51 protein-coding genes and 3 tRNA genes (2 of these 54 running past the window's edge) are annotated in these 57,387 nt (G+C 72.4%); 33 read left to right on the forward strand and 21 right to left on the reverse strand.

The features are described 5' to 3' along the window. Together ABGB10_RS26165 and ABGB10_RS26170 are read left to right on the forward strand one after the other, a co-directional pair. On the forward strand, positions 1-193 hold the 3' end of the coding sequence (locus tag ABGB10_RS26165) for a GNAT family N-acetyltransferase (RefSeq protein ID WP_347663615.1). It extends 542 nt beyond the left edge of the window; 193 of the gene's 735 nt are visible here — the last part of the coding sequence; its start codon lies beyond the left edge, outside the window; its stop codon occupies positions 191-193. A gap of 176 nt (positions 194-369) precedes the next feature. Next, positions 370-876 carry a winged helix-turn-helix domain-containing protein gene (locus ABGB10_RS26170; protein WP_347663680.1) on the forward strand — a complete coding sequence of 169 codons (507 nt, stop codon included), beginning with the start codon at positions 370-372 and terminating at the stop codon, positions 874-876. A gap of 62 nt (positions 877-938) precedes the next feature. On the opposite strand, the gene ABGB10_RS26175 is transcribed toward ABGB10_RS26170, so the two are convergent. The 3 genes from ABGB10_RS26175 to ABGB10_RS26185 all read right to left on the reverse strand — a co-directional run bounded on the left by ABGB10_RS26175 (position 939) and on the right by ABGB10_RS26185 (position 1,204). Beyond that, positions 939-1,013, reverse strand: a tRNA-Val gene (locus ABGB10_RS26175). A 13-nt stretch (positions 1,014-1,026) separates the two neighbouring features. Next, positions 1,027-1,097, reverse strand: a tRNA-Cys gene (locus ABGB10_RS26180). A gap of 34 nt (positions 1,098-1,131) precedes the next feature. Then, positions 1,132-1,204, reverse strand: a tRNA-Gly gene (locus tag ABGB10_RS26185). 389 nt (positions 1,205-1,593) lie between these two features. On the opposite strand from ABGB10_RS26185, the gene ABGB10_RS26190 reads away from it, so the two are divergent. The 6 genes from ABGB10_RS26190 to ABGB10_RS26215 all read left to right on the forward strand — a co-directional run bounded on the left by ABGB10_RS26190 (position 1,594) and on the right by ABGB10_RS26215 (position 8,779). Continuing rightward, the gene (locus tag ABGB10_RS26190) at positions 1,594-2,196 is read left to right on the forward strand and encodes a TetR/AcrR family transcriptional regulator (protein WP_347663616.1); all 603 of its coding nucleotides are present in this window, start codon (positions 1,594-1,596) and stop codon (positions 2,194-2,196) included. A gap of 79 nt (positions 2,197-2,275) precedes the next feature. Next, positions 2,276-2,857 carry a TIGR03086 family metal-binding protein gene (locus ABGB10_RS26195; RefSeq protein ID WP_347663617.1) on the forward strand — a complete coding sequence of 194 codons (582 nt, stop codon included), beginning with the start codon at positions 2,276-2,278 and terminating at the stop codon, positions 2,855-2,857. 253 nt (positions 2,858-3,110) lie between these two features. Next, complete coding sequence (locus ABGB10_RS26200; RefSeq protein WP_347663618.1) at positions 3,111-4,148, forward strand: hypothetical protein; 1,038 nt, start codon at positions 3,111-3,113, stop codon at positions 4,146-4,148. Between the two features lie 108 nt (positions 4,149-4,256). Further along, entirely contained in the window at positions 4,257-6,392 is a 2,136-nt protein-coding gene (locus ABGB10_RS26205; RefSeq protein WP_347663619.1) for an acyltransferase family protein, read from the forward strand. A 258-nt stretch (positions 6,393-6,650) separates the two neighbouring features. Continuing rightward, positions 6,651-8,204, forward strand: coding sequence for a M36 family metallopeptidase (locus ABGB10_RS26210; RefSeq protein ID WP_347663620.1), 1,554 nt, complete (start codon positions 6,651-6,653; stop codon positions 8,202-8,204). After that, the gene (locus tag ABGB10_RS26215) at positions 8,090-8,779 is read left to right on the forward strand and encodes a hypothetical protein (RefSeq protein ID WP_347663621.1); all 690 of its coding nucleotides are present in this window, start codon (positions 8,090-8,092) and stop codon (positions 8,777-8,779) included. The genes ABGB10_RS26210 and ABGB10_RS26215 overlap by 115 nt, the downstream gene beginning before the upstream one ends. 46 nt (positions 8,780-8,825) lie before the next feature. Here the strand turns inward: ABGB10_RS26215 and ABGB10_RS26220 are convergent, their stop codons facing one another. Next, positions 8,826-9,713 (reverse strand): hypothetical protein, encoded by an 888-nt coding sequence (locus tag ABGB10_RS26220; protein WP_347663622.1) that lies wholly within the window; start codon positions 9,711-9,713, stop codon positions 8,826-8,828. A gap of 151 nt (positions 9,714-9,864) precedes the next feature. On the opposite strand from ABGB10_RS26220, the gene ABGB10_RS26225 reads away from it, so the two are divergent. The 5 genes from ABGB10_RS26225 (at position 9,865) to ABGB10_RS26245 (ending at position 14,384) form a co-directional block, all read left to right on the forward strand. Continuing rightward, positions 9,865-10,533, forward strand: a complete 669-nt coding sequence (locus ABGB10_RS26225) for a 50S ribosomal protein L11 methyltransferase (RefSeq protein ID WP_347663623.1) — start codon at positions 9,865-9,867, stop codon at positions 10,531-10,533. A 9-nt stretch (positions 10,534-10,542) separates the two neighbouring features. Continuing rightward, a complete protein-coding gene (locus tag ABGB10_RS26230) occupies positions 10,543-11,721 on the forward strand; it encodes a cytochrome P450 (RefSeq protein WP_347663624.1) in 1,179 nt (392 codons plus the stop codon). Between the two features lie 35 nt (positions 11,722-11,756). Then, on the forward strand, positions 11,757-12,599 hold the full coding sequence (locus ABGB10_RS26235) for a polysaccharide deacetylase family protein (protein WP_347663625.1): 843 nt from the start codon (positions 11,757-11,759) through the stop codon (positions 12,597-12,599). 85 nt (positions 12,600-12,684) lie between these two features. Further along, positions 12,685-13,617: an ATP-binding cassette domain-containing protein gene (locus ABGB10_RS26240; RefSeq protein ID WP_347663626.1), complete on the forward strand. Its 933-nt coding sequence runs from the start codon at positions 12,685-12,687 to the stop codon at positions 13,615-13,617. Continuing rightward, the gene (locus tag ABGB10_RS26245) at positions 13,614-14,384 is read left to right on the forward strand and encodes an ABC transporter permease subunit (RefSeq protein ID WP_347663627.1); all 771 of its coding nucleotides are present in this window, start codon (positions 13,614-13,616) and stop codon (positions 14,382-14,384) included. Before ABGB10_RS26240 ends, ABGB10_RS26245 begins: the two co-directional genes overlap by 4 nt. Before the next feature lie 37 nt (positions 14,385-14,421). Here ABGB10_RS26245 and ABGB10_RS26250 read toward each other — a convergent pair whose 3' ends face one another. The 4 genes from ABGB10_RS26250 to ABGB10_RS26265 all read right to left on the reverse strand — a co-directional run bounded on the left by ABGB10_RS26250 (position 14,422) and on the right by ABGB10_RS26265 (position 18,701). After that, positions 14,422-15,099, reverse strand: a complete 678-nt coding sequence (locus ABGB10_RS26250; protein ID WP_347663629.1) for a response regulator transcription factor — start codon at positions 15,097-15,099, stop codon at positions 14,422-14,424. Then, positions 15,099-16,670, reverse strand: a complete 1,572-nt coding sequence (locus ABGB10_RS26255; protein WP_347663630.1) for a histidine kinase — start codon at positions 16,668-16,670, stop codon at positions 15,099-15,101. Before ABGB10_RS26255 ends, ABGB10_RS26250 begins: the two co-directional genes overlap by 1 nt. 54 nt (positions 16,671-16,724) lie before the next feature. Next, positions 16,725-17,450 (reverse strand): dethiobiotin synthase, encoded by a 726-nt coding sequence (gene bioD / locus ABGB10_RS26260; protein WP_347663631.1) that lies wholly within the window; start codon positions 17,448-17,450, stop codon positions 16,725-16,727. Positions 17,451-17,564: 114 nt separating this feature from the next. After that, positions 17,565-18,701 (reverse strand): 8-amino-7-oxononanoate synthase, encoded by a 1,137-nt coding sequence (locus tag ABGB10_RS26265; RefSeq protein ID WP_347663632.1) that lies wholly within the window; start codon positions 18,699-18,701, stop codon positions 17,565-17,567. A 166-nt stretch (positions 18,702-18,867) separates the two neighbouring features. On the opposite strand from ABGB10_RS26265, the gene bioB reads away from it, so the two are divergent. From bioB to ABGB10_RS26280, 3 genes are read left to right on the forward strand one after another with little or no spacing between them, the layout of a single operon-like run. After that, positions 18,868-19,863, forward strand: a complete 996-nt coding sequence (gene bioB, locus ABGB10_RS26270; RefSeq protein ID WP_347663633.1) for a biotin synthase BioB — start codon at positions 18,868-18,870, stop codon at positions 19,861-19,863. Positions 19,864-19,868: 5 nt separating this feature from the next. Beyond that, on the forward strand, positions 19,869-20,060 hold the full coding sequence (locus tag ABGB10_RS26275) for a hypothetical protein (RefSeq protein ID WP_347663634.1): 192 nt from the start codon (positions 19,869-19,871) through the stop codon (positions 20,058-20,060). A 5-nt stretch (positions 20,061-20,065) separates the two neighbouring features. Further along, positions 20,066-20,572, forward strand: a complete 507-nt coding sequence (locus ABGB10_RS26280) for a GNAT family protein (RefSeq protein ID WP_347663635.1) — start codon at positions 20,066-20,068, stop codon at positions 20,570-20,572. A 128-nt stretch (positions 20,573-20,700) separates the two neighbouring features. Here the strand turns inward: ABGB10_RS26280 and ABGB10_RS26285 are convergent, their stop codons facing one another. From ABGB10_RS26285 to ABGB10_RS26295, 3 genes are all read right to left on the reverse strand, one after another. Then, positions 20,701-23,598, reverse strand: a complete 2,898-nt coding sequence (locus tag ABGB10_RS26285; RefSeq protein ID WP_347663636.1) for a glycoside hydrolase family 9 protein — start codon at positions 23,596-23,598, stop codon at positions 20,701-20,703. Positions 23,599-23,761: 163 nt separating this feature from the next. After that, positions 23,762-24,247, reverse strand: a complete 486-nt coding sequence (locus ABGB10_RS26290) for a hypothetical protein (RefSeq protein WP_347663637.1) — start codon at positions 24,245-24,247, stop codon at positions 23,762-23,764. A gap of 30 nt (positions 24,248-24,277) precedes the next feature. Then, entirely contained in the window at positions 24,278-27,697 is a 3,420-nt protein-coding gene (locus ABGB10_RS26295; protein WP_347663638.1) for an ALF repeat-containing protein, read from the reverse strand. A 392-nt stretch (positions 27,698-28,089) separates the two neighbouring features. On the opposite strand from ABGB10_RS26295, the gene ABGB10_RS26300 reads away from it, so the two are divergent. After that, positions 28,090-29,655: an aldehyde dehydrogenase family protein gene (locus ABGB10_RS26300; RefSeq protein WP_347663639.1), complete on the forward strand. Its 1,566-nt coding sequence runs from the start codon at positions 28,090-28,092 to the stop codon at positions 29,653-29,655. A 24-nt stretch (positions 29,656-29,679) separates the two neighbouring features. Here the strand turns inward: ABGB10_RS26300 and ABGB10_RS26305 are convergent, their stop codons facing one another. Both ABGB10_RS26305 and ABGB10_RS26310 read right to left on the reverse strand, forming a co-directional pair. After that, positions 29,680-30,744, reverse strand: a complete 1,065-nt coding sequence (locus ABGB10_RS26305; RefSeq protein WP_347663640.1) for a GNAT family N-acetyltransferase — start codon at positions 30,742-30,744, stop codon at positions 29,680-29,682. A 90-nt stretch (positions 30,745-30,834) separates the two neighbouring features. Beyond that, complete coding sequence (locus ABGB10_RS26310) at positions 30,835-31,536, reverse strand: amino acid-binding protein (protein WP_278138172.1); 702 nt, start codon at positions 31,534-31,536, stop codon at positions 30,835-30,837. Positions 31,537-31,686: 150 nt separating this feature from the next. Here ABGB10_RS26310 and ABGB10_RS26315 point away from each other — a divergent pair, with 150 nt between their 5' ends. Together ABGB10_RS26315 and ABGB10_RS26320 are read left to right on the forward strand one after the other, a co-directional pair. After that, entirely contained in the window at positions 31,687-32,766 is a 1,080-nt protein-coding gene (locus tag ABGB10_RS26315; RefSeq protein WP_347663641.1) for a phosphotransferase family protein, read from the forward strand. Continuing rightward, on the forward strand, positions 32,766-33,977 hold the full coding sequence (locus tag ABGB10_RS26320) for an acyl-CoA dehydrogenase family protein (RefSeq protein WP_347663642.1): 1,212 nt from the start codon (positions 32,766-32,768) through the stop codon (positions 33,975-33,977). Before ABGB10_RS26315 ends, ABGB10_RS26320 begins: the two co-directional genes overlap by 1 nt. A gap of 60 nt (positions 33,978-34,037) precedes the next feature. Here ABGB10_RS26320 and ABGB10_RS26325 read toward each other — a convergent pair whose 3' ends face one another. The 6 genes from ABGB10_RS26325 to ABGB10_RS26350 form a co-directional block, all read right to left on the reverse strand. Beyond that, a complete protein-coding gene (locus ABGB10_RS26325; protein ID WP_347663643.1) occupies positions 34,038-35,084 on the reverse strand; it encodes a LacI family DNA-binding transcriptional regulator in 1,047 nt (348 codons plus the stop codon). A gap of 83 nt (positions 35,085-35,167) precedes the next feature. After that, positions 35,168-36,589 carry a GH1 family beta-glucosidase gene (locus ABGB10_RS26330; protein ID WP_347663644.1) on the reverse strand — a complete coding sequence of 474 codons (1,422 nt, stop codon included), beginning with the start codon at positions 36,587-36,589 and terminating at the stop codon, positions 35,168-35,170. Then, on the reverse strand, positions 36,586-37,428 hold the full coding sequence (locus tag ABGB10_RS26335) for a carbohydrate ABC transporter permease (protein WP_347663645.1): 843 nt from the start codon (positions 37,426-37,428) through the stop codon (positions 36,586-36,588). Before ABGB10_RS26335 ends, ABGB10_RS26330 begins: the two co-directional genes overlap by 4 nt. A gap of 10 nt (positions 37,429-37,438) precedes the next feature. Continuing rightward, entirely contained in the window at positions 37,439-38,410 is a 972-nt protein-coding gene (locus ABGB10_RS26340; RefSeq protein WP_347663646.1) for a sugar ABC transporter permease, read from the reverse strand. 109 nt (positions 38,411-38,519) lie between these two features. Next, positions 38,520-39,809, reverse strand: a complete 1,290-nt coding sequence (locus tag ABGB10_RS26345; RefSeq protein WP_347663647.1) for an ABC transporter substrate-binding protein — start codon at positions 39,807-39,809, stop codon at positions 38,520-38,522. Positions 39,810-40,125: 316 nt separating this feature from the next. Continuing rightward, a complete protein-coding gene (locus tag ABGB10_RS26350; protein WP_347663648.1) occupies positions 40,126-40,689 on the reverse strand; it encodes a plasmid pRiA4b ORF-3 family protein in 564 nt (187 codons plus the stop codon). Between the two features lie 150 nt (positions 40,690-40,839). Here ABGB10_RS26350 and ABGB10_RS26355 point away from each other — a divergent pair, with 150 nt between their 5' ends. The 12 genes from ABGB10_RS26355 (at position 40,840) to ABGB10_RS26410 (ending at position 53,791) form a co-directional block, all read left to right on the forward strand. Beyond that, positions 40,840-41,586 (forward strand): pyrimidine reductase family protein, encoded by a 747-nt coding sequence (locus ABGB10_RS26355; RefSeq protein ID WP_347663649.1) that lies wholly within the window; start codon positions 40,840-40,842, stop codon positions 41,584-41,586. Between the two features lie 86 nt (positions 41,587-41,672). Next, the gene (locus ABGB10_RS26360; protein ID WP_347663650.1) at positions 41,673-42,242 is read left to right on the forward strand and encodes a sigma-70 family RNA polymerase sigma factor; all 570 of its coding nucleotides are present in this window, start codon (positions 41,673-41,675) and stop codon (positions 42,240-42,242) included. Continuing rightward, on the forward strand, positions 42,239-42,796 hold the full coding sequence (locus tag ABGB10_RS26365; RefSeq protein WP_347663651.1) for a hypothetical protein: 558 nt from the start codon (positions 42,239-42,241) through the stop codon (positions 42,794-42,796). The genes ABGB10_RS26360 and ABGB10_RS26365 overlap by 4 nt, the downstream gene beginning before the upstream one ends. Positions 42,797-42,991: 195 nt before the next feature. Further along, positions 42,992-44,746, forward strand: coding sequence for an ATP-binding protein (locus tag ABGB10_RS26370; protein WP_347663652.1), 1,755 nt, complete (start codon positions 42,992-42,994; stop codon positions 44,744-44,746). A gap of 74 nt (positions 44,747-44,820) precedes the next feature. Continuing rightward, complete coding sequence (locus ABGB10_RS26375) at positions 44,821-45,969, forward strand: exonuclease SbcCD subunit D (protein WP_347663653.1); 1,149 nt, start codon at positions 44,821-44,823, stop codon at positions 45,967-45,969. Next, a complete protein-coding gene (locus ABGB10_RS26380; RefSeq protein WP_347663654.1) occupies positions 45,969-48,443 on the forward strand; it encodes an SMC family ATPase in 2,475 nt (824 codons plus the stop codon). The genes ABGB10_RS26375 and ABGB10_RS26380 overlap by 1 nt, the downstream gene beginning before the upstream one ends. Beyond that, the gene (locus ABGB10_RS26385) at positions 48,440-49,399 is read left to right on the forward strand and encodes a hypothetical protein (protein WP_347663655.1); all 960 of its coding nucleotides are present in this window, start codon (positions 48,440-48,442) and stop codon (positions 49,397-49,399) included. The genes ABGB10_RS26380 and ABGB10_RS26385 overlap by 4 nt, the downstream gene beginning before the upstream one ends. 16 nt (positions 49,400-49,415) lie before the next feature. Further along, complete coding sequence (locus tag ABGB10_RS26390) at positions 49,416-50,273, forward strand: fused MFS/spermidine synthase (RefSeq protein ID WP_347663656.1); 858 nt, start codon at positions 49,416-49,418, stop codon at positions 50,271-50,273. A gap of 146 nt (positions 50,274-50,419) precedes the next feature. Continuing rightward, complete coding sequence (locus tag ABGB10_RS26395; protein WP_088990817.1) at positions 50,420-51,112, forward strand: sigma-70 family RNA polymerase sigma factor; 693 nt, start codon at positions 50,420-50,422, stop codon at positions 51,110-51,112. Beyond that, positions 51,109-51,891 (forward strand): zf-HC2 domain-containing protein, encoded by a 783-nt coding sequence (locus ABGB10_RS26400; protein WP_347663657.1) that lies wholly within the window; start codon positions 51,109-51,111, stop codon positions 51,889-51,891. Before ABGB10_RS26395 ends, ABGB10_RS26400 begins: the two co-directional genes overlap by 4 nt. A gap of 204 nt (positions 51,892-52,095) precedes the next feature. Further along, on the forward strand, positions 52,096-52,743 hold the full coding sequence (locus tag ABGB10_RS26405) for a hypothetical protein (protein WP_347663658.1): 648 nt from the start codon (positions 52,096-52,098) through the stop codon (positions 52,741-52,743). 127 nt (positions 52,744-52,870) lie between these two features. Further along, a complete protein-coding gene (locus ABGB10_RS26410) occupies positions 52,871-53,791 on the forward strand; it encodes a DNA-3-methyladenine glycosylase 2 family protein (RefSeq protein ID WP_347663659.1) in 921 nt (306 codons plus the stop codon). A gap of 10 nt (positions 53,792-53,801) precedes the next feature. Here ABGB10_RS26410 and ABGB10_RS26415 read toward each other — a convergent pair whose 3' ends face one another. Both ABGB10_RS26415 and ABGB10_RS26420 read right to left on the reverse strand, forming a co-directional pair. Then, complete coding sequence (locus ABGB10_RS26415) at positions 53,802-54,305, reverse strand: DUF1990 domain-containing protein (protein ID WP_347663660.1); 504 nt, start codon at positions 54,303-54,305, stop codon at positions 53,802-53,804. A gap of 136 nt (positions 54,306-54,441) precedes the next feature. Then, complete coding sequence (locus ABGB10_RS26420) at positions 54,442-54,654, reverse strand: hypothetical protein (protein WP_347663661.1); 213 nt, start codon at positions 54,652-54,654, stop codon at positions 54,442-54,444. A 136-nt stretch (positions 54,655-54,790) separates the two neighbouring features. Between ABGB10_RS26420 and ABGB10_RS26425 the strand changes: the two genes are divergently transcribed. Beyond that, positions 54,791-55,906, forward strand: coding sequence for an ATP-dependent DNA ligase (locus tag ABGB10_RS26425; protein ID WP_347663662.1), 1,116 nt, complete (start codon positions 54,791-54,793; stop codon positions 55,904-55,906). Between the two features lie 58 nt (positions 55,907-55,964). Next, positions 55,965-57,387 carry the 5' portion of an alpha/beta hydrolase gene (locus ABGB10_RS26430; protein WP_347663681.1) on the forward strand. Its footprint extends 149 nt past the window's final position, so the window shows 1,423 of its 1,572 coding nt (coding positions 1-1,423); it begins with the start codon at positions 55,965-55,967; its stop codon lies beyond the right edge, outside the window.

Below are 57,387 nucleotides of genomic sequence, written 5' to 3' on the forward strand. Positions count from 1 at the left end.
GCTCTATTTCGTGGGTACGCAGCCCGAGCAGCGCCGCAGGGGCGTCGGCGCGGCGATGACCAGGGCGGCGCTTCGCCTGGGCAGCGAGCGGGGCGCCCGCACCGCCGCACTCACCTCGTCGCCGATCGGCGAGTCGGTCTACCGCCGCCTCGGTTTCCGGCCGGTGGGCGAGTTCCGGGTGTTGACGTTCTGAGCCGTACCCGCCGACCGGCCGGGATGGCGCGACGTCAGCGAATCCGAGTGGATCACGATGGCTACCAGCCGGAAACCATTGACTATGGGGTTCAGACAGCGTTGTCTTTCACTGGCACCTGGGGAGGTACAACAGTGATCGATGGCGTGTCCCTCGTGTTCTGCGTGACCGCTGACGTGTCGGTACGCGAACGAATGGTGCGGCGGCTCGACGGGCTCGGCACCCTGGTGATCTGCACCGACCTCGCCCAGTTGCAGGCGATGATCGGCCCGCCCGTGACCGGCGGACCGGCCCCGCTGGTCAGCCCTACGGCCGGGTCCACCGTCGCTGCCACCTCTCCGGCCGCCGTCTCCGCTACCGCCACGGGTCCGACCCCCGCCTCCGGCCGCATCGACCTGGGTGACCTGGCGATCGACCCCCTCGACCACATGGTGACGTGGCGCGGGCAGCCGCTGACCCTGACCCGACTCGAGCACCGCCTGCTCACCCAGCTCGCCAGCGCGCCGGTCGGCGTCTGGACGTACGAGAGGCTCTTCGAGTCGGTCTGGGGCTGCGCCTACCTCGGCGACACGTCGGTCCTGCACTCGGCGGTCAAGCGGTTGCGACGCAAACTGCGCGCCGCGGACGCCACCCTGGGCGTGCAGACCGTACGCGGAATCGGCTACCGGCTCAGCGTGGACTGACGTTCGGCGCCAAATGCGAAACGGCTCGTCACCGGGTCTTCCAGTGACGAGCCGTTTTCCCGTGGTGGGCGATACTGGGTTTGAACCAGTGACCTCTTCCGTGTCAAGGAAGCGCGCTCCCACTGCGCCAATCGCCCGTGCTTGTTGCCGAGGTGGGGACGGGATTTGAACCCGCGTACACGGCTTTGCAGGCCGTTGCCTCGCCTCTCGGCCACCCCACCGAGGTTGCCCCCGTCATGCGTGGCGGCAGCTCCGAGCGGACGACGGGATTCGAACCCGCGACCCTCACCTTGGCAAGGTGATGCGCTACCAGCTGCGCTACGTCCGCACGCCCCCGGACGTTCCCGGGTGACGGATGAGAACTTTAGCCGAGCCGGTGAACGACTGCCAACTCGGGGTCGCCTCGGCGCGTCCTGCCCGCCGCGGACGAGACCACCGCCATTCCCGGCGGGCTTCCTAGGAGGATGGTCTGGTGATCCGACCCGCTGTCGACGGTCACACTCCGAAACCATCAGGCAACGATCGTCATCACCGTGTCGCAGATCGACCGGCGGTCGCGCCCGCACGCCCGTCTCTGGCGGCAGACCTCGATGAATGCTTCCCCAAAGAACGACCGACGGCACCCCGAGGAAGTGTCCGGCTTCCGACTGACACAGCGTGCGCTCAGCACGCAGCGGTAACTGTTCGTGTTCACTCGGATGGGCTACGGTAACGGTCGTGACGAGACGTGCGGCCGAGATCCGCCTGGATGCCCTGCTGCGCACCGCCTGCGACGTGATCGTGGAGCGCGGTCTGGCCAACACCCGAACGGCGGACGTGGCGAATGCCGCTGGTGTGAGCCAGGCTCTGGTCTTCTACCACTTCGCCACCAAGGAACGGCTGCTCGCGCAGGCTTTCGCGTACGCGGTCGAGCAGGACCTCGCGCGACTGGACGCGGTGACCCGCTCCTCGGCCTCGCCGCTGACCAAGCTCCGCAAAATCCTCAGGCTCTACACCCCGGCAGGGCGGGCAACCTCCTGGTCGATGTGGATCGACGGCTGGTCCGAGTCGCTGCGCACACCGGAGTTGGAGAAGGTCTCCCGCCGGCTCGACCTGCGCTGGCGCCAGGACCTCGCCGAGGTGATCTCCACCGGGGTGGCCGACGGCACCTTCCAGTGCGCCGACCCGGACGGGGCCTCCTGGCGGATCAGCGCGGTCATGGACGGGCTCGCCGTCCAACTCGCCGTGCACGACCGGGTGATCTCCCGCCGACAGTTCGGCGAGTGGGTCCGGCTGGTCACCGCCCGGGAGCTCGGCCTGGACCCCGCCGACCTGGACTGAGCCGGGCAGCCAGCACCAATCCCCCACCAGGCCGGGCAAAACGGCTCGGTCCGCCCCGCCGACCGGAACAATCGGCAGCATGGATCTGCTGGAGGCGTACCGCCGGAGCCTGGCCGAATTCGTCGACCGGGTGGACCAGGTCGAGGCCGGCCAGTGGTCCGACCCGACGCCCTGCTCGGACTGGGACGTACGCACGCTGGTCAACCACGTGGTCAGCGAGGCCCGGTGGAGCGTTCCGCTGCTCGCCGGCCGCACCATCGAGGAGGTCGGTGACCGGCTCGACGGCGACCAGCTCGGCACCGACCCGATCTCGACCGCCCGGGAGGCAGCCGCACAGGCCGAGATCGCCGCCACCCACCCCGGCACGATCGACCGCACCGTGCACCTCTCCAGTGGCGACACCCCGGCCGCGGAATACCTCCGGCAACTCGTCGCCGAGCACCTGATCCACGGCTGGGACCTGGCCGTGGCGATCGGCGCGCAGCCTCGGCTCGACCCGGACGCGGTGCACGTGGCTGCCCAGTGGTTCACCGGGCAGATCGACGACTACCGGCGCAACAACCTGGTCCACACCGGCGTACGGGTGCCCGACGACGCCGACGAGCAGGACCACCTCCTGGCCGCCTTCGGCCGCGACCCCGACTGGGCGCCGGGCGACTGACCACGCCGAATCCGGAGCCTGATCCGTAGCCGACCGGCCCCGCCACCGGCCTCGCCCGCCCGCACCGCACCGCACACCACGACCGCCCCCGGGCACGCCCGGAGGGCGGCTTCGGCGTACCCCGATCCCGCGACAGGTCGACGTCCACGGGCCTTGCCGCCACCACGACCGACTGATATCCACAGATGTACATGCGTCACCGCGCACTTACGGCCGGCGACCGCCGGCCTTCCCGCTCCCACGAGGAGGTCCCGTGCCACAACCGGAGTGGTCACCCCCGATGAGCCGGCGTCGACGCCGGCTCATCGCCGTCCTGGCGACGACGGCGACGGTCGCCGCGCTGCTCCCCACCGGCGTGAGCACCGCGGCTCCCAGCGGCAGCGCGCCGTCCGCCGAGCGCAGTTCCGGACCGTTCGCCGAGGGCCACGAGCCCGCCGACGCCGACAACCGCACCGGTACGGGAGCACCCGACACCCGCCAGCCGGGCCTGGCCCGCGCCGCCGACCCCGACGTCCGGTGGAACCGGCTCGGCACCCCGCAGGCGCTCGGCCCCGGTCGCACCCCCCTCGCCACCGGGCTGCCCGCCGACCCGGAGGCCGCCGCACGCGCCTACCTGACCGCCAACCGCGACCTGTTCGGGCTGTACGCCGCCTCGGTGGCCGCCATGGAACGCGTACTGGTCCGGCCGATCGGCAGCGGTGCCGTGGTCACCCTCCGGCAACGCTTCGGCGACCTGCCCGCCGGGCCGGACGGCCTCGTCACCCTCGCGGTCGCGGGCGGCACGGTGCTCTCGGTCAGCTCCTCGCTGGCCCGCGACGCCGGAACCCCCGCACCGGCCACCCGCACCGCCGAGCAGGCGTACGCCGCCGCGCTCGCCGATGCCAGGCTGGCCCCCGGCGCGGTAGCCAGCCACACCATCCGGGCGGTGGCCGTGCCCACCCCGCTGGACGGGCCACGGGCCGCCTACGAGGTGACCATGATCGGCGCGGACACCGAGCACCCCGCCGCGTTCACCAGCTACGTGGACGGCGGCACCGGACAGGTGCTGGTCCGCGAGGATCTCGTCGACTACGACTCCGACAACCCGAGCTGGGCGGTCTTCCCGGCCACCCCGCCCCGTGACCTCGGCCCCGGGCAGGACCCCCGGGTGCGCTGGTGCGCTGACCCGGTGCCCGGCTGCGTGGCCGCCTGGCGCGACCCGGCCACCGGCCAACCGTGGGACGTCGACGCGGCGACCGGCACGCCGACCCTCACCTCGCGCGGCAACTCGGCCAATCGGACACTAAGCTAAAAACGCCCCCTAAGCCCCTTCGGTTCCTATAGCGTCACCTGCCAGGAAACCTCCAGGATCGGAGCCACGAGAGCCGGCTGACCGGCCCGCGCGGCGGAATGGTGGGACATGAAGCGGTGGGGCCACGGCGACGGGTCGAACTTTCGAGGCGACATCGAGGGGATGCGTGCCCTGGCGGTCGTCCTGGTGCTGATCGGGCACGCCGGGGTGAACGGTCTGCCCGGCGGCTTCGTCGGAGTCGACGTCTTCTTCGTCATCTCCGGCTTCCTGATCACCGGCATGCTCGTCAGGGAACTGGCCGACACCGGCCGGATCTCCATCGTGGACTTCTACACCCGCCGGGCCCGGCGCCTGCTGCCCGCGGCCGGCGTGGTCCTCGTCGCCAGCCTGCTGCTCGCGTACCTCTTCTTGCCCCGCCTGCGCTGGTCGAGCACCGGCTGGGACGTGCTGGCCAGCGGCCTCTACGCGATGAACTGGCGGCTGGCCGAACAGGCGGTCAACTACCTCCAGGCCGACGAGGCCCCCAGCATCCTGCAACACTTCTGGTCCCTCGCCGTCGAGGAGCAGTTCTACCTGATCTGGCCGATGCTGCTGCTCGTCCTCGCCCGGACCCTGCGCCGACGGCGCCACCGGCTCGACCGGGGGCGGCTGGACCGGGGTCGACTCGAACGACGCCTGCTGATCGGGCTGGCGCTGGTGGCGATCCCCTCGCTGGCCTGGTCCATCCATCTCTCCGAGGCGAACCCGGCCCGCGCCTACTTCGTCACCACCACCCGGATGTGGGAACTCGCCCTCGGCGCCGGCCTGGCCATCCTCGGCAGACACCTGATCCGGATACCCCGCGTGCTCGCCGCCGCGCTCGGCTGGGCCGGCGTCGCCGCCATCGTCGTCGCCGCGCTGGTAACCACACCGGACCTGCCCTTCCCCGGCCATCTCGCGTTGCTGCCGACGCTCGGCGCGGCCGCGGTGATAGCCGCCGGCGCGGCGGCCGGCCGGGCCGGGCCCGTCCTGCTGCTCGGCCTGCCGCCGATGCGCGCCCTGGGCGCCCTGTCCTACTCGCTCTACCTGTGGCACTGGCCGCTGCTGGTGGCCGCCGAGGCGAAGTTCGGCGAACTCCGTCCGGCGGCGGGGCTCGCCGTCGTCGCGCTGTCGGTCGTACCGGCCGCGCTGACCTACCGCTTCGTGGAGAACCCGATCAGGTTCTCGGTGGTCCTGCCCCGGCAGGCCGCCCAGCTCGGCACGCTGGCCACCGGCGCCCCGGTGATCGCCGCCCTGCTGTTCCAGCTGACCGTATGGCCGCCGGCCAGGCCACCGTCCGACATCGCCGCCATGATGCCGCCGCTCGACATCTCCGCGAGCGGTTCGGCCGAGCCGAGACGGTCCACCCTCGGTGCCGACGTGCTGGGCAGGAAGCCCCGGAGCAGCCCGGCCGGCGTGCCGGTGGACCGGGTCGACACCATCACGCCGGACGCGCTCTCCGCCCCCCTGGACCTGCCGGACACGTACCAGCAGGACTGCCTGCTCGAGGTGACGGAGTACGAACCGCGGCCCTGCTCGTACGGTGACCCCAACTCCAGCTTCACCATGGTGCTCGCGGGAGACTCGCACGCGGCACACTGGCTGCCGGCGCTCAAGGCCGTCGCGGAGGCGAACAAGTGGCGGCTGATCACCCAGATCAAGGGCAGCTGCCCGGTGGAGAACACGCCGGTGCTGTACAAGACGAACACCCCGTTCGACGCCTGCACGGAATGGAACAAGCGGCTCCGGGCGACCCTGACCGGCCCCGACAAGCCGCAGCTGCTCATCCTCTCCAGCCTGACCTACCAGCCGGTGCCGAAGGGGGAACCGCTGCAGGGCGTGGCCGCCCTGCGGGCGCGTACCGACGCGTTGCGGGACACCTGGTCGGAACTCGCGGACGCCGGCGTCCGGACCGTGGTCATCCGGGACACCCCCTACTTCCCGTTCAACGTCGCGGAGTGCGTGTCGAAGAACCCGGAGAAGCTGACCAGGTGCAGCGCGCCGAGAGAGAAGGCGCTGGAGATCAGCCAGCCGCAGGCGGAGGCCGCGAAGGGACTCGACGACATCCGTTTCGTCGACCTGAACGACGCCATCTGCCCGGCCGAGCGCTGCGCGCCGGTGATCGGCGGCGTGCTGATCTACCGGGACGCCGCCCACCTCACCGCCACCTACTCGCGCACCCTGGCGCCCCGCCTGCACGAGGCGCTGCGCGAGGACCTGAACTGAGCGGGCTGCTCCGCCGACCCGCCGCCGCGCCGGAGCCCGCCACGCCGGGGGCTCCGGCCCGTTCGTGAGCGGCGCGGATCCGCCGCCGCGCGTCACCCCGACGGCACCCAGGGTCACCGATGACCTTGTGCCGCCCCGGTCCGCCTGGCATCCACAGATGCGCATGCGTCACCACGCCTGCGTCGGGTCGGCGTCGCGCCGGCCCTCGCTCCCACGAGGAGGTCCCGTGCCCAGACCGGAGTGGAGTGGACATCACGGATGAGCCGGCGTCGACGCCGGCTCATCCCCGTACTGGCGGCCGCCGCCGTGGTCGCCGCCCTCTTGCCCGGTGGCAGCGGTGCCGCCGCGGCGCCGGGAGACGCGCCGGCCGCGGCAACGGGCCGCTCCGGCCCGTTCGCCGAGGGCCACCACGAGGCCGCCGACGTCGACAACCGCACCGGTACGGCCGCACCCGACGCCCGCCAGCGCGGCCTCGCCCGGCGGCTCGACAGCGGCGTGCGGTGGAACCGGCTCGGCACCCCACACGCGCTCGGCCCCACCCGTACGCCGCTCGCCACCGGCCTGCCGGCGGACCCGGAAGCTGCCGCCCGGCGCTACCTGGCCGACAACCGGGAGCTGTTCGGCCTCGACGACACGGCGGTCGCCGCCATGGACCGGGTGCTGGTCCGCCCGATCGGCGACGGCGCGGTGGTCACCCTGCGACAGCGCTTCGGTGACCTGCCCGCCGGCCACGACGGCCTGGTGACCGTGGCGGTCGCCGACGGCACGGTGCTCTCGGTCAGCTCCTCGCTGACCCGGGACGCCGCCGCGCCGGCCCCGGCCACCCTCACCGGCGAGCAGGCGTACGCCGCCGCCCTCGCCGACGCCGGCCTGGACGCCGCCGCGGTGGCCCGGCACAGCATCCGGCCGGTCGCCGTGCCCACCCCGCTGGACGGCAACCGGGCCGCGTACGAGGTGAGCCTCATCGGCGCGGAGAGCGACCACCCGACGGCCTTCACCACCTACGTCGACGGCATCACCGGGAAGGTGCTGGTCCGGGAGGACCTGGTCGACTTCGACTCGGACAACCCGAGCTGGGCGGTCTACCCGGCCACCCCGCCGACCGACCTCGCTCCCGGGCAGGACCCCCGGGTGCGCTGGTGCGGCGACGCCGAGCCCGGCTGCGCGGCCGCGTTCCGTGACCCGGCGAGCGGCCGGCCCTGGGACGTCGACCTGGCGACCGGCCCGCCGACCGGCACCTCGCGCGGCAACTCCGCCAACACGGTGCTCTCCTGGGGCGCCGGCACCCCGATCGTCCCGGCCACCGCCAGCCCCGAGCGTCGCTACGAGTACCCGTTCACCGACCAGTGGCGGCAGGCGCGCTGCAACCCGGCCGTCTCGTTCCTGCTCCAGGCCGCCAGCCAGGTCAGCATGCTCGACATGCGGGACAACATGCTCACCGCCGACCTGCTGCGCTTCGGCGGCGCCAACCAGGACCTGATCTGGGCCGAGTTCGCCCGCTCCGGAATGGGCCGGGACGCCACCACCAACGGCGCCGGCGACACCGACCCGACCCCGAGCTTCGCCTCGCCGCGCGGCGGCAACGCGACGCTCACCCTGCGCCCCCGCGGGGACAGCGCCGACGCGCCGATCCGGGTGTACGTCGGGGCGTACGAGGCGCGCGCGACACCGACCCAGCGACGCCGATCCCGGACGCCGTGGAGATGGTGGCCGGCACGTACGACCTGCTGGCCGTCGCGCCCGGCTTCGGGCACCAGCGGCTCAGCACGGTGGCCAAGGCCGGTCGGAACGGTTACCTGGACCTGCGGATGAGCCGCAACCTGGTGTCCACCGCCTCCGGGGCGACGATCACCGGCGACGGGGTCAACCTGGACCGGGTCGCCGACGACACCGAGGCGACGAACTGGGCCAGCCTGGACGGGGTGGCCGGCCGGCAGCTCACCGTGGCGCTGCCGGGGTCCGCCCCGCAGACGGTCAAGCGGGTGAACGTCAGCGCGATGCTGCGCCCGGCGATCACCGGCGACGCCGACACCGGCACTCAGAACACGCTCAGCGCGCTGCGCTCGTTCGCGGTGTCCGCCTGCGACGCGACGACCACCGACTGCGCCGACCCGGCGCGGTGGCAGCGCATCTACACCAGCGCGGGCGACGCGTTCCCCGGCGGGGCGTACCGGGCGTACGTCCGGGACATCAACCTCCGGACGTTCGCCGTGCCCACCACCCTCGCCACCCACCTGCGACTGGAGGTGCTGGCGAGCCAGTGCACGGGTGGTCCGCAGTACGCGGGCGAGCAGGACGACGACCCGGCCACGACGACGGACTGCGCGACCGCCAGCCCGGCCCGGTCCCAGGTCAGGATCGCCGAGTTCCAGGCGTTCTCGAAGTGACACCGTGGGGGCCGGCGGCAGGTCCCTCGGCCCCCACGGCCTCCGATCAACGGCGGGCCGGTCGCCACCTGTCGACGGTGGGACGTTCCCAGCGCCGGTCCACCGGCGGGTCGTCGACCCCGTCGGCCCCGTCGACCGGCGCCCGGGTCAGCTGCCGCAACCGCAGCAGCAGGCCCATCCCGAGGAAGAGCAACAGCCCACCGAGCAGGAACGCGGCCTGCACCGCGCCGAACCCGCCGGACTGCGATACCGGGCGGCCGGCCGCCGGCGGCGCGGCGTCGACCGGGTAGTCCCCGACCGGCTCCTCCACCGACGTGCTCTCCTCCTCGGGCGGCGCGCTCGGTGGTTCGCTGGGCTCCGAGGGCGTGACGGTCGGCTTCGGTGTGCTGGTCGGGGTGCCGCCCACGCCGACCACCGAACGGGTGGCGGTCTGCCGGGCCAGCAGGCGCGAGTTGGCGTCGTACGCCTCGGCGGCGAGGGTGACCCGCCCCTGGGTGACGTCCTCGGCGAAGGCCACCCGGTAGCGGGCGGTGACCGTGCGGCCCGGGCAGAGGGTGCCCGGGTCGAGCTCCCGGTCGGTGAGCCGGGCCACGTCACCGTCGGTCCGGATCTCCAGGGGGAAGTCGCCGGCCTCCTCCACCCGGTCCATCTTGACCTGGTCGAGTCGGAGGCCCTGCACGCTCAGCACCATCGACCAGCGCACCTTCACGCAGCCTCCGCGCCGGTCGGTGCGGGAGACGACGGCCGACACCGTGCGCACCTGCTCACCGGCGGTGAACCGGGCCGGTAGCCCACTCAGTTCGGTGGTGAACGCCGCCTGCGCCGGGGCGGCCAATGCCAGCTCCACCCCGCTCAGACAGGCCAGCACCACCCCGACCCGCACCGCGTACCGCCACACCGTCACCACCGCCGCCCTCCGTTCGGTCGTCTCCACCTGGCAACGCTAGGAGCAGCGGGTGGGCCCGACCAGACGGGTGTGTTCGCACCGGGTGGTAAGGACGGGAGGCGTTTTCACCGAGGGTGGTGAACCGGTCACCGCTCCCCCGCGACACGCCCGGAGTCGGGCCGCTGGGACAATCGCCGACGTGTCCGAGCTCTCCACCACCTTCGTCCGGCTGCACGCCCGGCTCACCCCGGTGGCGTTCGTCCCCGAGGTGCGCCTGCACCAGGCGGACGAGCCGATCGGGCTGTGGGAGCTGACCGAGGGCCAGTTCTCCAGCGACCGGCCGCCGCCGTTCTGGGCGTTCGCCTGGGCCGGCGGGCAGGCGCTCGCCCGCTACGTGATCGACCACCCGGAGCTGGTGGCCGGCCGCCGGGTGCTCGACCTCGCCTCCGGCTCCGGCCTGGTGGCCATCGCCGCCGCCCGTGCCGGCGCGGCGTCCGTGCGGGCCGTCGAGGTGGACGAGCTGGCGGTCGCGGCGGTCGCGCTGAACGCGGAGGCCAACGGGGTACGCGTCGACGCCGAGTTGGGCGACATCCTCGACGACGACGCCGGGGACGCCGAGGTGGTGCTGGCCGGCGACGTCTTCTACAGCGACGCGATGGCTCGCCGGTTCCTGCGGTTCCTGCTCCGCGCCACCCGGGCCGGCGCACCGACGCTGGTCGGTGACCCCGGCCGGGCGTTCCTGCCTCGGGACCGCTTCGACGAGCTGGCCGCGTACGACGTGCCGGTGCCGGAGGCGCTGGAGAGCGTCCGGGTGAAGCGCACCACCGTCTGGCGACTGCGGGCCGGGCTGCCGGGGGCCTCCGGCTAGCGTGTCCGGGTGCTGTTCCGCAGCTGGGCGCAGGTGGCCGACCCCGCATGGCCGGACGTGGCCCGGGTGCCGGACCACGTCGGCGGCACCCACCTGGTCGTCACCCGGCACGCGTTGGTCCGTCAGGTGCTCGCCGACCCGGTCACCTATCGGCCGGACAACGCGCTGGACGCGGTGACGCCGATGCCGGTGACCGCCCTGCGGGTGCTCGCCGGGCACCGGTTCCGGCTACCGCCGACCCTGGCGAACAACTCGGGTGCCAGCCATCCGCGGATCCGGTCGATCGTCGCGGACGCGCTGCATCCCGCCCGGGTCGCCGCGCAACGGCCCTGGCTCACCGCGCTGGTCCGGGACCGGGTCGCCCAGCTCGCCGCCAGGCTGGACGCCGGCGAGTCGGTCGACCTGTACGCGGACCTCGCCGCCGACCTGCCGCTGCTGGTGCTGGCCCGGCTGGTGGAGTTGCCGGACGCCCCGGTCGGCGCGGTCAAGGACTTCGCGCGTGCCGCGCTGGAGTTGTTCTGGGCACCGCTGGACGCCGACCGGCAGGTGACACTCGCCGCCGAGGTGGGCCGGTTCCACCGCGTCCTGCGCGACTTCGCGGCCACCGGTGGCGGGTTGGCGGCCGAGCTGCGCGCGGCCGGGCACCCGCCGGACGTGGTGGTCGGCGCGCTCTTCTTCCTGCTGGTCGCCGGGCAGGAGACCACCTCCCAGTTCCTCACCCTGCTGCTGCACCGGCTGGCGGGCGAGCCGGCAGTACGGGCCGGTCTGCGCACCGGCGAGGTCGCCGTCGCCGACGTGGTGGAGGAGGGGCTACGGCTGGAACCGCCCATCGTCACCTGGCGGCGGGTGGCGGCGACGGACAGCACGTTGGGCCCGACGGCGGTTCCGGCGGGCACCAGCCTCGTGCTGTGGTTGGGCCGCGCGGGCCGGGACCCCGCGGTGGTCGAGTCGCCCGACGAGTTCCGCCCGGGCCAACGCGGGTCACGCCGGCACCTGGCGTTCGGGGCGGGCGCGCACCGCTGCGTCGGTGACGTGCTGGCGCGCATGGAGGCGGCGGTGGTGGTGGCCGAGGCCGCGCCGCTGCTGGACGGGGTGCGGGTGGTCCGTCCGCCCTGGTGCCCGGACAATCTCACCTTCCGGATGCCCGACGCCTTCGTCGTCCGGCGCTCGCCGGTAGCACCGGCCTGACCGGATGCTGACATCGCTTCGGTAGGTTTCCGGGCGTGTCAGCGACCCCTGCTCGTCGGATCCTCGCCGTCGTACCAGTTCTGGCCCTGCTGGTGCTGAGTGGCTGCACAGCCGGCCCGGTAGTGCACGCCCGACGGATCACCGCCTACCAGCCGACCCCGTCCGCCTCGCCGTTCGCGCCGTCCACCTCGCCGTCCGCGACGGCGAAGCCCACTCCCGGGAGCCTGGAGTGGTACCTGTCCCAGGTGCCGACCTTCCCCGAGGCGCCACCGCCGCAACCGGTGCCGCTGCCCGCGACCGGCACGGCCCCGTTCTGGCACCGCCTGCCGACCGACCAGAAGGTCGCCTTCATCACCATCGACGACGGTGGGCTGGCCCGTCCGAGCGCGGTGGCCGAATTCATCTGGCGGGCGCACATCCCGGTCACCATGTTCCTGAACTCCCCGGCGGCGGAGGAGCACCCCGAGTACTTCCGGCAGATCCAGGTCGCGGGCGGGGTCGTCGAGAACCACACCATCAACCACAACTCGCTGGCCGGCCGGTCGTACGACTACCAGAAGCAGGAGATCTGCGGGGCCGCGGACAAGCTGGAGGCGGTGTTCGGCAAGCGGGCGACACTGTTCCGCCCACCGTTCGGCGAACACGACAGCACCACGCTGAAGGCCGCCCACGACTGCGGCGCGAAGGCGGTCTTCCACTGGACCGAGACCGTCCACGAGGGGAAGGTGCGCTTCCAGACCCCGGAGAAGGTGGTCCAACCCGGTGACGTGCTGCTCATGCACTTCCGGCCGGCGCTGATGGACGACCTCCTCGCGGCGCTGAAGGCGATCCACCGTGCCGGGCTCACCCCGGCGCTGCTGGAGGACTACGTGCTCTGACGCCGCCTGGGCATGACGAAAGTCAGGGTCGGGAGGTGCCGTTCGGGCGCGGTGTGGCAACGGGCCACTCGCCTAGCGTCAACGCATGATCACATTACGTGGGTTGACGAAACGCTTCGGCGCGACCGTCGCGGTCGACGCGTTGACCGTCGACATCGCGCCCGGCCGGGTCACCGGGTTCCTCGGCCCCAACGGCGCCGGCAAGTCCACCACCATGCGGATGATCCTCGGGCTGGACCGCCCCACCGCCGGGCAGGCCCTGGTCGACGGGCGCGCGTACCGGGACCTGCGCCGGCCGCTGCACGAGGTGGGTGCGTTGCTCGACGCCCGGGCCATCCACCCGACCCGGTCCGGCCGGGCGCACCTGCTGTCCATGGCCCGCAGCAACGGCATCCCCACCAGACGGGTGGACGAGGTGCTGGACACCGTCGGCCTGGACGCACGGGCCGCCCGGAAGCCCGGGCGGACCCTCTCCCTCGGCATGGGCCAGCGGCTCGGCATCGCCGGCGCGCTGCTCGGCGACCCACCGGTGCTGATGTTCGACGAGCCGGTGAACGGCCTCGACCCGGACGGGGTGCGCTGGGTACGTCACCTGATGCGCTCACTGGCCGACGAGGGGCGGACGGTCTTCGTGTCCAGCCACCTGATGAGCGAGATGCAGCTCACCGCCGACCAGCTCGTGGTGATCGGTCGCGGACGGCTGCTCGCCGACGCGCCGACCGACGAGGTGATCGCCGGCAGCCCGGTCGCGGTGCGGGTCCGCAGCCCACATCCGGACGGCCTGGCCGCCCTCGCCGCGCGCCTCACCGCCGCCGGCGCGACCGTCACGGCCGCCGACCGGAACGACCTGACCGTCACCGGCACCACCGTGGACCGGGTCGGGGACCTGGCCCACGAACTGGGGGTACGACTGCACGAGCTGAGCCCGCACGGCGCGTCACTGGAACAGGCGTTCATGGAACTCACCGCCGACAGCGTCGAGTACGCGGGCGGACCGACCGGAGGTGGCGCGCGATGAGCACCCGTACCCGTGGTGGCGTCGTGGCCGCCGAGTGGACCAAGCTCTCCTCGGTGCGCAGCACCTGGTGGACGGCCCTGGCCGGGCTGCTGGTGATGGCGGCGAGCGCCGGCCAACTGGCCATCTACGCCGCCAACGACAACACCAACGACGACCCGGCCGACGACCGCGGAATCGTCACCGTCGGCAGCGTGCTGATCGACTCGGTCGAGCTGACCCAGTACGTGGTGCTGGCGCTCGGCCTGTTGGCGATCACCGCCGAGTTCACCAGCGGCACCATCCGGACCACGTTGCAGTGCACCCCGTCGCGCGGCCGGGTACTGCTGGGCAAGGCCGTGGTCACCGGAGCGGTCACCTTCGCCCTCGGCCTGCTGCTCGGCGGCGTCGGCGCCCTGGTCGCCCGCCCGGTGCTCGGCGAGTGGGGCAGCGCCCCGGCCGCCGGCACGATCGGCGACATCGCGGCGGTGGCGGCCTACCTGGCGCTGGTCGGCGTGCTCGCCCTGGGCCTCGGCGCCGCGCTGCGCAGTGCGGTGCTCACCATCACCGTGCTCCTGGCCACCCTGATGATCGTGCCGCTGTCCCTCCAGGAGCCGGACATCGACGTGCTGAACCGGATCGCCGACGTGTTCCCCGGCGTGGCCGGCGGTCACTTCCTGGCCGGCGACACCGAGCCGTACCCCAGCCTGGTCGGGTTGCTCCTGCTCGCCGGGTGGGCCGCCGCCGCGCTGCTGCTGGGCCGGGCCGTGCTGCGCCGCCGCGACGCGTAGAGCGTGCACTGAGCGGGGGCCCGTCGCGGGCCCTCGCTCAGCCGTCGACCAACCCCGCCTCGTACGCGAGGATCGCCGCCTGCACCCGGTTGCGCACGTCCAACCGGGTGAAGATGCTGGTCAGGTAGCTCTTCACGGTGCCCTCCACCAGGTGCAGCCGGCGGGCGATCTCGGCGTTGGACAACCCCGCCCCCACCAGGGCCAGCACCTCCCGTTCCCGCTCGGTCAACCCGGCGGTGCGGTCCCGCGCCACGGGCCGGCGGGCCAACCGACCGGCACCCAGCTCGATCACCCGGCGGGCCACCCTCGGCGACAGGTACGCGCCACCGTCGGCGACCGCGTGCACCCCGGCGATCAACTCACGTGGGTCGCCGGCCTTGAGCAGGAACCCGCTCGCGCCGTGCCCGAGCGCCCGCGCCACGTGGTCGTCCTCGCCGAACGTGGTCAGCATGATCGTCGCGGTGTCCGGCACGACCCGACGGATCTCGGCGGCTGCGGCCAGACCGTCCAGCCGAGGCATCCGGATGTCCAACAGCGCGACCCGAGGTCGGTGCGCACGGACCAGCTCCACCGCCTGGTGCCCGTCGCCGGCCTCGGCGACCACCTCGATGCCGGGATCGGTGGCGAGGATGGCCCGGACACCGGCGCGGATCATCGCCTCGTCGTCGGCCAGGACCACCCGAACCCGCTCCACCCCGGCCGTGTCGGTGTCCACTACGCGATCCACTCCTTGCTGGCCAACCGGCCGTCGGTGAAACAGAGCCGCCAGGTCGGCTGTGCGAGGGGGAAGTTGCCGTCGGTGTAGTACTCGCAGCCGTCCCGGTCGGCCGTCGTCGGGCGTTCCAATTGCCGCCGGGGCAACCCGTTCAGCTCCGACCGGGTCGTCCCGACGCGCATCTGGTCGAAGGTGGCCCGGTCCAGCACCGTCCCGGCGGTCGCCAGCGGGTAGTAGACGAGGGAGAGCACCAGGGCGAACCCGGCCGGCGCCACGAGTGCCACGAGCAGACTGCGCCGGACCCGTCGGCGGGCGTCGTGCAGCCGCCGCTCCGCGTCCACCGGCCGCTCCACCGGACCGGGCTCCCCGGCGTCGGACGGTGACGCCAGGCCCATCCCAGCGGCGGTCTCCACGGGCGCGGTGGCCGGCAACACCGCCCGTACGGCGAAGCCGCCATCGGTACGGGGGCCGGCGTGCAGCGTTCCACCGGCGAGACGAACACGCTCGGCGAGTGCGAGCAACCCACTGCCCTGCGACGGTGGGGCGGGCAGCGGTCCAGCCGGCGGGGCGTCGTTGACGACGGCCACCTCGACCCGGTCACCCTCGCGGGTCAGGCACACGTCGACGGGCGCGCCGGGCGCGTACCGGGCGGCGTTGGTCAACGCCTCCCGCACGAGCCGGTGGGCGGCGTGACCGGTCATCGCCGGTAGCTCCGCGACCACCGGAGTCGCCTCCATCCGTACCGCCATGCCGGCCTCCCGGGCGCCCTCGACCAGATCGGCGACGGTCTCCCCGCTCGGACGCACCGACGCGCCCCCCTCCTCACGGAGCACCCCGATGATCTCGTGCAGTCGCTCGGTGGCCGCGGAGACACTGGCCCGCAACTCCCCCGCCGCCGCTCGGTGCCGGTCGTCCAGGTCGGCGGCGACCTCCAGGGCGGCGGCGCGCAACGCGATCAGACTGAGGTCGTGACCGAGTGAGTCGTGCATCTCCCCGGCGATCCGGGCCCGCTCGCGGAGCCGGATCCGCTCGGCAGCACCCCGCTGTTCGCGGGTGAGCGCGTCGACGTGCCGGCGACCGGCGTCGGTCAACTCCTGCTGCTGGCGGCGGTACCGGCCCACCAACCAGGGGAACACCGCCGCGAAGAGCAGCACCGAGGCGAGCAGGAACCAGGTGGCCGCGCCGGTGCCGAGCAGCCCCAGGTTGAGCGCCGTGCCGCCGGCCACGATCAACACGAAGACCCCGGCCGCCGACGCCACGGAGGCGGTGCGCCGCCCGGCGAGGTAGCTGAAGACCGGAATCGCGAACACGAAGTTGCCGTCGACGACCGACCCCAGCACCACCAGCACGAGGGCGACCAACGGCTGACGTCGACCCGCCACCACCGCCACACCGAGCAGCAACAACTTGCCGACCACCAGCGGAAAGGCGTACGGCGCGTAGGGCGGGCTGAAGCCGGCATAGCCGACCGGGGCGGCCACCACCGCCCAGAGCAGCACGTCCGACAGCAGACGACGCCACCGGTCCGACCGGCCCGACCGGCCCGACGGCGAAGAGTCGAGGATCCGCACGGCGGTCAGGCTACCCACGCCCGACCTGCGCGGACACCGACGAAAGTCAGGTGTTCAGCCGCTCTCCTCGGCCCAGACCCGCCAGTCGTCGAGCACCCCGTGCAGAGCCGGGGTCAGCCAACCCGGAGCGGACCGCCGGAACACACCCGGGTCCATCGCACCAGCGCCGTCGGGCACCGCGCCGAGCAGGTTCGGCACCAGATCGGTGAGATTCGTCCAGTGCACCAACTCCGGCCGGGCCGGCCACGCGCCGATCACCACACCGGCCGGCACGGCACGCCGGTCGAGCGCCTCCAGGGTCAACGCCGTGTGGTTGAGCGTGCCCAACCCGGCACGGGCGACCACCACCGCCGGCGCGCCGAGCGACACCGCCAGGTCAGCCATCGTCCACGGCTCCCCCGACGGACGCAGCCCCATCGGCACCAGCAGACCACCCGCGCCCTCGATCAACACCAGGTCGTGCTTGTCGACCTCCTCGCGCACCGCGTCCACCGCCGCGTACAGCTCCAACGGTGGCAGATCGGCGACCCGGGCGGCAGCCAGTGGAGCCAGCGGATCGGGATAGCTGGCCAGGGTCCGGCCGGTCAGCGGGGCAGCCAGCCGGTTGACCGCGTCCACGTCGCCCGGCTCACCACCCGCCGTACCGGTCTGACCCGGTTTGATCACGGCCACCCGCAACCCGGCAGCCTGCGCGGCAGCCGCGATCGTCGCGGTCACCACTGTCTTTCCGACCTCGGTGTCGGTCCCGGTGACCAGAACCGGCCCCTCCCACCCGGTCACGGTGCGACCTCGGTTCGCGACTGCGGGGCTCGCAAACCCGGCTCACTCCTCGCGCTCACGGTGTCACCTCTGTTCGCGACTGCGGGGCTCGCAAACCCGGCTCACTCCTCGCGCTCACGGTGCACAGTCCACGATGACCTCCAGGGCCCGCTCGAACGCCGCCCGGGGCACCCCGGCGCTGACCGTGAGCCGCAGGCGGGACCGGCTGTCCGGAGTGGACGGCGGTCGGAAGCAACCCACCGCGACGCCCCGGTCCCGGCAGTCGGCGGCCCAGGCGGTGGCCGCGTCCGGCCCGGGAGCCGTCACCGAGATCACCGCCGCGTCCGGCGCGGAAACGGTCAACCCGGCCGCCCGCAGCCGACCGACCGCCAACGCCACCCGGTCGGCCAACTCCGCGCGCAGATCGTCGCCGACCCGGGTCAGCCGCAACGCGGCGTGCACACCGGCGGCGACCGCCGGCGGCAGGGCCGTGTCGAAGATGAACGTACGCCCGGTCTCGACCAGGTGCCGGACGAACTCGGCCGGACCGGCCACCACGCCACCCGCGCCGCCGAGCGCCTTGGACAGGGTGGCGGTGACCACCACGTCCGGCTCACCGGCCAGCTTCGCCGCAGCCACCCCGCCCGCGCCGGCCGGACCGGTCACGCCCAGCGCGTGCGCGTCGTCGACCAGCAGCAACGCGCCGTGACGGCGGGCCACGGCGTGCAGCCGGGCCAGCGGGGCGAGGTCACCGTCGACCGAGAAGATCGACTCGGTCACCACCACCGCCGGGCGACCCGGAGCGGCCGCGAGTGCGGCGGCCACCGCGTCCACGTCGGCGTGCGGGGTGACCACCGTCTCCGCACCGGAGATCCGACAGCCGTCGATCAGGGACGCGTGGTTGTGGGCGTCCGAGACGAGCAGCGTCCGAGGTTGGACGAGTGCCCGCAGCGCACCCAGGTTCGCCAGGTAGCCGGAGGAGAAGACGAGGGCCCGGTCGGTGCCCAGCCACTGCGCCAGCTCGGTCTCCAACGCCTGATGTGCGTCGGTGGAGCCCCGCACCAGGCGCGACCCGGTCGCCCCCAGACCGTACGCCGACAGCGCGGCCGTGGCCGCTGCGGTGACCTCCGGGTGGGTGGCCAGGCCTAGGTAGTCGTTGCCGGCCAGATCGGTCATCCCGTCGGCGGCGGGACGCGGATGCAGCCGCCGGGTCAGCCCGGCCCTCGCCCGCAACTCCGCGCGGCGGTCGAGCGCCGCCAGCCAGTCCGCCACGTCACCCCTTCACCACCGTCCGTGCCGGTCAGCCCGACACCCGCCGGGCGAAATTACCACCCGCCGCCGGCGCCCGACGGATCCACTCGCTGGCCGGTACTCGCTGGCCGGTATAGGGGTTGCCAGGTCATTCCGGCTGATCGGGCCGCCTTGTAGGGTACGAGCCATGCCAGAGATCCTCGACCAGGCCCGGACCCAGGTCCTCGGTGACGGTGTCGGCCTCGACCAGGCCGGCATCCTCGCTGTGCTGAACCTGCCCGACGAGCACCTTCCCGCCGCCCTGCAGCTCGCTCACGACGTGCGGATGCGCTGGTGTGGCCCGGAGGTCGAGGTCGAGGGGATCGTCTCGCTGAAGACCGGCGGCTGCCCGGAGGACTGCCACTTCTGCTCCCAGTCCGGGCTGTTCACCTCCCCGGTGCGCTCGGTGTGGCTGGACATCCCGTCGCTGGTCGAGGCGGCGAAGCAGACCGCCGCGACCGGGGCGACCGAGTTCTGCATCGTCGCGGCGGTGCGCGGCCCGGACGCCCGGCTGATGAAGCAGATGCGCGAGGGCGTCGCCGCCATCAGGGCGGCTGTCGACATCCAGGTCGCCGCGTCGCTGGGCATGCTCACCAAGGAGCAGGTCGACGACCTGGTCGACATGGGTGTGCACCGCTACAACCACAACCTGGAGACCTGCCGGTCCTACTTCCCGAACGTGGTCACCACGCACTCCTGGGAGGAGCGCTGGGAGACGCTGCGGATGGTCCGCGACTCCGGCATGGAGGTGTGCTGCGGCGGGATCCTCGGCCTCGGCGAGACCGTCGAGCAGCGGGCCGAGTTCGCCGCGCAGCTCGCCGAGCTCAACCCGCACGAGGTGCCACTCAACTTCCTCAACCCGCGCCCCGGCACCCCGCTCGGTGACCGCCCGGTGGTGGAGGGCAAGGACGCGCTGCGGGCCATCGCCGCGTTCCGGCTGGCCATGCCGCGCACCATCCTGCGGTACGCGGGCGGCCGCGAGATCACCCTCGGTGACCTGGGCACCCGCGACGGTCTGCTCGGCGGCATCAACGCGGTGATCGTCGGCAACTACCTGACCACGCTGGGTCGGCCGGCGACCGCCGACCTGGAACTGCTGGACGAGTTGAAGATGCCGGTCAAGGCGCTCTCCGCCACGCTGTGACGACCATGACGACGACCGAGCTGTGGTGCGACAGGTGCGGTGAGCCGGCGACGGCCACCGCCCACCGGGCCTGTGCCACGGCCCGTCAGTTGGAGCCGCCCCGGTTCTGCCCCCGGTGCCGGCGGCGGATGAAGGTCCAGGTGCTGCCGGTGGGTTGGTCGGCGGTCTGCGTCGAGCACGGCGAAGTCCGGGGCTGACGCCGATGCTGCGCGGGCGGGCGGTGACCCTGCGACCGGCGACGGACGCGGACGTGCCGGCCCTCGCGGCGATCCGGGCCGAACCGGAGGTACGCCGGTGGTGGCGGGGCAGCGACGACCTGACCGGCTCCGTCCGCGCCGACCTCGGTGACGACGACCTGCACGTGTACGCGATCGAGCACGACGGTCAGGTGGTCGGCGCGATCCAGTGGTACGCCGAGGCCGACCCGGACTACCGCCACGCCAGCCTGGACGTCTTCCTCGACCCGGCGGTACGCGGTGCCGGCCTGGGCGTGGACGCGATCCGCACCCTGGCCCGGCACCTCATCGACGAGTACGGCCACCACCGTTTCACGATCGACCCGGCGGCGGCGAACAGCGCCGCGATCCGCGCGTACGCCAAGGTGGGTTTCCGTCCGGTGGGGGTGCTGCGCCGCTACGAGCGCGGCGAGGACGGGCGGTGGCACGACGGCCTGCTGATGGATCTGCTCGCCGACGACCTGGTGGAGTGAGCCGACGCCTCCGGCAAGATCCGCACAACTCAGGGGAAAGTGCTGCCTCCCCACGCGAGGAGGCAGCACTTCCGGTGATGTGCGCGAATCTTGCGGATCTACGCGGGTCCTGCGGGTCGCTCGGTGCCTCAGGCGAGAGTGCAGGTGGCGTTGTTCAGGGTGAAGGCCGTCGGTTTCGTGTTGGTGCCGCTGTGCGCGCCATTGAAGCCGAAGCTCACCGACGCGCCGGGCGCGAGCGCGCCGTTGTAGGACAGGTTCGTGGCGGTGACCGCCGCGCCGCTCTGGCTGACGGTCGCCGACCAACCCTGACTGACGGTCTGCCCAGCCGGGAAGCTGAACCGCAGCGTCCAGCCGTTGATCGCGGTGGTGCCGGTGTTGGTGATCGTCACCGTGGCGGTGAAGCCGGTGCTCCAGTCGGTGGTGGCGTACCCCACCTTGCAGGCACCCCCGACCGGCGGGGCCGCGGTGGTCACCGCAACCGGCGCGGACGCCGCGGAGGTGTTGCCGGCCGCGTCCACGGCCACCACGTAGAACTGGTACGCCGTCGAGGCGGTCAGCCCGGACAGCGCCTGGGTGGTGCCGGTCGGCGAGCCGACCAAGGCATCGGTGGCACCGGCCTCACGGTAGACCCGGTAACCGGTGACGCCGACGTTGTCGGTCGACGGGGTCCAGGCCAGGGTGAGCCCGGTGGCGGTCACCGCCGACGCGACCGGCGTGCCGGGCGTGCTCGGTGGGGTGGTGTCGGCGGTGCCGGCCGGTGGCGTGGTGATGGTGAGCTTCGGCGAGGCGGCCGACTCGTTGCCCGCGCCGTCGCGCGCCACGACGGTGTACTCGAACGTCCGCTCCGGCAGCAACGTCGCGATGGTGATCGAGTTCGTGGTGACCCGCCGGGTGGCCACCACGTCGTTACCGACCATGAACTCGCGGACGTCGTACCCGGCGAGGCCACTGCCGCCGCTGTCGGTGGACGGCGTCCAGGTCAGCGTGACCGAGCGGGGCGTGAGGCCCGACGCCACCGGCGTACCCGGGACGGTCGGCGCGGTGGTGTCCGGCACGACCGGCCCCGGCTCGTCGCCCCAGACGCGGGTGGTGCCGGAGTAGAGCGGCACCTTCCGGTTGGGCCCGGCGGTGGCCTGGTACGACGGGTCGTTGGTCGGGTCCCAGGTGCCACCCTCCGGCACGCCCACCTTGAACTGGACCTCCATCCGGTGCTGCGACTGACCGGCGGGGGCGATGGTGTACCCGGTGCAGTCCACCTCGACGTACCAGATGTCCCCGCTGTACTGCTTGGCCGTCGTCGGGGACGGGCAGCCCTGGGTGTAGCCGGCGGTGACCTGCACCGGGCCGGTGCCGTCGGGCCGGAAGTAGTACCGGAACCGGCCGTCGGTGAGCGCGCGGGCCGGGAACGCCGACTTGTTGTAGACCATCACCTTGAGCCCGGTGGCCCGGGGTTCGGCCTGCGTCACCGTGGTCTCCACGGTCAACTCGTCGATGTCCGGCGTCTCCGGGACCGGGAAGTTGGCGAGCGGTGTGCCGCCGTACTCGGAGACCAGCCGGACCAGCGCGGAGGTGAAGCCGGCGTTGTAGTCGGTGGCGACCTCGTTCATCACGTAGTCCGACCGGCTGTCGCTGTACGCGTCGTTGGCCGACGACGGGCCGCCGACCAGCGCGCCGTAGAGGGTGTGCCGGGTCTCGACGGGCACGGTCTGACTGTCCCACCAGGAGCCGTGCGCGGTGCGGTGGTGCGGGTTACGCGGCGAGTTGGCCCCGAACCCGATCACGTAGCTGGAATTGCGCGGGTTGTCACCGAGCGCGTAGTTGATCTGCCGGACGGCGAAGTCGTGGTAGCGCGCCTTGCGGGTCGTGTCGGTGGTCTTGTCGCTGTAGACCAGCGCGGCGAAGGAGGTGTTCGCGGCGTAGCGCAGCGCGCCCCAGGAGTCGAGCACCGCCATCCCGCCGGGTGAATACGGCACCCGCTGCCCGTTCACCCCGACGGTCCAGTAGTCCAGCCAGCGGTTGGCGTCGTCGACGTACTTCTGCTTGCCGGTCAGGTTCGCCAGCAGCACGTACGCGCCGAACTGCTTGTTGTCCCAGGCGATGGTCCACTTGTAGGAACGGGTGGTGGACTGGTTCTCGGTGCCGAGCTTGTCGTACTCACTCTCGGCCTTGGCCAGGTAGCTGGCCTCGCCGGTGGCCCGGTGCAGCCAGATCGCGGCCCAGACCAGTTCGTCCTGCCAGCCGCTCCACGACCGGTAGAAGCTGGTCGCGTCGGTGATGCACTCGTGGTAGGACTTCCGCACCGTGTCCGCGAACGTGTAGAGCTGCCGGGCATGCCCGAGCAGCCGGTCGGCGTAGGTCGCGTCGGTGGGCCGGAACACCATCGAGGAGGCGGCCATCGCAGCGGCCGTCTCCCCCGCCAGGTCCGCGCCGCCACAGCTCGCATCGATCTTGTACGCGGGCCGCGCCATCTGCATCACCTCGGCCGGACCCCACCACTTGTGGTCGTCGTCGCCCTTGCCGACCTGCCCGTAGAGGACGTTCGCCGACGGGTGCGCCTTGATGAAGTAGTCGTTCACGAAGCGCAGGTTGTTGAGCAGGTGCGGCAGTTGCCCGGACGCGGCGTAGCCGCTGCGGTACTCCACCGCGCCCCAGGCGAGCATGGTGGCGCTGAACGCCATCGGGAAGCCGAACTTGACGTGGTCACCGGCGTCGTACCAGCCGCCGGTGAGGTCCAGACCCGCGCCGGCGCCGTCGGTGAGCGCGCTGTCGCCCCGCCAGGAGACCCGGTTCCAGTCCGGCAACTGGCCGGACTGCTGCGCCTCGTAGAAGAGCAGCGACTTCTGCAAGGCCTCGGCGTAGTTGTAGGTCGCCGGCGCGGCCGAGGCGGGCGACGACGTCGGCCCGGTGACCACGAGGGACAGGCCGGTGAGCAGGGCCACCCCGGCGGCCAGTAGCCGCCGCGGCCAGGGCTGGTCTCGCACCGGCTGCGCGGCAGACCGCCGGCGGATCCGTTCCGGGTAGGACATCGCGGACTCCTGTCGGTGGCGCCGCCGGGCAGCCCGACCGAGGCGGGACGGCTTCGGGGTGTTTCGGGTGCCCGGCGGCAGTGGTGGTGGAGCCGGGACGCGCCTCGGGAGCGCTCCCACAGATGAGCGTCAATCTATCTGCCGCCTGCCGCCTTGTGAAGAGCTAGAACTCCACGCCCCGCACGTAGACCCGTCGTCGCCCCTCGCTGTTGGTCACCTCGACGGTCAGCTCCGTACCGACCACCGGCCTGGTTCGCATGCGCTGGTACGAGGCGGTGTCGTCCTCGTACCAACCCCAGTCCGCGCACCTGTCGTCTCGGAAGCGGAGGGCGTCCTCCCGACTGACGGTGGTGCCGCCGGAAAGCCCGTTGCCTCCCAGGAAGCCGTCCACGCATGCCGCGTCGGACTCGAACGTCAGGTACAGGTTGTCGTCGATATAGTCGCCCGACCAGTACCTAAGGTCGGCGAGAGCGCAGTCGGGCACGTGGACCCGGAACTGGTCGAAGATGTCGCCCATCGACTTGTCCCACCTGCTCGACGGGTAGGTGCGCTCGTCGAAGGGACCCTTGCCCCACAGCGCCACGCCGAAGGCGGCGGCGAGCACGGCCAACACCGTGCCCACCGCCACCAAACGCCGCCGCCGGGTCATCGGTCCCAACCCTATGGCGGAGAGCATCTGTCAGCCCAGGCTCTGGGCACTGCTCGTGCCCTTGACCGTGAACTCCTGCGCCACCCCGTACGTGTGCATGGCGGCGTAGTCGCTGAACGAGATGCCCCAGATTTCCTCGTCCGCGTCGAAGTTCCAGTCCTTGTAGACGTCGACCTTGTAGCTGCCGGCCGTCTTGGGTACCCCGTTGACCATCGTGACGGTGACGCTGCCCTTGACGCGGTATTGAACACCTCGGACCCCCAGCCGGTAGTCCAGGTTGTCCGTCATGCTCACCCCCCGCCACATGCTGTCGATGTTGTACGTGCAGGACGATCGCCCGCTGTCGGCGCATCGGGTGCGCGCCCCGGCGAGCAGATCACCCACATCGGCGTTGACGGCGCCCTTGAACTGGTTGTCCCTCAGGTAGTCGTCGACGCTGACGGAGAAGTCGTCACCCGAGGCGTTGTAGTAGTGCTTCCACAGCGCGCAGGCCTGGGTGGTCAGCACGCAGACGCCCTGCATGGTGGTCCAGAGCTGCGCCCGCATCTCCAGCAACGCGGTCGGCTCGTTCCACGGCGGAGTCTTCGAGCCGAACGTGCCATTGTCCGACGGCGTGGTGGGATCGTAGGGATCCTTGTCCGGATCGGGCTCGGTGACGATCAGCTCGGCGGCGAGCCGGGCCTGCTCCTCCTCCCGCTGCCGCTGCACCGCGATCTGCATCGCCTCGAGCGCCGCCTGGGCCGCGAGAACGGCGTCCTTCCCGGCCGCGATCGCCGACGCCCTCGCCTGCGACGCCGACGACTGGGCCGCGGCGGCGTAGCCGCGGGCCTGCACGGCCGACGCGTTCGCCTCACTCGCCGACCGCGTGGCCGCCTGGGCGGCCTGCTGAGCCGACACCGCGGCCTGCCGGGCCCGTTGCGCCGCGGCCGCCGCCTGCTCGGCCGACGCCTTGGCCTGCACCGCGGACGCCTGCGCGTCGGCGGCGTACCCGGCCGCCAACTCGGCGGAGCGGCTCGCCTCCAGCGCGTACGCCGCCGCCTCGGCCTGTGCCTCGCGGGCGACCGCCGCCGCGTACCCGGCGTCGGCCGCGTCCTTCTGGGCGTTGGCGGCGTACTGGGCCGCCTCGGCGACGTACCGGGTGACGGTGGCGGCGTGCGTCGCTGCCTCCTGATCCCGCTGACGGGCCTTGTGCTGCTCCGTCTCGATGAAGTGCCGCAGGTAACCCCGGGGCCCCTCAAGGGCGATCCGACCCGCGGCCTTCACCTCGGGCCCACCGGCGGAGACGATCTGCGCTGCCGTGATCCGGTCGTCGGTCTCCGCGGCCTCGTACCGGCCGGTGCGGAGGAACTGGGTCACCGCGGCCGCACCGGCGTTCAGCGCGGCCTGCGCCGCCGCCTTGGTGGTGGGGCCGCCGGCGGACATGATCTGGGCGACCTTGACCCGGTCGTCCAACTCCTTGCCCGGGTAGTTCCGGCTGTCGAGGAAGGCCCGGACATCGTCGTGATCGCCGGCGAGAGCCGCCTTGGCGGCCTCCTTGAAGGCCGCTGGTCCGGCGCCCTCGGCCAGGTGCAGCACCCGTCCACGGTCGTCCTGCTCAGCGGCCAACAGACGCCCGGCGCTGAGGAACTGCCGCAGGTCAGCTTCCGAGCCGGTCAGGGCGTCCTCCGCGGCGGCCCTGGTCCACGGGCCGGCAACGGCGAGCAGCCGCAGGGCGGCCTGCCGCCCACTGCCCAGGACCGTCGCGGTGGACGCTCCCGAGGCCGACGCCTCGGCCAGGAGCCGAGCGGTCTCCTGGTCCACCCGGGCCAGTTCCGGACGGTCGAACGGAATCTCGACCGGACGGTCGAGATCGGCGGTGCGGGCCTTCTGCGCGGCTTGGACAGCCTGCTCGGTCTCCAGCTCCAGACGCAGCACGTCGGCCTGCCGGGCCGTGGTCTCGACCTGCTCGGCCTGGGTCGCGGCCTGCGTCGCCACGTCGGCCGCAGTCTTCGCCGACGCGGCGTGGCGAGTCGCCTCGGCCGCCGCGTCCGCGGCCTCCCCGGCGTGCTCCGCCGCGTCGTCGGCGGCAGCGGCAGCCGCCCGAGCGTGCCGCGCCGAGTCCACGGCGAACTGGTACGCCTGCCGGGCGGCACGCCCGGACTCCCGCGCCAGTGCCTCGGCGGCATCCGCCGCGCGGTCGGCGATGGCGGCCTGCCGTCGCGCCTCGGCGGCCGCGCGCTTGGCGCGCTCCGCCTCGCCGCCGGCCGCCTGGGCATAGTTGCCGGCCTCCTCCGCAGCGGCAGCTGCGGCCAGAGCGTTCGTCACGGCGTTGCGCGCCGCGTGCGCCGCCGCGCCCGACGCGTCGGCCGCGTCGGCCGCCTTCAGGGTTGCCGCGGCGGCCGTCTCCGCAGCGGTGGCGGCAGCTCGCGCCTGCTGTGCCGCAGTGCGCGCCGCCGCCGCCTTGGTCGCGTCGCCGGCTGCCGCGCCGGCGGCGTTGAATGCCTTCGCGGCAGCCTTGCCCGCCATCGCCGAGGCTGCCGCGGCCCTGGACGCCGCGTTCGCGGCAACCCGGGCCGCACGGTTTGCCGCGCTGGCGGCATTCGTCGCGTCCTGGGCGGCGTCCGCGGCCCGCCGGGCGGCGTCCGCGGCGCGGCCGGCAGCCGCCGCCGCCTTCGCCGCCGAACCCTGCGCCGCTGCCGTCTCCGCCGCAGCCCGCTGTGCCGCCTCCTTGGCGAGCTGCGCGGCCGTCACCGCACGCTTCGAGGCGTCTTCCGCCGCCAATGTCTCCTCGGCCGCCGTCTGCCCGGCCTGGCGAGCCAGTTCGGCGAGCTGGGACACCGAGAGGATCTCCTGGTCCCGCGCCCGCGCGACCTCCTGACCCCGATCGAGGAAGTAGCGGATGTCCTCGACGGTGCCGTTGAGCGCCGTCTGCGCCGCGGCCCGGACCGTCGGCCCGCCGGTCGTCATGATCTGCGCGACCAGGATCCGATCGTCCTGCTCCTTGGCCTGTTGCTGCTTGACGAGCAGAAAATCGGCCACGGCGGCATCGCCACCGTTGAGAGCCTGCTGTGCGGCGGCCTTCGTCGCCGGCCCGCCCTGGCTCATGACCCGGCCCACCTGGATCCGCAGGTCCTGCTTCATCGGATCCTGATAGCCGGTGTCCAGGAACACCCGGATGTCCTGCTCGGTCTTGCCGAGCACCACCTGACCGGCAGCGTTGGTCGTCGGGCCACTCAGGCTCATCATCTGCGCGAGACGGACGCGATCGTCGTACGCCCGCGCCTGGTGCTGGCCCGTGGTGAGGAACGCCTGCACGTCCTCGTCGGAACCCACCAGGCAGGCGCGGGCGAGACTGGTCACGCTCGGGCCGCCGGACTTGAGGAGCGCGAGCACCTGCGCCCGATCGGAGCTGGCCGGTTCCGCCGCTCTCGCACCGCCGACACCTACCCCGGCCACCAGGGTCAGCGCCAACGCACCGATCAGCGGTCCCCGTGCGAGCCCTCGGCCGCGGCCTCTCGGTCGCCAACTGGACATGGTTCTACCCGTGTTCGACATCGAACCCCCGTGCGTCTTCGATGGTCACCAGGGCTACCTCCGCCCCGGGCGACGCCAAGGTATCGAAGATTCTCTCATCCCACTGCCCCCAGCGGCAGTGTGGACGGTGCGGGACACCCGCATGGACCGTGTGGACACCGGTCGTTCACGAAGCGATCTCGGGACTCGTCGCGGGCGCCCCGGCACCCCGGGCCGGCGACCCCAGAAATGCCGACGCACCGTTGCCGACCTGCTACTCGGCGCGAGACAGTACGGATATCTGCGGTGCCATCGACGCCGCCGTTCCCGGTCGACCCTGAGGAGAAGCGATGGCATTACGACTCGCCGACGGCACCGCCTGGTCCGAGGTCCTGGCCCGCGCGGTGGCCGCCACGCCGGAGGCGTTCGGCACCGAGGTGGACGGCGTCACCACTCTGCACAACCTGGTCGAGGGTGAGTGGCGGGCGGTCGGCCAGGCCGCCCCGGTCCACACCCCGGTGGACAACACCGTCGTCGTCAACCTGCCCCGGCTCGACGCCGGCACCGCCCGCGCCGCGGTCACGCACGCCGCCGCCGCGCACCGGGAATGGGCCCGGACCCCGCTCGCCGAGCGCAAGGCCCGCGTCGGCGAGGCGCTGGAATCACTCACCGCCCACCGTGACCTGCTCGCCATGCTGCTGGTCTGGGAGATCGGCAAGCCCTGGCGGCTGGCCTGCGCCGACGTGGACCGGGCGCTCGACGGCGTCCGCTGGTACGCGGACGAGATCGACCGGATGCTCGCCGACGGCCGCGAGCCGCTGCCCGGCCCGGTCAGCAACATCGCGTCGTGGAACTACCCGATGAGCGTCCTGGTGCACGCCGAGCTGGTGCAGTTGCTGGCCGGCAACGCCGTCATCGCCAAGACCCCGTCCCAGGGCGGCGCGGTCTGTCTGACCGTCGCGCACGCGTTGATGCGCCGCGCCGGTCTGCCCGCCACCCTCGTCAGCGGCGGTGGCGAGGAACTGTCCGAGGTGCTGGTCCGGGCGCCCGAGATCGGTGCCGTCGCCTTCGTCGGCGGCCGCTCCAACGGTGGCAAGGTCGCCGCCGCGCTGCTCGACAGCGACAAGCGGCACTTCATCGAGCAGGAGGGCCTCAACGCCTGGGGCATCTGGAACTTCTCCCAGTGGGACGTGCTCGCCGCGCACCTGAAGAAGGGCTTCGAGTACGGCAAGCAGCGCTGCACCGCGTACCCCCGGTTCGTGGTGCAACGCGACCTGGTCGACGAGTTCCTCGACATGTACCTGCCGGTCGTCCGCTCGGTCCGCTTCGGTCACCCGCTCGCCGTCGGCGGCGACTGGGCGGCCGGCGCCCCGCTGCCCGAGCTGGATTTCGGACCACTGATCAGCGCGGCCAAGGCCGACGAGCTGCACCGCAAGGTCGACGAGGCGGTACGCGGCGGCGCGGTGCCCCTGCACCGGGGCAAGCTCACCGGCGCCCCGTTCCTGCCCGGGCAGGACACCTCGGCGTACGTGGCGCCGTCGGTGCTGCTCGCCCCGCCGGGCCGGTCCCGGTTGATGCACGCCGAGCCGTTCGGGCCGGTCGACACGATCGTCGTGGTGGACACCACCGACGAGCTGCTGGCCGCGATGAACGCTTCCAACGGCGCGCTGGTGGCGTCGCTGGCCTGCGACGACACCGAGGAGGCCGGCAAGCTCGCCGTGGACCTGCAGGCCTTCAAGGTGGGCATCAACAAGCCGAGGTCACGGGGTGACCGGGACGAACCGTTCGGCGGTCGGGGCGCCTCCTGGAAGGGCGCGTTCGTCGGCGGGGACCTCCTCGTCCAGGCCGTCACCGTCGGCGGCGCCGGTCGGCTCTACGGCAACTTCCCCGACTACAGCAGCTACCCCGCGACCTGACGCGGTGCCGCGGAAGGGCCCTTGCTACGCGCCCGGCGTCAGCAGGGTGCCCTTCCTCTGGGCGGTGAGCGGGACCGTGAGGGTGAGCAACGCGCCGTCCCGCTCGGTCGAGCTGGAGCGACCCAGCCGGTGCAGGGTACGCAGCATCGGGCCGTTCTCGGCCTGGACGTGCAGCACCAGCGCGGCGTACCCGGCCTCGTCGGCGTGCTTGGCCAGCCGGCGCAGCAGTGCGCTGCCGAGCCCGCGCCGCTGCCAGTCGTCGCGCACCAGCAGCGCCACCTCGGCCTCGTCACCCTCACCGAGCAGGTTCGCCATGGCGACCACCGACTCGGCCGCACCGTCCGAGCCGGTGGCCACCGCGACCAGGGTCAGCCCTCGACTCGGCTCCAGCAACCGACGCAGCCGATCCGGCCGTGGCAGCACCGCCCCACCCAGGTATCGCCGGTGCCGGCTGCGCGGCGAACACACCTCGTGCAGCTCCCGTACGCCGGGCAGGTCGTCGGCGCACGCCGGTCGCACGACCACCTCGGCGCCGTCGGGCAGCACCAGGGTGACCTGCTCGGCGGCCCGACGAACCACTGTGGCGGCCAACTCGACCAGGGCCTGCGCCCGGGCGTACTCCGCCGGGGTGAACGCGGGCGCGGCCCGGCGCAGCGCGAACGAACCGCCCGCCGGGTCCGCCAGCGACATGCTCGTGCCGATGATCCCCCGGTCGACGCCCACCGACGCCGGCCGCCAGCTGACCGAGTCGGCGCCGAGCAGCGTCCGCAGCGCCTCGCCCGTCGCGTCCGGGTCACGCACCAGCCGGTTGGCCAGCCCGAGCACCCGGGTGGGCTGGTCGGCCAGGCCGCGCGCCTCGCTGCGCGCCACCCAGCAGTCCCGGCCCCGACCCCGCTCGACGGCGGCGATCAGCTCGGCCTCGTCGAGCGCGTCCGGCGCGTCGACCAGGAAGTCGTCCACCGCGCCCTGTTCGGTGGGCTGCACCTGCACGGTGAGGATGTTGACCCCGCGCAGCGCGAGGCTCGCCGTGAGCACCGACAGGTAACCCGGCCGGTCGTCCACGGTCGCTCGGATCCGCCACAACGTCATGGTTGGCTCCCTTCCCCACCTAAGAGCCTCACCCCAGCCTGTTGCCGCCCGATTGCCCGGTGGTGTCGAGCCGGGAACTCCTCGGGCCGTTCAGGGGCCGGCGACCACCGGAGGCGCGCCGACCAGGTCGAGCCGGTCACCGAGGATCACCGTGCTGGCCCGGACGAGCTGGCTGAGCCGGTCCACCTCGGTGCTGTGGAACGCGGCGGCGGAGAGGGTCTCGGTGTGCTCGCGGGCCACGACCAGCACCAGGCCCGCCCGGCCGAACGGCGCGATCGCGTGGTGGGTGCCGTCGGGCGTGGTCACCGACCGACCGCGCAGCGGGGTCACCTCCGGCAAGCGCAGGGGCACCGGGGTACGCCAGCTCGCGTGCCCCACGGTCGCCCCGCCGCCTCCGGTCCGCGAGGCCCAGTCGACAGGCACCACGGCGGCGACGGCCCAGTCGGCTGCCAGCAGCCCGGGCACCGCGTCGACGAGGGTGGCGAGCCCGTCGGCCGGGTTGGCCGCGACCTGCGCCAGCAGCTCCGCGTCCTGGCCGGTGGTGGTGGGCGCGCCGATCGCCCGCCACACGCCGTCCACCCGCACGCCCGGAATCGCCGCAAGGCCGGCCAGCAGCCGCTCCACCCGGGCCGCGCCCGGCCAGACCACCGTGAAGTCGTCCACCGCCCGCCCGCCGAGTCGTTCGAGGACCACCACCTGGACGATGTCCGCGCCGGAGACGCCCAGCGTGCGGGCGACCTGGCCGAGCGTGCCCGGACGGTCCGGCAGGGTGACCCGAACTCGCAGCAACATGTCTGTCCCTCCGCTCGGCGGGCCGGCCGACGTGCGGCCGGCAGGCTGTATTCAGCCTGGTCGTTGACCATTTCGTCCCTGTTGCAGGGCCATGTCCCGAGGGCAAAATCCGACCTTGACAACGTGAGCGGGCTGCCATCAACTAGTCGGATGAGCGATTCGGCCGTCGATGCGTCGCGGCCGGAGGCCGTTCCCGCCTCCCCCGCCGGGCTGGCCCTGGACCGACTCGGCGACTATCTGGCGGCGCACCGTCCCGAGTTGGCCGCCGGCCCGCTGCGGGCGCACCTGATCGCGGGCGGCAAGTCGAACCTCACCTACCTGCTGCGCATCGGCGACCGCGAGGTCGTGCTGCGCCGTCCCCCGCTGGGGCACGTGCTGGCGACCGCGCACGACATGGCCCGCGAGTTCCGGGTCATCTCGGCGCTGGCGTCGACCGAGGTGCCGGTGCCGGGCGCGCTGCTGCTCTGCACCGACCCGGAGGTGATCGGCGCGCCGTTCTACCTGATGGAGCGGATACCCGGCGAGGTGTTCCGCACCCGCGCCCAGACCGACCCGCTGGGCGACGAGCGCCGTCGGGCCCTCGCCATGGCGATGATGGACACGCTCGCCGCGCTGCACAGCGTCGAGCCGTCCAGCGTCGGGCTCAGTGACTTCGGCCGCCCGGAGGGCTACCTGGCTCGTCAGGTCCGCCGCTGGGCCGGCCAGCTCGACCGTTCACGCAGCCGCCCGCTGCCCGGCATCGACGAGCTGCGTGACCTGCTCGCGGCGACCGCCCCGGAGGGTGCGAACGCCGGCCGGATCGTGCACGGCGACTACCGGCTGGACAATCTCCTCGCCTCGGCCGACCCGGTGACCGTGCACGCGGTGCTCGACTGGGAGATGGCGACCCTCGGCGACCCCCTCGCCGACCTCGGGCTGCTGTTGACCTACTGGGACGTGCTGGGCGGCAGCGAGACCGCTGCGGGCAACCCGGTCGCCGACGGGCTCGGCCCGCGCGCCGGCTTCCCCACCGGCGGTGAGCTGATCGACAGGTACGCCGGGCGCGGCGACGTGGACGTCGGGCCGCTGCACTGGCACGTGGCGCTGGGCTGTTTCAAGCTCGCGGTCATCTGCGAGGGCATCCACTACCGGCACACGCTCGGGCAGACGCTGGGCGAGGGCTTCGACCGGATCGGCGAGATGGTGGCACCGCTGGTCGCGCACGGGCTGACCGCCGCCAGGGAGCGGTGATGGACTTCTCATACGACAGCCGGACCGAGGACCTGCGCGACGAGCTGACCCGGTTCCTGAACGAGCACGTCTACCCGGCCGAGCCCGTGCACGCCGAGCAGGTGGCCGCGGGTGACCCGTGGTCGCGTACCCCGGTGTTGGCGGAGTTGAAGGCGGAGGCCCGCAAGCGCGGCCTGTGGAACCTGTTCCTGCCCGATCCGCGCTACGGCGCCGGCCTGACCAACCTGCAGTACGCGCCGCTGGCCGAGCTGACCGGGCGCAGCCCGCACCTGGCCCCGGAGGCGGTCAACTGCGCGGCACCGGACACGGGCAACATGGAGTTGCTGGCCGAGTTCGGCTCGGAAGCTCAGCAGAAGCGCTGGCTGATGCCGCTGCTCGAGGGTGAGATCCGCTCCGCGTTCTGCATGACGGAGCCGGACGTCGCGTCCTCCGACGCCACCAACATCGCCACCCGGATCACCCGCGACGGCGACGAGTACGTGATCAACGGGCGCAAGTGGTGGTCGTCCGGCGCGATGGACCCGCGCTGCGAGATCTTCATCGTCATGGGCAAGACCGACCCGTCGGCCGACCGGCACCGCCAGCAGAGCATGGTCCTGGTCCCGCGGGACACGCCGGGCGTGGTCGTCCGCCGCGGCATGACCGTCTTCGGCTACACCGACGGCTCACACGGCGGCCACGCCGAGATCGACTTCACCGACGTCCGGGTGCCCGCGGAGAACCTGATCGGCGCCGAGGGCACCGGCTTCGCCATCGCCCAGGCCCGGCTGGGTCCGGGCCGGATCCACCACTGCATGCGGTTGATCGGAATGGCCGAGCGGGCGCTGGAGTTGCTCTGCCGCCGGGCCAACGAGCGGATCGCGTTCGGCCGGCCGCTCGCCGAGCAGGGCGTGGTCCGGGAGTGGATCGCCGAGTCGCGGGTACGCATCGAGCAGGCCCGGCTGCTGGTGCTCAAGACGGCCTGGCTGATGGACACCGTCGGCAACAAGGGCGCGCACACCGAGATCCAGGCCATCAAGATCGGCACGCCGGCGATGGCGGAGTGGGTGATCGACAAGGCCATCCAGGGGTACGGCGGCGCCGGCGTCAGCCAGGACACCCCACTGGCTGCCCTCTGGGCGCAGACCCGGACCCTGCGCCTGGCCGACGGCCCGGACGAGGTCCACCGCAACTCCCTCGCCAAGCGCGAACTCCGCCGCTGGACCGCGTAACCCCACCCACCACCCCTTGGCCCCCACGCCCTTGGCCGCCGGGGCAGGGGAACCGGGGGGTCAGGCGGAGGCGCGGTGGACCAGTTGGGTGTCCAGGAGGATGTGCGGGGCGACGAGTTCCTCGCCGCGGATTCGGGCGACCAGCAGGCGTGCCATCTGTCGGCCCATCTCCTCCACCGGCTGGAAGACCGTGGTCAGCGGCGGGTCCGCCTGGAGGGCGATCGTCGCGTCGTCGAAGCCGATCACCGCGACGTCCTCGGGCACGCGCCGGCCGGCCTCGCGCAGGGTACGCAGCGCGCCGAACGCCATGAGGTCGGACGCGACGAAGACCGCGTCCAGGTCCGGGCAGACGTCCAACAGTCGGCGCATGCAGGCGGTGCCGCTGCCCTCGCTGAAGTCGCCGTACGCGATCAGGTCGGGGTTGACCCCGGCCCCGGTGGCCTTGACCGCCTCGGTGTAGCCGGCCAGGCGGGCCAGGCCGGCGCCCATGTCCTGCGGCCCGGCGATGGTGGCGATGCGCCGGCGCCCCAGCCCGGTCAGGTACTCCACCGCCTGCCGGGCCCCGCCAACGTTGTCCACGTCGACGAACCACGCCGGTTGTGCGCCCGGTTGCAGCATCCGGGCGGGCCGACCACCGAGCACGGCGGGCAGCCCGCGCTCCTCCAGGAGCGTCGGCAACGGGTCGGAGTCGTGCAACGACAGCAGCAGTACGCCGTCGACGTGCTGGTTGGTCAGATGGTGCTCGACCCGCTCCCGTTCCACCGGCGACTGCGCCATGGCCAGCCAGAGCTGCATCGGCGTCTCCAGCAGCCCGGAGCTGATCCCCCGCACGATCGAGGCGAAGAACGGTTCGGTGAAGACCCGTTCACCGGACTCGGACACCACCAGCGCGACGGAGTCGGTGCGCTGGGTGACGAGCGCACGGGCAGCCCGGTTCGGCACGTACCCCAGCTCGGCGATGGCTTGCTGGACCGCGGCCCGGGCCTCCGGGCTGACCTGGGGCGAGCCGTTGACGACGCGGGAGACCGTCCCCCGGCCGACGCCGGCACGCGCCGCGACCGCGTCGAGGGTCGGGCGCCCGAGCGACCGGGTGCGCTGCGTTGTCATGGTGTGCTCCTCCGACGGCGGGCGGACCCGGCGCCACCTGCGGGAGGTGGACGCCGGGACCCGTCCTGATGGCTGGCCCGAGCCTATTGTGCGGCCAGACCGTTGCGCCGGATCACCGAGGCGTACCACTTGGCGCTGGACTTGGGGGTGCGAACCTGGCTGTCGTAGTCGACGTGGATCATGCCGAACCGCTTGGTGTAACCCCAGGCCCACTCGAAATTATCCATCAACGACCAGGCGAAGTATCCCCGCAGGGGCACTCCGTCGTCGATCGCCTCGTGCGCGGCGCGCAGGTGGGCGTCGAAGTAGGCCAGCCGGTCGACGTCGTCGACCTCCCCGTCGACGACCGAGTCGACGAACGCGGAGCCGTTCTCGGTGACGTACAGCGGCAGGTCGGTGTAGCCGTGCACCCGACGCAGGGTCTCGCGCAGGCCCGGGGCGTCGATCTCCCAGCCCATGTCGGTGACCGGGACGCCCCGGGTGACGAACCGGACGTCCTCGCTGCCCGGCCAGCACGAGGGCACCGGGTCGGCCGGGTCGCCCTCGACCGCCGCGGCGACGACGTGCCGGCTGTAGTAGTTGACCCCGACCAGGTCCAGCGGCGTGGAAATGGTCGCCAGGTCGCCGTCGCGCACGTGCTCGAAGTCGGTCACCGTGGCGAGGTCGGCCACCAGGTCCTCCGGGTACGACCCGCGCAGCAGCGGGTCCAGGAAGAACCGGTTGGCCAGCCCGTCGATGCGCCGGGCCGCGTCCACGTCGGCTGGCGCGTCGGTGGCCGGGTCGACCGGATAGAGGTTGACCGTCACGCCCACCTCGGCGGCCGGCCGGGCGGCCCGCAACGCCTGCACGGCCAGGCCGTGACCGAGCATCAGGTGGTGCCCGGCACGAACCGCGTCCGCCCCGTTGGTACGGCCGGGCGCGTGCACGCCGGACCCGTAGCCGAGGAACGCCGAGCACCACGGCTCGTTGAGCGTGGTCCAGTAGCGCACCCGGTCACCGAGCGCGTCGGCCACCAGGGTCGTGTAGTCGGCGAAGCGGGCCGCGGTGTCCCGGGCCGGCCAACCACCGGCGTCCTCCAGCGGCTGCGGCAGGTCCCAGTGGTAGAGGGTCAGCCACGGCTCGATGCCGTTGGCCAGCAGCTCGTCCACCAGTCGCCGGTAGAAGTCGAGGCCCTGCGGGTTGGCCGCGCCGGCACCGCCGGGCTGCACCCGGGACCAGGAGACCGAGAAACGGTACGACTTCAGGCCCAGCTCGGCCATCAACGCGACGTCGTCGCCGAGCCGGTGGTAGTGGTCGCACGCCACGTCGCCGGTGTGCCCGGCGACGACCCGACCCTCGGTGTGGCTGAAGGTGTCCCAGATCGACGGGGTGCGGCCGTCCACGGCCGCCGCCCCCTCGATCTGGTACGCCGCCGTCGCGGCCCCCCAGAGGAATCCGGGTGGAAAGGTCAGCCCGGGGCGCTCGTCGAGGACGTCGACGGCGGGTGGGCTGGCGGGGTTGCTCACGACTTGACGGCACCTTCCATGATCCCGCCGATGATCTGGCGGCCGAACACGAGAAAGACGATTACCAGGGGGATGGTGCCGATCGCCGTGGCGGCGAACACCTGGGAGTAGTCGGTGTAGTAGGCGTACGAGAGGAAGGAGAGCGAGACCTGCAGGGTCGGGTTCTCCGGGGTGAGGATGGCGTACGGCCAGAGGAACGAGTTCCAGGTCTCCATGAAGGTCAGCAGACCGAGGACGCCGGCGGCGGGACGCAGCGCGGGCAGCACGATGCTCCAGTAGATCCGGAACGTGCTCGCCCCGTCGACGCGACCGGCCTCGATCAGCTCGTCGGAGATCGCCTGGCTGGCGTACTGCCGCATCATGAACACGCCGAAGGCGGTGACCAGGAACGGCACGGTGACCGCGTAGAGGGTGTCGTACCACCCCAGGTCCTGCATCATGCCCCAGAGCGGGATGAGCCCCATCTGGGTCGGGATCATCATGGTGACGATGATCGCCAGCAGGAGGGCGTTGCTGCCCTTGAACTTCAGCTTGGCGAAGGCGAACCCGGCCAGCGAACCGGTGAGCACCACCGACAGGGTGACCACCGAGGAGACGATGATCGAGTTCATCATGCCGGTGAGGAAGTTGGCGGCGTCGTTGTCGAGCACCCGCCCGAAGTTGTCACCGAACGCGCCACCCGGAGTCAGCGGCGGCGGCACGTCGTTGATGTTGTCCAGGCTGCGACTGCCGATCACCAGCATGTAGTAGAACGGGTAGATCGACAGCAGCGCCGCCAGGAGGAGCGCCAGGTAGGTCAGCGGGCTGGTGCGCCACAGGCGCTGGGAAGCTGAGATCATCGATCTCTCCTCACTTCGCCGAGCGGCGGACGAGTAGGAAGTTGAACAGCGACACCACGATGATGATCATGAAGATCGCCCAGGCGATCGCGGCTCCGTAGCCGGCGGTGTTCAGGTTCACGATGCCCATCTCGTACATGTACATGGCCAGCGTCTGGAACTCCCGCTGGTTGCCGCCGATGATGTTGCCGTTGCCGAAGAGCAGAGGCTCGGTGAAGAGCTGCATGCCGCCGATCGTGGACAGGATGACCACGAAGATGAAGGTGGGCTTGAGCATGGGCAGGGTGATCTGCCAGAACTGCCGCCACGGACTGGCGCCGTCGATCTCCGCGGCCTCGTAGAGGTCCTTCGGGATCGCCTGCATGCCGGCGAGCAGGATCAGGGTGTTGTACCCGGTCCACCGCCAGTTCACCATGGAGGAGATGGCCGTCCAGGAACTCCACCGGTGCCCATCCCAGTCGACCGGGTCGACACCGACGAAGCTGAGCAGCCAGTTGAACAGGCCGAACTCCCGCTGGAACAACATCCCGAAGACGATCGCGACCGCGGCCACCGACACCACGTTCGGCATGAAGATGGCCATCCGGAAGAAGGTCTTGGCGCGCAGTAGGGTCCGGTTGAGCAGGTTCGCCAGGAAGAGGGCGAGCAACAACTGCGGGATGGTCGACAGGGCGAAGATGCCGAACGTGTTGACCAGCGCGTTCCAGAAGTACTCGTCGGACACCAGCCGGGTGTAGTTGTCGAGGCCGATGAACGTGTGCTCGCCGATCATGTCCCAGTCGTGCAGCGACATCCAGGCGGTGCGCAGCATCGGGTACAGCCCGAATACGCCGAAGATCAGAAAGAACGGGGCGATGTAGAGGTACGGCGAGTACTTGACATCGAGGCGGTTGAGTAGCCTTCCCCGTCGACGTCGGCGAGAGACGTCGGGAGAGGGCGGTGCTGCTGGCGACGGCCGTGCCGTCGTGGCCGACAGGCTCATGCGAATTTCCTTTTCCGGCGAGGCCCGGGGGCCCTCGCGCAGGGCGCTACGCGGAGGGGACCGGCCGGTGGCGTCCGGGAAGCCCCGAACGCCACCGGCAGGGAATCACTCAGAAGGCACCCTGAGTCTTGGCGTCCTTCGTGAACTGCTCCCAGGCCTTGGCCTTGTCGGCCTGCCCGTTCTCGAACGCCCGCAGGGCCGGCTCGAGCGCGTTCTCCTTCACCGCCTGGTGCTTCGGACCCAGGTGGATCGGCTGGATCTTGGCGACGCTCTCCCCGAAGATCTTGCCGGTCGGCGCGTTGCTGAAGTACTCGTTGGTGTAGCCGAGGAAGGCCTCGTTCTTCAGCGCCTCCAGGTTGGTGGGCAGCGGGCCCTTGAGCTTGAAGGCCTCCACCTGGCTCTTGGCGTTGGTCAGGTACTCGGCGAGCTTCGCCGCCTCCTTCGGGTACTTGCTCTGCGCCGGAACCGCGAGCCACGAGCCGCCCCAGTTACCGCCGCCGCCCGGCACGGACGCGACATCCCACTTGCCCTTGTTGGCCGGACCGGAGTTGTCCGACACGATGCCGAGCATCCAGGACGGGCAGAAAGTGGCCGCGAAGGTGCCCTGCTTGAAGCCACCCGACCACTCCGGCGACCAGGTGGACGCCTTGGCGGAGATGTCCGCCATCGAGGTGGCGGTGTCCCAGGCGTTCTTCACCGCGGGGCTGGTGTCCGCGATGATGTTGTCTTCCTTGTCGTAGAACAGGTCACCGTTGCCCTGGAAGAGCACACCGTTGGAGACGGCGGTGATCGAGTCGATGAACGCCTTGCCGCCGCTGCCCTGCTTGTACTTCAGACCGGCGTCGTGGAAGCCCTTCCAGTCCGGCCAGAGCGCCGACACCTGGTCGCGCTCGGTGGGCAGGCCGGCCGCCTGGAACAGGTCCTTGCGGTAGCAGACGGCGAGGCTGCCGACGTCGGTCGGCAGGCCGATCAGCCGGCCGTCCGGCGCCTTGCCCAGCTCCCACTTCCAGGGCAGGTATTCCTTCGAGTGGTCGGCGACCAGCGGGGTGAGGTCGGACCAGTTGCGCGCGTTGGGCTTGAACTCGTTGAGGATGCCCTCTTCCAGGGCGGTGACGTCCGCCGCGCCCTTGCCGGTGGCCAGGTAGCGGACCAGCTTCGGCCGGTACTCACCGAGCTGTGCGGTCTTGCGCAGCTCGACCTTGATGCCGGTGTCCTTCTCGTACTGCTTGACGAGCTCGTCGTAGCCCATCTCGCCGAAGGTGTCGACGACCAGCTTGGCCGGCTTCTCGCCCGCTGCCGGCTTGTCGTCGTCGTTGCCGCAGGCTGCGAGACCGCTGACCGCGGTGATCGCGGCCAGGGCAGCGGCCGCCAGGCGGGTACGCCGCGTGGTGACACTCATTCGCTGACCCCTCTTTCCGGTGGTGAGGCTGATGTGTGTGGTGGGGGGTGCTCATCGCGCCGGGCCGGGGTCCGTGAGTGACACACACCACCTCCGGGAGCGCTCCCATGAGATTGCCGACAGGTAACGAGAGTGTCAATAGGGCGATGGGAGCGTTCCCAGATCGTTACCGCCCGCCTCCCCTGCCCCTCCCGCCCCAGCCCACACCCGCCCTGAGCTGCCCCTTCACCTTTGGTGATCAAGAGATTTCGGTCAGAAATCGCCCTGCCGCCGACGCAAACCTCTTGATCGACAGGGCCACGGCCCGGCGCGCGGGTCAGCAGAAGCGGCGGAGGAGGGTGGTCGCGCGCTCGGGGTCGAAGCGGGACGGGTCGAAGGTGGCACCCGCCCAGTCGCGCAGCAACGCCAGCCGCGGGTCGGCGAGATCGGCCGGTGCGGCCTGGTCCTCCAGGGCGACCAGGAGGGCGCGGTAACCCAGCGGCCCGCCGATCCCCTCCGGCGGGCAGGACCGCTCGCCGGCCAGGCAGACCGGGTACCGCTCGTCGGGGTCGACGGTCAGCGCGTCCTCCACGACCAGGTCGTGCTCCCACCAGTCGCCGAAGTCGTACGTGTAGGAGAACCGGCTGCCCTTGCCGAGCACCGCGTCCAACCGCGCGTCCAGCTCGTCGTGCAGCCCCAACTCGCCGTCCGGGTCGGGCTCGCCGTACTGCACGGCGTCGATCTCGAACGAGTGCAGGTGGCAGTCCCGCCACCCCATCGCGTGCTGCACCACCCGGTGCAGCCGGTCCAGCGTGTAGCCGGCCGGCACGAGCACCCGACGCCACACCGCCGGGCGGACGCTGGCCAGGGACATCTTCAGCTGGAAGATCTGACGCGGCATGCTGTCCTGTCCTCCCGCGGCTTAGGCTGCGAGCATGATCTGCCGCGCGTGCCGGGCCCGGCGACACGACGACTGCCCGGGCCGGAACTGGTGCGACTGTCAGCACCGTACCGCCGAACCGACCCCTCCGGTCACCGGTCCGGCCGGCGAATGACCGTCGGAATTCCGATCCGACGGCTCTGGCCCGAGCCGTCGACACAGCCGCTCGACGACACCGCGTTGACCGCCCTCTACGGTCGCGCCGACCAGCCCCGGTTGCGGGCCAACTTCGTCGCCAGCCTGGACGGTGCGGTCACCGTGGACGGCTACTCCGCCGGGCTCTCCGGCGAGCCGGACAAGCGGGTGTTCGGCCTGCTGCGGATGGTCTGCGACGCCCTGGTGGTCGCCGCCGGCACGCTTCGCCACGAGGGGTACCGGGCGGTCCGCCTCGACGAGCGCCGCCGCGCCTGGCGTCGAGCCAACGGGCTGGCCGAGTACCCGACTCTGGTGGTCGTCTCCGGCTCACTCGACCTGGACCCGGCGCAGGCCGCCTTCGCCGACGCGCCGACCCGTCCGGTCGTGCTCACCCACGCGCACGCCGAGCCGCCGACCGGCCTCACCGACGTCGCCGACCTGCTGCGCTGCGGCACCGATCGGGTCGACCTGGCCGCCGGCCTCGCCGAACTGCACGGGCGCGGGCTGACCCAACTGCTCTGCGAGGGCGGCCCGCACCTGTTCGGCGCGCTCACCGCCGCCGACCTCGTGGACGAGCTGTGCCTGACCGTCTCACCCCTGCTCGCGGGGGCCGGGCCGGGCCGGATCACCGCCGGCGACACCGCGCCGCCCCGGCACCTGCCGCTGCGCCACGTGCTCGCCGCCGAGGACGGCGTCCTCATGCTCCGCCACGCCCGCCCGTGACCTGAGCGGATTCGCCGGCAGCCGGTCGGTAAGAAAATCGCCGCGGAGCGACAAGTACGGGTGTGAGACCACCACCTGGAGGACCGGTGCCGGACGCCCAGCGGACCGCGGCAGACCGACAACGCCTCACCGACCTGTTCCGACGGCACGGCGACGCCATCCACGCGTACGCCAGCGATCGACTGGGCGGGCAGGATGCGCAGGACCTCGTGGCCGAGGTGTTCATCGTGGCGTGGCGGCGGCTCGCGACGATCAGGATCGGCGAGGAGCGACCCTGGCTGTTCGGGGTCGCGCGGCGGCTGGTGATGCAGCATCACCGGCACCGCTCGGACCAGGCCGCGCTGGAGAGCCGCCTGCACTCGATGCCCGAGTCCCGCGAGGTTGCGGACAGCGGTTCCCCGCAGGCGCAACGAGCCGAGGTTCTCGGGGCGTTGGCACACCTCACCGAAGCCGACCGGGAAGTCCTGCTGCTGCGGTACTGGTACGACCTCAGCGCCAAGGAGTCGGCGACGGTGCTGGGGTGCTCGGCGGCGACCTTCGCGGTGCGGTTGCACCGGGCGCGTCGCCGGTTCGAGAAATTCTACGGAGAGCAATCAGCCGAGCCGCAGCCGCTGGTGGGCAGCAGTGTGCCGGCCTACCCGAGGGGGCTGCAGTGAAGAAGGGCAGGACCGAAGAGCTCGTCACGGGTGCGCGACCGGACGCACGTGCCGCCTTCACGACCAGCGCACAGGGAGAGCAACTACTCGCGCGGATCCTCGACACGCCCCGACCGCCGTACCGGCGGTCCCGGAGGAAGGCGGCGACCGTGGCCGCGACGCTCGCTGTCGGCGTGCTGTTCGCCGGCGGGGCGACCGCGGCGATCGGCGGATACCGCGCGCCGGTGGCTCCTCCGGAGGCGCTACCGGCGGACGGCGAAGCCTTCGTCTGCGGCACGGCGGGGATGCGGCGGATGGGCGAGGGGGCAGCCCGGGCGGGAGAGACTCCGGTCGAGGCGTGCCGCCGGATGTGGGACCAGATGTTCGGAGACGTTCCACCCACCCACCTGTACTCGTGCGTGCAGCGGATCGACCCGATCCCCTCACCGGGCGGCAGCGCGCCTGCCGAACCGAGGTGGGGAAAGCTGGTCTACGTCATCGACGGGCAGCAGTTCGAGAACGCGCCGGAGACCTGCGGTGCCGTGAACATGTTCGTCGCTCCGGTCGGCAACTGAGGCCGTCGGAGCCGTCGTGCGGTCGGCACCGGGCCACGCAGTCCACGACAACGTGTTCCCGGTCGGGCACCCAGCGTCAGGAGCGTGACCGCACATCGTGTCGTCCGCCGCGTCGCGTGGCGACCTGTCGTACTCCTCGGGCAGGATGCAGGGCATGCTTCCCGACCGTGCTGCCCGAGCGACCCGAGTCGCCCGATGACCGACGCCGACCTCGACAGCCCGGGCGAGGCCGTCGGGCGGGTGCTGGGCACCGCCGACGCCACCCCGTCGCAGTTCTGGACGGCCGTGGCGCCCGGCAGCTACCTCCAACTCGACGACGTGGTGGTCACCCGGCGGGAGCTGCCCGACCGGGAGCCGGTGACGATCGCCGGGGTGGTCACCCAGGTGCGGGCCCGCCACGAGGGCGCCCAGTTCGACTCGGACGTGTTCGCCATCGCCGACGGCACGCTGCCCGCGCAGGTGCAGGAGGCGGCCGAGGTCACCACCACGCGCGTCGACCCGGAGCTGTACGTTCCGCCGACGCCCGGCGCGGTGGTGCACCGGGCCGAAGGCGACGCCCGGGCGCGCGCGCTGCACTTCGACCGGATGGAGCGGCGCATCCCGATGGGGATGGGCCGGGACGGCGTTCCGGTCTACCTCAACGCCGACTTCCTGGACGGCAGCCGGGGCGCGCACGTCTCCATCTCCGGCATCTCCGGGGTGGCCACCAAGACCAGCTTCGCCACCTTCCTGCTCTACTCGGTGTTCCGCTCCGGGGTGCTGGGTGGCGACGCGGTCAACGCCAAGGCGCTGATCTTCAACGTCAAGGGCGAGGACCTGCTCTTCCTCGACCACCCCAACACCCGACTGGACGAGCCCACCCGCGCCGCGTACGCGAAGCTCGGGTTGAGCGCCGGCGCGTTCCCGGACGTGCGGGTGTACGCCCCGCCCCGGGTGGGTGACGCGGCCGGCACGCCGGATGTGAGCAGCCGACTCACCGGGGTCGACTCGTTCTATTGGACGCTGAGCGAGTTCTGCGCCGACCGGCTGCTGCCGTACGTCTTCGCCGACGCCGACGACGAACGCCAGCAGTACACGATGGTGGTGCACTCGGTGGCCGCGCACCTGGCCCGTTACGCCCAGCCCGCCGACGGCGGGGTGAGCATCGACGGAGTCCGGCTCGGCTCCTACGGCGACCTGGTCGACCACATCGTCGACCAGCTCAACGACGACGAGACGCGCTCCGACTGGGCGGGCAGCGCGGTCGGTCTGGGCACCGTCAACGCGTTCGCCCGGCGGCTGATCGGCAGTAAGAAGGACCTGGCCCGGCTGATCCGCGGCGACCTGGCCACCCGCCGCCCGCACTCGATCAACACCAGCGAGTCCGCGCAGGTCACCGTGGTCGACCTGCACAACCTTCCGGATCGGGCGCAGCGGTTCGTGGTCGGTGTGACGCTGAAGAGCGAGTTCGAGCGCAAGGAGAAGTCCGGCACCGCCAAGCCGCTGCTCTTCGTCGTCCTGGACGAGCTCAACAAGTACGCCCCCCGGGAGGGCTCGTCGCCGATCAAGGAGGTGCTGCTCGACATCGCCGAGCGGGGCCGCTCGCTCGGAGTGATCCTGATCGGCGCCCAGCAGACGGCGAGTGAGGTGGAGCGGCGGATCGTCACCAACTCCGCGATCCGGGTGGTCGGCCGGCTCGACCCGGCCGAGGCGTCCCGCCCGGAGTACGGCTTCCTCCCGCCCGCTCAGCGGCAGCGGGCGCTGCTGGCCAAGCCGGGCACCATGTTCGTCAACCAGCCGGACATCCCGGTGCCACTCTGCCTGGAGTTCCCGTTCCCGGCCTGGGCCACCCGGGTCTCCGAGGCGGGCCGGGCACCATCGGAGACGCTGCGTTCGATCACCCAGTCCGCCGACCCGTTCGCCGTGGTGGGCTCGGGCGGCGGCAGCACCGACGACGACATCCCGTTCTAGGTGGGCCCGGCACAGGTGAGCGCGAGGAGTGAGCTTGCGAGCCCCGCAGTCGCGAACGGAAGGCCAGCACAGCCATGAAGATCCTGCACACCTCCGACTGGCACGTGGGGAAGGTGCTCAAGGGGCAGTCCCGGGCCGAGGAGCACAAGGCCGTGTTGGCCGGGGTGATCGACATCGCCCGCGCCGAGCAGCCGGATCTGGTGATCGTCGCCGGTGACCTCTACGACACCGCCGCGCCCACGTCGGAGGCGACCCGTCTGGTCACCCGGGCGTTGACCGCGCTGCGCCGCACCGGCGCGGACGTGGTGGCGATCGGTGGCAACCACGACAACGGGCCCGCGTTGGACGCGCTGCGCCCGTGGGCTGATGCCGCCGGCATCACGCTGCGCGGTGGGGTGCGGGAGAACCCGGACGAGCACGTGATCGACGGCACCACCGCCGGGGGCGAGCGGTGGCGCCTGGCCGCGCTGCCGTTCCTGTCCCAGCGGTACGCGGTGCGCGCGCTGGAGATGTACGAGCTGACCGCGGCGGAGACCAACCAGACGTACGCCGACCACCTGGGCCGGGTGCTGGGGCGACTGACCGAGGGTTTCACCGAACCGGACCGGGTGCACCTGGTCACCGCGCACCTGACGGTGACCGGCGCGTCCACCGGCGGCGGCGAACGTGACGCGCACACGGTGCTGGGCTACGCCGTTCCGGCCACCGTCTTCCCGGCGACCGCGCACTACGTGGCGTTGGGCCACCTGCACCGGGCGCAGCGGGTCGTCGGCCCCTGCCCGGTGCGCTACAGCGGCAGCCCGCTCGCGGTCGACTTCGGCGAGCAGGAGAACGTCCCGTCGGTGACGCTGGTGGAGGTGACGGCCAGCACCGCCGCCCGGGTGCGGGAGGTGCCGGTGACCGCGGCGAGCGCGCTGCGGACGGTGCGCGGCACCCTGGCCCAGCTCGCCGAGATCGAGGCGCCGGATGCCTGGCTTCGGGTGTTCGTGCGGGAGCAACCCCGCGCCGGCCTGCGCGAGGAGGTGCAGGAGCTGCTCCCCCGGGCGCTGGAGATCCGGATCGATCCGGAGCTGTTGGCAGCGCCGGGCAGCGGTGCCCGCATCGCGCAGCGGTCGGGGCGTTCGCCCCGGGAGTTGTTCGCCGACTATCTGGACAGTCGGGGCCACGCCGACGAGGGCGTCCAGGAACTCTTCGACGAGCTCTTCGAGGAGGTCGATCACTGATGCGTCCGATGCGCTTGGACATGGCCGGCTTCACGGTCTTCCGGGACGACACCACAGTCGACTTCACCGACGCCGACTTCTTCGCTCTGATCGGCCCGACCGGTTCGGGCAAGTCGACGGTGCTGGACGCGATCTGCTTCGCCCTCTACGGCATGGTGCCCCGCTGGGGTGGTGCGCGAGGGCTGGCGAACGCGCTCGCGCCGTCGGCGACCGAGGCCCGGGTGCGGTTGGTCTTCGAGTCCGGTGGGGCCCGTTACGTCGCGACCCGGGTGGTCCGACGAGACGGTCGGGGCAACGTCAAGACCGCGAACGCCGGGTTGCAGTTGATGCCGGCCGGCTTCGACGTCACCAAACTGGACACCGGGTTGAGCCCGGACGACCTCGGTGAGGTGGTGGCGGGCACCCCCGCCGAGATGGAGCAGGCGGTGCTGGACGCGGTGGGGCTGCCGTACGAGCAGTTCACCAGCTGTGTGGTGCTGCCGCAGGGGCAGTTCGCCGATTTCCTGCACGCGAAGCCGGCGGCGCGGCAGCAGATCCTGGTCAACCTGTTGGGCCTGGGCGTCTACGAGGACGTGCAGAAGCGGGCGACGGCGCGCGCCACGCAGGCGGACGCCCGACTCGACGCGGTCGACCAGGTGCTCGCCGGGCTGACCGGCGTGGACGACGAGGCGTTGGCCGACGCCGACGCCCGGGTCGAGCGGATGGCGGGCCTGGCGGCGGCGGTGACGGCAGCGGTGCCGGAGCTGACGGCGGCTCGGGCCGCCGCGCGGGAGGCGGCAGTGGCGTTGACCGCCCTCGACGACGAGCTGAGGGTGCTGACCGGGGTACGCGCGCCGGGCGGGGTGGCCGAGGTGGCACGGGCGGTCACCGCGGCGCGGGCCGAGGCCGAGGCGGCGGCGACCACGGTGTCGTTGGCGGAGGAGCGGGAGGAGAAGCTGCGCGGGGAGCTGGCCGGCACCGGCGACGAGAGCGCGGCGCGGCTGCTCCTGCGGGCGTACGACGATCGGGACCGGTTGTCCGGCGAGGCGGACACGGTCCGCGCGGCGGTGGGCGCGGCGAACGACGAGCACGCCACGGCGGTGGCCGCGCTGGCCGACGCCCGCGCGGCGGCCGAGCGGGCGGACGCCGAGCTGGAGGCGGCCTTCCGGGCGCACGAGGAGGCGAAGGCCACCGATCTGGCGGTCAGCCTGCGGGTGCACCTGCATGCCGGCGCGCCCTGCCCGGTCTGCGAGCAGCCGGTGGCGCAGGTGCCGGCGGTGCCGGCCGACTCGGCGGTGGCGGCCGCGACGGCGGCGGGTAAGGCGGCGCGGGCCGCGACCAAGGCGGCGCAGACGACCGTGCAGCAGCGGGACGCGGCAGCGCGCGACCTGGAGCGGTTGCTGGTGCAGGCGCGGGCCCGGCAGGACCAGTTGGACGCCCGGTTGGCCGAGCTGGACGGGCAGCTCGACGGCGCGGCGGAGCCGGCCGTGTTGCGCCGGGAGTTGGCCGAGCACGCCCGGTTGCGGGGCGCGCTGGAGGAGGCGGCGACCGCGGTTCGCGCCGGTCGTGAGGCCGCGCGCCAGGCCCGGGCCGGGGTGGATGCCGCCGAGGAGCGGCTGCGGGCGGCATGGCGGGCCTTCGACACCTCCCGGGACGGGTTGGCCCGGTTCGGCCCGCCGGCGACCGACCGGGACGACGTGGCCGCCGCCTGGGCCGCGCTGACCGGGTGGGCGACGGCCGAGGCGGACCGCCGCCGCGCCGACCGGGCCGGTCGGGCGTTGGCGGTGACCGAGGCCGAGGCGGTGGCCGAGGCGGTGCAGCGCGACATCGCCGACAGGTTCGCGGCCGCCGACGTGCCGGTCGGTGACGATCCGGTGCACGCCGCGACCGTCGCGGTGGAGCGGGCCGAGGCCGACCGACGACGGCTGCGGGAGCGCCGTGAGCAGGCCGGGACGTTACGTGAGCAGCGGGCCGTGCACGAGCGGGAGGCGCAGGTGGCGCGTGCGCTCGCCGGGCACCTGCGGGCCAACAACTTCGAGCGGTGGTTGCTGGCGGAGGCGTTGGACCTGCTGGTCGACGGCGCGTCGGGGATCCTGCGGGAGCTGTCCTCCGGCCAGTACGAGCTGGTGCACGACAAGGGCGAGTTTCTCGTGGTCGACCACCACGACGCGGGGTTGCGCCGGGGCGTGCGCACCCTGTCCGGCGGTGAGACGTTCCAGGCGTCGTTGGCGTTGGCGTTGGCGCTCTCCGAGCAGCTTGCCGGGATGTCGACAACGGCGGCGAGCTTGGAGTCGATCGTCCTCGACGAGGGCTTCGGCACGCTCGACGCGGCCACCCTGGACACGGTGGCCGCCACCCTGGAGAACCTGGCCGCGCGGGGTGACCGGATGGTCGGCGTGGTCACCCACGTGCCGGCGCTGGCCGAGCGGATTCCGGTCCGCTTCGAGGTGCGTAAGGACGCCCGCTCGTCGCGGATCGAACGGACCGGCCGGTGAGCGAAGCCGCGTTCTTCGTCGACTCGTGGGATCCGGCGTACGGGGCGTCGTTCGAGGCGTCCGCTACCGGGCCGGCCGCGCCGAGCAGCGCGCAGGTCGACGCGGACGCGGAGTTGCCCGCGGTGGACTGGCGGGCGATCGGGGTACGCCCCGGGGTCCGCGCGCCCGACGTGGTGCTGCTGGTCGACGGGGTTCGCCGGATCGACGCGAGCATCTGGACGGCGGAGGCCGACGGCGGTTCGTTTCCGGGGCTGGCCGCCTCGTACGCGGCCGGGGTGGTCCGGTGCGACCTGGGCCGGGGGGCGGCGCAGTTGGCCGGTACCCGGGTTGGTCGGGGTCTGTTCACCGCGAGCCCGTCGGCGCAGGACGTGGTGGCGGGCGCGATCCGCTACCCGGTGCACCGGGTGGGTGGCACCGGTGAGCTGGGGAAGCTGCCGGCGGCGGTGCAGGGTCCGCTGACGGCGCTGGAGGTGGCGGTGTCCGACGCCGCCCGGGTCGACGGTGATCTGCTGGTGGTGGACGGCCCGCTGCGGAGTCGTCGGCAGTTGCCGCGCACGTTGGGCTACATCAAGACCCAGCACAGCCAATATCTGGACGCCCGGCTGACGGCGGTGGTGGTCGGTCTGGCGTCGGGTGAGCGCTCGCCGGTGTTCCGGCTCGGCACCGCCTGGGGTGGCTGGTCGTGGTATTTGCGGCTGCCGGTGGCGATCGGTGCGCCGTGGGCGGGGATCGTCCGGGTGGAGTGTTCGGCCGAGCTGCCGGTGGAGGAGGCGATCGAGCTGGCCGACCTGTCGCTGGTCACCCTGCCGCGCTTCGCCTCCACCCCGTACAAGGATCCGCGCGCCCCACAGAACCTGATCCCGATCGCCGGTCTGGAACGCCGGCTGCGTGCCCTGCTCGGTGACTCCCGGCTGCTGCACCGCGCGCTGACCGCCGCGGCCCGCGCGGCGCGGTAGACGGGCACTGGTCGCGATGGGACGTAAACGGGCGGCTGACCGGGTGGTCGAGCAGGTGGACACCGGGCAGGCCGAACTCGTTCCGGATCCGGACCGGTCGGGTTCGTGGACGCTGCTGCTGGACGGCGCGCCGCAGTCGCACGTGGACCTGACCGATCCCACCCATCTGGAATTCGAGTATGTCCGGCGACTGGCCGCCGCGGTGGACCTGATCGCGCCGGCCGGTGAGCCGTTGCGGGTGCTGCACCTGGGCGGTGGGGCCCTGACCCTGCCCCGGTACGTGTCCGCCACCCGGCCCGGGTCGACGCAGCGGGTGTCCGAGGTGGACGGTGCGTTGGTGGAGTTGGTTCGCCGGGCGTTGCCGTGGCCGTCCGACGCGCGGCTGCGGGTCCGGGTGGAGGACGCCCGGGCGGTGTTGACCTCCACTCGGGACGCGAGCTTCGACGTGGTGGTCGCCGACGTGTTCGCCGGTGCGCGTACCCCGGCTCACCTCACGTCGGTGGAGTACGCGTCGGAGGTGGCCCGGGTGCTCCGCCCCTCGGGTTGGTACCTGGCGAATCTGGCCGACGGCCCACCGCTGCGGCACGCACGCGGGCAGGTCGCCACGATCCGCTCGGTGCTGCCGCAGGCGTGTCTGGTGGGGGACGCGGCGGTGCTGCGTGGCCGTCGGTACGGAAATCTGGTGCTGGTCGCCGGGCGGACCACACCGCCGGTGCCGGAGCTGACCCGGCGCGCTGCCGGCGACTGGTTCCCGGGTCGGGTGGTGGCCGGCGACGAGTTGGACCGCTTCACCAGCGGCGCCCAGGTTGTCCGGGATGCCGACGCGACCGGTTCCGATCCCCCGCCGCCGGGCCTGTTCTCGGTACGCCGCTGACCGCGCGCACCTGCCTGACTGTGCGCTCCGACAGCGGCACAGAATTTTTTTTCCGCGGTTCGTTGATCCGTTCGGGACGGTGGTGCGTACCACCGGGCGGCCCGCCTCGTGGGCCGACGTTGGTGACGGAAACCCCGGAGGTCTGCATGCATGCGGTGGCGGCCGGCTGGCATGGCGACGCGGTACGCGCTGACTGGTTGTCGGCGCGGTCCTCGTCGCGGCCGACCTCGTCTGCCCGGGGGGTCGACGCGCGAGCGACGTCTCGCCAGAATGGTCCGGTGACGCCGCGACCGGCGCCCGGGCGCCATCAGGCGACGACGACCGAGGCCAGCCACTCCGACCAACTGATCAAGCTGCTCTACGCCGAGCACGCTGGTCCCTTGCTGATGTTCGTCATGCGCCTCACCGGGGGGGACCGGCAGCGCGCGGAGGACATCGTCCAGGAGACGCTGCTGCGGGCCTGGCGCAACGCGCACCGCCTGGGCACGCAGGGGCAGGGTTCGCTGCGACCGTGGCTCGTCACGGTGGCCCGGCGGATCGCCATCGACGAGCACCGCAGCCAGGAGGCCCGGCCGCCGGAGACGTACGACCGGGACCTCACGGCGTTCGCCGAGGCGGACAGCACCGACCGGGTGCTGCGCACGATGACCGTCGCGGACGCCCTGCGTACGCTCAGTCAGTCGCACCGGGAAATCCTGATCTCGACGTACTTCCGGGGGCGGACGGTGCCGGAGGCCGCCGAGGAGTTGGGGCTGCCGCTCGGCACCGCCAAGTCGAGGGTCTACTACGCGCTGCGCGCGCTGCGCACGGCTCTGCAGGAGCGGGGGGTGACAGAATGAGCCGGCCGGACCACATGGACGTCGCGGCGTACGCGCTCGGTGTGCTCGACGAGCAGGATACCGAGCGGTTCGAGGAGCATCTCGCGACCTGCTGGGCGTGTGCGGCGGAGTTGGAGACGATGGTGCCGGTGGTGGGGCTGCTCTCCGACATCGACGGCGAGACGATGATGGCGATGGAGCAGACCGCGACCGACCCGGCGCTGTTGAACCGGACTCTGGGCGCGGTGCGGGCTGACCGTCGGCGTACCCGGTTTCGTCAGATGTTGGCGACCGCCGCCGCGGTGGTGGTCTTCGGCGGTCTGACCGGGTACGGGTTCGTCAGCGTGACGGACAACGACCCGGCGCCGGGGGTGCTCGCCGATTCGACGCCGAGTGCTCCGAACGACCCGCAGACGAGTGGGCCGACGGCTCCGCCGAGTGGCCCGGGTGTGGGTGGCACCGAGGAGGAGGGTGACCAGGTCGACGCGACCGACCCGACCACGGGTGTCCAGACGACCGTGTTCCTGGTCAAGCGGGACTACGGCACCCGGATCAACTTCAGCCTGCGGAAGTTGCCCGGCCCGCGCATCTGCCGGTTGGTGGTGATGCGCAAGAACGCCGACCCCGAGGTGATCTCGACCTGGTCGGTGCCGGAGGGTGGTTACGGCACCAATGCCCGCCCGCAGGGTCTTGAGTTGACTGCCTCGACGTCTGCTCTGGTCAGTGACATCAAGCAGCTCCAGGTGCAGTCGGTCGACGGCAACGGTGTGGCGAGTCCGCTGGTCACCGTGCCCATGTAGGTTCCGCGTACGGTATCGGCACCGGTCATTTTCACAATGACCGGTGCCGATCTGTCGTTGGGGAAAGTCATCCGTGCAGGGGCGTACGGATCTCCGCTCGATTCGGTTCAATCAAAGAACGTGAAATTGACCACTGTTACTTCTTCAACCTTGACAGCCCACACCCCGTACCTATGGGTGAACTGCCAAGAATGAGGAGGGCACGTGGCACAGATGAAGCGGACCGTCATCGTCGCGAGCGCGATGGTCGCACTAACGGCCTGCGCTCCCGCAGGTTACGACGGGGCGAACTCGAGCGCGGTTGAGCCGGTCGCCGTCGCCGCGGCCGAGCCCACCGCGTCGGTCGCACCTGAGGCCTCGGCGTCCGCGGAGGCGCCGGTCGCCGACGCGCCGCCCGCGAACGTCGAGCTGACCGAGAAGTTGATCGGCAAGAGCGTCGCCCGGATGGGCAAGGTGGTCACCGACGAGGACGGGTGGATCCTGTACCGATTCGACAAGGACACCGCCGACCCGCCGTCGTCCAACTGCGTCGACAAGTGCGCCGAGGTGTGGCCCCCCGCGCTGACCGACGGCAACCCGCAGCTCACCGGCGTCTCGGACGACAAGGTCAGCAGCGTGACCCGCCAGGACGGCACCCGTCAGCTCACCGTCGGCGGCTGGCCCGTGTACCGCTACATCGGCGACAAGAAGCCCGGCCAGTGGAAGGGCCAGGCTGTCGGCGGCACCTGGTTCGTGGTCCAGCCGGACGGCAAGAAGAACCTGAGCTGCCTGCCCACCTCCACGCCGAAGGCGGTCGCACCGCCGTCGGACAGCGGCGCGAGCGACGCCGGAGGCTCGGGCTACTCGTACTGAGCCCCGCACCACGGGATCACGGTGGTCGGTCGTCGCCGGGGAGGGCGCGGCCGGCCACCGGTCGTACGCGGGACGTCGGCACACCGGTGGTGCCGACGTCCCGTCCGGCACGTGGCAGAGTGGGCGGGTGACCGCGACCGAACCCGCCGCGACCAGGGTGTTCCGCCCCCCGGTCGGCTACCGGCTGGCGGCCTCGGTCCGCGCGCTCACCTTCAGCCCGTACGACCCGTGCGCCCGCGTCGCCGCCGGCACCTTCTGGTGGGCCGCCCGCACCCCGGACGGCCCGGCCACCCTCGCCCTGCGGTCCGCCGGCGGCGAGTTGCTCGCGGAGGGCTACGGGCCGGGCGCCGAGCACGTCCTGGACCGCGCCGACGCGATCGCCGGGCTCCGTGACGACCTGACCGGCTTCGCCGAGCTGGCCGCGGCACATCCACTGGTCGCCCGGCTGGCCCGGGAGCACCGGGGGCTACGGATGCCGACGACCGGGCAGGTCTTCCCCCGGCTGCTGCGCGCGATCTTCGAGCAGAAGGTCACCGGCAAGGAGGCGTACCGGGCGTACGCGGCGACCGTGCGGCACTTCCGGGAGCCGGCCCCTGGTCCGTTGCAGCCGCTGCTCCTGCCACCTGAGGCCGCCGCGGTGGCCGCCACCCCGTACTGGGTGTTCCACCCGTTCGGGGTCGAGCAGCGGCGGGCCGACACGCTGCGGCGCGCCGCCGCGCTCGCCGACCGGTTGGAGCGCAGCGCCGACGCCGCCGACGCCACCCGTCGGCTGACCGCGGTCCCCGGCATCGGGCCGTGGACGGCCGCGGAGGTCGTCCGGATCGCGTACGGGGACCCGGACGCGGTCAGCGTCGGCGACTACCACATCCCGAACACGGTGGCCTGGGCGCTCGCCGGCGAACCGCGGGGCGACGACGCCCGGATGCTGGCCCTGCTGGAGCCGTTCCGAGGTCACCGGGGCCGGGTGTGTCTGCTGCTGGAGGCGGCCGGGATCCGGGCGCCGAAGTACGGTCCGCGCGCCCCGATCCGTTCGTTCGCCCGTTACTGAGTCGCCGCGTTCAGCGGCCGGCGCAGAGCCGACGCAGGGTGCGGCCGAGCCACCAGGCGTACGTGTGCTGCACGCCCCGAACCGCCGGGCCTGCCGCGCGGGTGAACCAACGGTCCGGCCGGCTGAACGCGCGGACCTCGAACCAGACCGCGCCGGAGTCGTCACGGACCACCTCGAACGCCTCCTCGCCCCGCTCCGGGTGCCCCGGCAGGGTGCCGTAGCCGAAACCGGCGAGCGTGGGCGAATCCACGCTCCAGACCACCTGGCACGGCCCCCAGAGGCGGGCCGGGCCGACACCGAGGCCGGCGGTCACCAGCACACCCTCGGTGGCCCGCGGCGCGTCGGTGCGCATCCGGACGCCGGCGGCGCGGTGCAACCGCCAGCTCAGCACCGCGTCGGCGGCCGTCTCGAAGCAGCCGCCGGGCAACGGATACCGGTGGCGCAGGTGGTGGTACCCGCCGGGCAGCGGCCCGTGCCGGGTCGACCCCACCTCCGGGTACGTCAGCTCGGCCACCGTTCCCCCTCGACCTCGACCGGACACGGTCAGGGTACGGCCGGCCCGGTCGGGTCGTCCGTACTCCGCCGGGAGCAGTGTGACACCGTCGTTCAGCGCCGTTCGCCCTCCTCAGTGGAGGCGGGTTCGGCGTGGGTCAGGCGGCCTCGCGCAGGTCGGCCAGAGTGAGCGGGGTACGCCGGCGCAGCAGCTCCTCCAGCTCCGGCACCGACCCGACCTCGCCGAGCACGTTGCGCCCGCCGCCGAACCGCTCCGGGTAACGGCGGGTCAGCCGGTAGCGGTAGCGGCCCCGGATCAACTCGACGCTCACCCGCCACCGCCCGCAGCAGTCACAGACCCACTCGGACACCTCGCGAAGGTAGCTCTGACCTGCGGATATTCGATTCGGTCGGTCAGGACGAGGGGGCGCAGCGGCGGACACGCCACCCTGCGGCCCACGGTGATCTGCCTCACGACTGTCGGTGCCGTCTGATTGACTGGTCGCCGTGGACCTGCCGATCAATCCTCCGGTCGAGCCGATGTTGGCCAAGAGCGTTCCCAAGCTGCCGACCACGCCCGGGGTGACCTACGAGCCCAAGTGGGATGGTTTCCGGTGCATCGTGTTCCGCGACGGCGACGAGGTCGAGCTGTCCAGCCGGGGCGGAAAGTCGATGACCCGTTACTTTCCCGAGGTGGTCGAGCAGGCCCGCCGGCAGCTGCCCGAGCGGTGCGCGGTCGACGGTGAGCTGATCGTGATCCGGCGCGACGGGCCGAGCGGCCAACCCCGGCTGGATTTCGAGCTGCTGGCCCAGCGCGTGCACCCGGCCGCGTCCCGGGTCAAGATGCTGGCCGAGACCACTCCGGCCGACTTCGTGGCGTTCGACCTGTTGGCGATCGGCGACGAGGCGCTGCTCGACCAGCCCTACCCGCGCCGCCGCGAGCGGTTGGTCGAGGCGCTGGCCGGGGTGCGTCCGCCGGTGCACGTCACCCAGGTCACCACCGATCCGGACACCGCGCGTCGGTGGTTCGACGTGTTCGAGGGCGCCGGGCTGGACGGGCTGATCGTCAAGCCGGCCGACCTGCCGTACGAGCCGGGCAAGCGGCTGATGTTCAAGGTCAAGCACGCCCGCACCGCCGACGCCGTGGTGGCCGGGTTCCGCTGGCACAAGTCCGGCCCGGTGGTGGGCTCGCTGCTGCTCGGCCTCTACGACGACTCCGGGGTCCTGCACCACGTGGGCGTGAGCGCGTCGTTCAGCATGGCCCGGCGGGCCGAGTTGCTCGACGAGCTGGCGCCCTACCGGGACATCGGTGGCGAGCACCCCTGGGTGCACGGCGACCACGAACGCGGCCAACGCATCCCGGGTGGCGTGAGCCGGTGGACCGGCACGAAGAACCTGGAGTGGGAGCCGGTGCGCCCGGAGCTGGTGGTCGAGGTGGGCTACGACGCGATGGAGGGCGAGCGGTTCCGGCACACCGCCCAGTTCGTCCGCTGGCGCCCGGACCGTGATCCCCGATCCTGCCGCTACGACCAACTCGACCGCCCGATCCGCTTCGATGTGGACCAGGTGCTGCGCGGCGACCCGACGGCCACCGTGGACCGGGCCGCCAGCGGCTCGGCGTAGCCTGGCCGTCGACCCGACCTCGGAGGATCACGTGACCCGCACCGCCGACCGCTCTCGGATGGCGTCCAGTCGCCGGGGCCGGCGCACCCTCGCCGCCTTCGTCGTTGCCGCGCTGCTCACCGCCGGCTGCACGCTGCCGGCGTTCGCGCCACGCACCGAGGTGCAGGGCGAAGCCGCGCCGACCGGCAGCGCACCGACCTGGCGGCCCTGCCCCGAGGTGCCCGAGGAGCTGGTCGGGCGTGGTGCTCCGGACATGCGCTACGAGTGCACCCGGATCGCGGTGCCGCGCGACTGGGGCACCGGCAGTGGGGCGACGGCCGGCCCGGGTGCCGGGCAGACCTTCGAGATCGCCCTGCTGCGGGCCCGGTCCACAAAGCAGCGCGACCGGGTCGGCTCGTTGGTGGTCAACCCGGGCGGCCCGGGCGGCTCCGGCGTCGACACCGCCGTCTACCTGTCCTTCGGCACCCAGTTCGGCGGGCTGCCCCCCTCGATCACCGAACGTTTCGACATCGTCGGCTTCGACCCGCGCGGGGTTTCCCGGTCCAGCCCGGTCAAGTGCATCTCCGACGCCGACCTGGACGCCAGCTTCGGCTTCGACCCGGACCCGACGAGCCAGTCGGCGTTCGACGACTTCGTCGGTCTGAGCCAGCGGATCGGGCGCGGCTGCGGCGACCGGTACGGCGACCAGTTGCCGCTGTACGGCACCGAGCAGGCCGCCCGCGACATGGACGCGGTGCGTGCCGCCGTGGGCGACGACAAACTCACCTACCTCGGTTACTCGTACGGCACCCTGCTCGGCGCCACGTACGCCCAGCTCTACCCGCAGCGGGTGCGGGCGTTGGTGCTCGACGGCGCGGTCGACCCACAGCAGCGGCTGGTGGAGGGCTCGGAGAGCCAGGCCCGCGGCTTCGAACGAGCCTTCACCAACTTCACCCGCTGGTGCGCGGCGAACGCCGGCCGCTGCCCGATCGCACCGGACGCGCGCGCCGCGGTGACGGCGGCCATCGACAAGGCCAAGGTCTCTCCGGTACGCGGGACCGACGGCCGGGAGGCCACCGCCGGCTGGGTGTTCTACGCGGTCATCTCCTCGCTCTACACCGAGTCCGGTTGGCAGGAGTTGGCTCAGGCGATCGACCGGCTGGGCGAGGGTGACCCGAAGGACGTGTTCCGGCTCGCCGACTCGTACGCCGGCCGGGAGGACGACGGCCACTACTCGAACCTGTTCGACGCCAACCTGGCCATCAACTGCGCCGACGAGACGGAGAAGCCGAGCCGGGAGCAGATCCGGCAGTTGCAGTCGGAGTGGCGCGGAAAATATCCGCTGTTCGGGCCGGCTCTCGCGGTCGGCATGCTGAGCTGCGTCGAGTGGCCGGGCGGGCGCGACCCGTACCCGACCGGTAAGGCGAACGGCGCGCCGCCGATCGTGGTGGTCGGCACCACCGGTGACCCGGCGACGCCCTACGAGCAGACCCCACGGCTCG

Source organism: Micromonospora sp. B9E7 (genome assembly GCF_039871815.1).
Classification (GTDB): Bacteria; Actinomycetota; Actinomycetes; order Mycobacteriales; family Micromonosporaceae; genus Micromonospora.

Coding starts and splice junctions, on each gene's coding strand:
- ABGB10_RS26305 (WP_347663640.1), bottom strand. CDS start 30,744: ATGACGTTGTGGCGGATCCGAGCGACCGTGGACGACCGGCCGGGTTAC.
- ABGB10_RS26210 (WP_347663620.1), top strand. CDS start 6,651: ATGAGCCGGCGTCGACGCCGGCTCATCCCCGTACTGGCGGCCGCCGCC.
- ABGB10_RS26310 (WP_278138172.1), bottom strand. CDS start 31,536: ATGTTGCTGCGAGTTCGGGTCACCCTGCCGGACCGTCCGGGCACGCTC.
- ABGB10_RS26300 (WP_347663639.1), top strand. CDS start 28,090: ATGGCATTACGACTCGCCGACGGCACCGCCTGGTCCGAGGTCCTGGCC.
- ABGB10_RS26350 (WP_347663648.1), bottom strand. CDS start 40,689: ATGCCGCGTCAGATCTTCCAGCTGAAGATGTCCCTGGCCAGCGTCCGC.
- ABGB10_RS26375 (WP_347663653.1), top strand. CDS start 44,821: ATGAAGATCCTGCACACCTCCGACTGGCACGTGGGGAAGGTGCTCAAG.
- ABGB10_RS26275 (WP_347663634.1), top strand. CDS start 19,869: ATGACGACGACCGAGCTGTGGTGCGACAGGTGCGGTGAGCCGGCGACG.
- ABGB10_RS26195 (WP_347663617.1), top strand. CDS start 2,276: ATGGATCTGCTGGAGGCGTACCGCCGGAGCCTGGCCGAATTCGTCGAC.
- ABGB10_RS26355 (WP_347663649.1), top strand. CDS start 40,840: ATGACCGTCGGAATTCCGATCCGACGGCTCTGGCCCGAGCCGTCGACA.
- ABGB10_RS26290 (WP_347663637.1), bottom strand. CDS start 24,247: ATGACCCGGCGGCGGCGTTTGGTGGCGGTGGGCACGGTGTTGGCCGTG.
- ABGB10_RS26285 (WP_347663636.1), bottom strand. CDS start 23,598: ATGTCCTACCCGGAACGGATCCGCCGGCGGTCTGCCGCGCAGCCGGTG.
- ABGB10_RS26320 (WP_347663642.1), top strand. CDS start 32,766: ATGGACTTCTCATACGACAGCCGGACCGAGGACCTGCGCGACGAGCTG.
- ABGB10_RS26400 (WP_347663657.1), top strand. CDS start 51,109: ATGAGCCGGCCGGACCACATGGACGTCGCGGCGTACGCGCTCGGTGTG.
- ABGB10_RS26335 (WP_347663645.1), bottom strand. CDS start 37,428: ATGATCTCAGCTTCCCAGCGCCTGTGGCGCACCAGCCCGCTGACCTAC.
- ABGB10_RS26245 (WP_347663627.1), top strand. CDS start 13,614: ATGAGCACCCGTACCCGTGGTGGCGTCGTGGCCGCCGAGTGGACCAAG.
- ABGB10_RS26325 (WP_347663643.1), bottom strand. CDS start 35,084: ATGACAACGCAGCGCACCCGGTCGCTCGGGCGCCCGACCCTCGACGCG.
- ABGB10_RS26370 (WP_347663652.1), top strand. CDS start 42,992: ATGACCGACGCCGACCTCGACAGCCCGGGCGAGGCCGTCGGGCGGGTG.
- ABGB10_RS26380 (WP_347663654.1), top strand. CDS start 45,969: ATGCGTCCGATGCGCTTGGACATGGCCGGCTTCACGGTCTTCCGGGAC.
- bioB (WP_347663633.1), top strand. CDS start 18,868: ATGCCAGAGATCCTCGACCAGGCCCGGACCCAGGTCCTCGGTGACGGT.
- ABGB10_RS26340 (WP_347663646.1), bottom strand. CDS start 38,410: ATGAGCCTGTCGGCCACGACGGCACGGCCGTCGCCAGCAGCACCGCCC.
- ABGB10_RS26280 (WP_347663635.1), top strand. CDS start 20,066: ATGCTGCGCGGGCGGGCGGTGACCCTGCGACCGGCGACGGACGCGGAC.
- ABGB10_RS26395 (WP_088990817.1), top strand. CDS start 50,420: ATGCATGCGGTGGCGGCCGGCTGGCATGGCGACGCGGTACGCGCTGAC.
- ABGB10_RS26390 (WP_347663656.1), top strand. CDS start 49,416: ATGGGACGTAAACGGGCGGCTGACCGGGTGGTCGAGCAGGTGGACACC.
- ABGB10_RS26240 (WP_347663626.1), top strand. CDS start 12,685: ATGATCACATTACGTGGGTTGACGAAACGCTTCGGCGCGACCGTCGCG.
- ABGB10_RS26315 (WP_347663641.1), top strand. CDS start 31,687: ATGAGCGATTCGGCCGTCGATGCGTCGCGGCCGGAGGCCGTTCCCGCC.
- ABGB10_RS26345 (WP_347663647.1), bottom strand. CDS start 39,809: ATGAGTGTCACCACGCGGCGTACCCGCCTGGCGGCCGCTGCCCTGGCC.
- ABGB10_RS26205 (WP_347663619.1), top strand. CDS start 4,257: ATGAAGCGGTGGGGCCACGGCGACGGGTCGAACTTTCGAGGCGACATC.